Raw genomic sequence first — 46,468 nt, 5'->3', positions numbered from 1 at the left:
TCTAGTGCTGCGTCACGCAACCTTGGTCGGGTAATCGGTCCAGGTGCGGATGGGTGAGTCGGTGGCGAAGCCGGTCTTGGGGCGGGCTCGTGCGTTGCGCCAGCGGATGTAGGCGGCGATCGCGGCGTTCTGTTCGGCGTGGGTGAGGTGGTCGGTGCCGTTGAGGGCGAAGTAGCGCAGGGCGGTGAACTCGGCCTCGATCCAGTTCAACCAGCTGGAGTAGGTCGGCAGGAACACCAACTCGGCGTCGTTGTCGGCGGCCCAGGTCAGGACGTCGGGATGGCGGTGCGGCGAGAAGTTGTCGGCCACGATGTAGAGCTTCTGCCCCGGCCACCTGGCGCGCAGGGACTTGAGGAGGTCGAGGAACTCGCCGTGTCGTTTGCGGCGCCGGATGCGGTAGTGGATCTTCCCGGTGGTCAGGTCGAGTGCGGCGAGCATGTGCATCACGCCGTGGTGGCGGTTGTAGGTGGCGCGTAATCGCAGTGGTGCGCTGGTCGGCCGCCAGGTCTTGCCCTTGCGGGGCTGGAGGTTGAGTGGTCCGAACTCGTCGACGCAGATCACCCGGCCGTCGTCGGGCGGATGGTCGTAGAGGTCCAGGATCCGGTGCATCCTGGCCATGAAGTCCGGGTCCGTGGAGGCTTTCCAGGTGGAGGTGGTCTGCCAGGACACGCCGCCGGTGTGCAGGATGCGGCGCAGGGTCTCCCGGCTGATCGCGGCGACGGTGCCGCGGTCGAGCAGGTGGGCTCGGAGCTTGGACAGCGACCAGGTCGAGAACGCGGTGATGCCCTGGGAGGCGGGGGACGTCCTGGCGATCAGGCAGATCCGTCGCCGGACCGCCTCACCGATCACCCTCGGGCGTCCCCCGCTCCATTTTGGGTCCAGTGCCGCGAACCCCCGCTCGTTGAACGCGTGGATCACATCACGCACATAATCGGCGCTGAACTGCATCAACGACGTGATGTCAGGCACCGACTGCCCTTGAGCGGACATCAGGACCACGATCGCCCGACGCAACCGCACCGGGTCCTTCGCCGTCCTGCCGATCCGGGCCAGCTTCCGGCCCTCCTCCATCGACAACGACCGGACGAACACCTCCGGACGACGACCCACAACCACCTCCCGCTCGACATGGGAGGACCAGCCTGGACCGTCAGCCAACCGGGCCGATTAGCGGGTCAACGTTCCGAGATGCAGCACTAGCGACCATCCCGGCTGGTTCCAGCGGATTTACAAGATCCACGTCCTGACAGCGAGCGCAAGGGGCGCGAGGGAGCGGCGCATGAACTTTCGGCCGACGGCACGCGTGACCCAATTCAAGCGACAGGTTGATCGTCATAGACGACGACGCCCGACCCCGACAAGAGCGTCCGTGCGCGCCACGAAGGACTGGAAGGCGGCAGGGCGACATTGCCCCCAGGGCGACGTCCCGACAGTGACTCCGCCCCCAGGGCGACGTCCCGACAGTGACTCCACCTTCACCTTCGACAGGCGACCGTCAGGGCAGTTCGACCCCGGAGCCGGAGGCCGGTTCCACCGGACAATGGAACGATCATGAAGTTGGATAGCGCCCGAATTCCCGGGACGCCGAACCAGTTGCCGCGCCCGGCCTGCATCAGAATCCGGATCGCACCGACGACTCCAGCCCTGTAGGGTGAACACATGTGGAAGCCGACCCCGGAAGCCTTGAGTTACGCTGAAATGGTGAACAAACGGCGTGCTGAACTAGCGTTCGAGGTCGGTCGGCACGTCAGGAAACAACATCTGATCTCCCAGGTCCTGCTGCGACGCTTCACATGGGACAAGCCTCCTCAAGGCATCGCACTCGCGCGCGTGGACATCGTCCGACCCGACAGGCGATTGGACATCGTCGGCCCCCGGACGTGCGGCAAGGCGGACGACTTCATCAAATACGCCTCCGGGAGCGCCGAGGAGATGTGGAGTCGCATCGAGAACGCCTTCCCCGACGCGCTCGCCGCCGCCGACAGGGGAACGATCCTCGAATACCCCGAACTGATCGAGGTTATCAAGGACATGGTGGCACTGCATGTGGTGCGCAGCAACGACGCACCCGCCATCCACCGCGCGGCATGGGAGTCGAACCGAGAAGGGCTGCGCAGTCAAGTTCGACAGCATCCCGAACTTCTGCGCCATTACATGGACAAGGAAACCGGCTTCATCCTGTCCGGGACGGGCTGGATTGAGACGGCTTTGGATCGTCTCGAAGCGCCCATCAGGGCCAAATACGAAGAAGGCTTTCTCTTCAGGATACTGCAGGAGCGTGCCTACAAGAAGGTTCGAACCCTCCTGGGGCGGCGACACCTTCAATTCCTGAATACCGACCAGGATTTCCTTATTGGCGACACTCCCGCCGTGTCCGTCCTGCACGGGAAACCGGATAAAATCGGACTTTCGGACGGTGTCGGCATCGACGTCGCCGACAGTGTCGTGATGCCGTTGGGAAGGCGGCTTTACGTCGCGACCGATTCGAACAACCCTGCGGTCGGACGCGTTCCGAAAAGTACCGTCGACCGTCTGAACAGGCTGCAGATTTCCGCAGCGAAAAATGAGGTCTATTTCCATCCAGAAAGCGATCTCGAAGCGTTCGTCAGAGCGGAAACCAAACTTCAGGCGTCGAACTACGACACGGAGACGCGCTCCCCTTGATTTCCCCTTTTCGTCTGGCATCATCCCGGAAATACCAGCGCCCCCACGGGAACTCGTCCTGAAAAGTGGAGAGCGCTGTAAGCCGCGCCTGTCAGGCAGTGGTATCGACCAGCGCTGCGGCGTCACGACCGGAGCGGGAGGCGTCCGAAACCGGTCAGCCGCCACTGTCCGAGGAGTGCTCATGTCCACTGCCTCGCCACCTCCGTCGCCGCCCTGCTGGCAGGACACGATGTGCAGGTCGTGGTCGACCGCGCCCACGCCGAGGCCGCGACCGTCCAGCCCTGCGAGGGCCAGGACGCCGACGCGGCGGTTGGGCATGAGCAGCGCGTCCCGGCCCGGCGGGCGATGTGCCTGCGCGTGGGCGAGGTGCTCGTGCCGATCGTCCCCGGCTCCACCACGCTGCGCCTCTACCCCGCCATCGGCGATGAACTGCTCACCGACCCGCAGCGCGAGGTGCAGGTTCCGGTGGGGCATGGCGGTTGGGGCCCTGTCCCGGCCTTGGCCACCGCCCTCGAATTCGCGCACTGAACTCGAACGTTCCCGGTTCGGTGGTCACCGCCCGCCGGACCGGGAACGTGGGCGTCTTGGCTGCGACCGCTTCCCCGCCCACCAGCGCGCGGCCTGCACCGACCCGCCCACCACACCCCGCACCACGTTCCCCTGGTGGGCGTGGTGGGGGACGGGGCCCGCCTGCTGGGGCCTGTTCGACTGGGGCCCGATCGCGCGCATTGCCGTTTCTGCCCGCGCTGCACCACGGCCGCGCGATCATCTCCCCCTCCCGCCCGCTGGTGCCCGGCGCGGCTGAGCTGCCCGGCCCCTGCGCATCCACCTGGACCGGCGCGGCACCGCCACCCTGCACCCAGCCCTCACCCCGCTGACCTGAGGTGGATCGACGGGCACGCCCACGAGATCACCATCCACCTCACCCACACCCCCGTTCGCACCGGCGGGTGGTGGCGCGCGGGCGGGCGCCGATCGCGCACGACCTGAGGGCCGCGCACCTGCCCGGCGCCGGGCCCTGGGTCCACGCCCAACTGCACGCCCACCCCAATCTGCACACCACCCTGCTCACCGGGCATCTGCCCGCCCTGCTCGACCGGCTCGCCCACTCCGACCCGCACCACCGGCACGCGCCGACATGGTGGTTCCTGCCCTACCACGACCACGGCGGCCACCACCTACGGCTGCGCCTGGCCACCGCCGACGAGGACGGCGGGCGCGCCCGCGTGCTGGCCGCCCTGGGCACGTGGAGCCAGGGGCTGCGCGAGCGCGGCCTGCTCGCCACCATGAGGCTGGAGAACTACCGGCCGGAGCTCGGTCGATTCGGGCACGGCGCGACGGTGGCCGCAGCCAAGCACGCGTTCGCCGCCGACTCCGACGCCCCCCGACCCGGACACGGTGCTCGCGACGCTGCTGCACCTGCACTGCGTGCGCGTGCACGGCCTGGACCGCGCCGCCGAGCAGCAGTGCCTGCGCCTGGCCCGCGCCGCCGCCCGCAGCCACACCGCCCACAGGAACACCGCATCACCCCCCCGCCTCCCGCCATGCCTGGACGGGCGAGCTGTCAGCGGCGGTACGGGGCGATCGCGATGCCGCGCTGTCGTTGCTTGAGGTGGTGCGGCCTGTGGTGGTGCGTTACTGCTGCGCGAGGGTGGGCAGGCGGGACGGGACGTTCGCGGCGGCGGAACAGGTGTGCCTGGTGGTGCTGACCGCGCTGTCCGACTACCGGGACCAGGGCAGGCCGTTCCTGGCGTTCGTGTACGGGATCGCCGCGCACAAGGTCGCCGCCACGCACCGGGCCACCGCTCGGAACCGGTCGGAATCTTTCGAGACGGCCCCGCACACCGATCCGCCGGCCGCCCGCAGGGCAACGCCAACTCGATCGCCTCAGCCGGGGCCTTGGCACGCGCGGCAACCTGCGGGTGCCGACTGGCCTGAATGGTGTGGCAGTTGCGACGGCCCGGCGCCACACGAGCGCTACGTCGAGGACGACAGCGGAGCACTCGTGCCCTGCCCACGCTGCCGTCCCTAGTAGGACCTTGTTGGGTGCTGTTGAGCTGCGGTTTCTTGCGGGTGGTTGTGGTCTGGACGGGTTGGCGGCAGGGTGCAGATGGCCTGGGTGACCGAGGCCAGCGTGACGTGGCGGTGCCGGCCGGTCCAGGAGCGGCTCTCGAAGTGGTCCAGGCCGAGGCCGTCCTGGCGCACCCGCTCGTGCAGGGCTGTCTGGTCGTGGCCCTCGAACGGGGAACAGGTCGACCATGGTGCTGCGCTCGCACGCGGTCCGGGCAGGATGGGCCCGCACGCCGATTGCGCCATCCGCGCGGACGCAGGGCGAGCCGCCGACCGGCTCGTTGCACCTGCGCGGCCCTGCTCGCCTGGGCGGCGTCACCCGCCGCCGCCCCTGTCGTAGAACGAGGAGATGACCATGGATGAGGCGGTGGGCGGATTCGCGTTCGGTGATGCTGATCGGGAGCGGGTGTGGACCGCCATCTCGACGGTCCGGGACGCCCGCCCGCGGTTGGCCGACGACGCGGACACCGACGACATCGTCGACGCGCTGCTGCCCGTTCTGGGCGGCATCGTGGACCGGCGGATCGCGGCGCGCGGTGCCGGCGGGGATACGGCCTGGCATGACGCGGGCCTGGAGACGCGCCACGCGTGGGACCGGTTCGCGCAGGCCCGCACGCCGGTCGAGACGGCCGACGCGATCACGGCCCTGGGCGACGCCGTGGCGCAGCTGTCGATGTGGCTGCCGGGCTACGACCACGACACCGGCACGATCCTCGCCCCAGGCGAGGAGCCCGACGGGGAGCATCGGTGACCGCGCCGGAGTCGAACTCGCGGATGGGACTTCCTCCTCGCGCAGGAACGGTGGGCCGTGCCGTCGCGGACGCGGCCGGTGCGGTGGACACCGCTGTGGTGGACGCGGCGGCCGCGGTGGCGCCCGGCTGGCCGCGGCGTCGCTCGCGGTGCGCCTTCGACGTCGAGCCGGACGGCACGGTGAGCGCGGGCGCCCCCGGGGCCCGGCCGACGCCGTGGGCGGCCACGGTCATCGCCACCGCGTCCGGCGGGGTCTGGGACGCACTGGAGTTCGACGAGGGGCGCTGCGAGCGGATGCTCGCCCTGGACCTGTGCCAGGTGTGCGGGCGGCCCAGGGGAGAGCAGGTGTTCGTGCTGGCGGCGCAGAACCGATCGCGCACTGCGGTGCTGATGTACGGCGGGGCGCTGTGCTCGCTGGAGTGCGCCCGGCTCACCGCCGCGCAATGCCCGCACTACACCAGCAAGTCCCCGGTGGAGGTGTTCTCGATGCCCCGGCAGGAGCGGGTGGACCTGCTCGGTGGCGGCTACGCCAACGACGACGAGTACAGGATCGACGGGGTGGAGCCGATCGCACGGGTCCACCCCGTCGAGGCGGGCAGGGGCGGGCGACGATGACGACGGTGTGGCGGATGGGGCCGGTGCCGCTGCTGCGCAGGGCCGCGCTCGCGGTCCGTGAGCGGGGCCGGTTACGGCTGGTCGGCAGTGGAGTGAAGGTGCCGGTGCCGGTCGTCGCCGACTGGCTGGAGGAGTCCGCTGCCGCGCTGGAGCGGGGCTCCAGGCAGAGCGGCTGCCCGTCCTCGAAAAGTGAGGGCGGTTAGCACACCGCGTGGTCCTCCAGGGCCGAGGCCGGGACGGAGCCAACCCCGGCTACCACCCGATCCGGGAATCCGCGGCGGCCGGGCGCAGCAGGCGCCGGTCACCTTCCCGGATGATCCGTCCCGGAGGCCGCGATGGACCACTGCACCCTGCTGCCTCCCGGCCTCCCGGCCGCCTACGTCCCCGTCCGGCCCGGTCTGGACCGCGAGGAGGGCGGTGGTCGTAGTGCGCGGTGCGGGGCGGTCCCGGTGAGCGGTCCGGTGCAGGTCTGCGGGGCTCGGTGCGCTGCTCCGGTGCGGTGACGGGCCGTGATCCCGGCTGTGGTCGGCCGGTCGGGTGGCAGACTGTGGTGTGTGGAGCCTTCCTTACCCGAACTGCTGGTCCCCGCGGTGTGGGGGGCGGTCGGTGCCGTGGCGAACCTGGGCGTGGTGTTCCTGGAGGCGAGCCAACGGGTCAAGGGCAAGGGGTGGCCGTGGAGGCCGCCGTGGGGGCCGGGAGGCGGGCCGTACGCGGTGTCGTTGGTGGTGAACCTGGTGATCGCGGCGTTCGCCACGGCGGCGGTGTCCACCGCGATCCCCGGTAACGGGCTGGTGTTCTTCGGGTTGGGGGCCGCGGCGCCGGTGGTGGTGAAGAAGGTGGCCCGCTACGCGCAGTCGCTGCTGCCCGCGCAGGACCCGCAGCCCGACGACAGGACCGAGGAACCGGAAGGCGGAGGTGATCAGGCGTGAACGGCGAGTCCTTTTCCCGTCGGGTGTTGGCCGCGCTGGCCGGAAGCAGCCCGGCGTTCACCCGCCCGGTCCCGGCGGTCCCGTCCGGGCGTGGCCGCCGGGTGCTGGCCGCGCTGGCCGGGACCACTCCGGCGTTCACCCGCGGCGGGCTGGACGACCAGCACACCATCACCCCCTCCACGGGCTCCACCTGGGCCAAGCCCCCGAGTGGCGGAGGGGAGAACGTCCACGACTTCCCCATCCGCATGTGGCCGGAGGCGGCCTTCGCCACTCGCCCAGGCCTTGTGGAGGCTGCCCGCACTGCCCTGCGAGGCTTCGGAATGTCGAGGGAGCACCTGCGAGAGGAACCGGACGCGCGGGCGGTGCTGGCCGTTCTCGGCAGGATGGCACCGCTGGCGCGCCTGCACGCCCGCGCCCGGTTGCCGCTGGGGGAACTGGAGATCCTCGTGCGCCTGACCGGGATCACCAGGCACACCGACCGTGTCCGGATCGTGCTCGACGCTCGCAGCGCTGTCCGGCGGACCGCCCTGCCCTATGCGATCTTGAGCGTCAAGAAGGACCTGGACGAACTTCGTCGCCTCCCCCTCCTTGATGCCCAAGCGGACCTCGTCGACAAGCTGGTCGTGTTCGCTGACCGGGTTCAAGGGTTGTGGGATGGACAGGCGGGTGAGCGTCACGAGCTCCTGACCCTGTTCGGCGAGCTACACCACGCCCTGTTCCGGTTCCGCGTCGATGTGCGACGCCTCGTTGCCTCTCGCCTTTTCGACATCAGCGCCGGATCTCACCCGAGCACGAGCGTCGACGTCCTCAGCGTCGCTGCCGTCGCCGGTCGGATCCACCGCGCGCTCGTCTCCGGCTACAGCCCCGAGAGCCTGTGGGAGAGCATCGCGCCGCTGTTGACGGACATGACGGAGGCCGACCTGCGTGGGGCGCGGGTAGAGGTGGGAAGCCTGGATGGCGTGCGCTGGTCCTCCCGGACCCGCTGGCCCGAGGAGTTGCGGGAGTGGGTGCGGGAGCACTCGGAGCAGATCGGCGAGGACCTCTACGAGATCCACGACCGCCACGACAGCCGGGACCGCGAGTCCACCCCCGCACGCTGAGGAATACCCCACCCGTGTCGACCTGTCCCCTGGTTTTCCGCCGCCGCTCTGGAGGCCTTCTCCTCCTGCCTGGCCGGGCTGTGGACCACCTGGGCCCACGACGAGAACCCGCCCCCCAGGAGCGCTCCACCGTGCCCGCCTGGGCCACCCACCGCACGCACGCCACCACGCGCCGTCGACCCGGCGCCGCCGAGGGCGACGGCCTCCTCCCGCAGGGCTCTCCACGACCGGGGGACCCGGGGTAACGAGGCGCCGGGGCGGAGTCGACCACCGGGTATGGACAACGGTGTCGTGCGGCTGCTCGGCCGCGTGCTCGGGTGGCTGCGCGGCCTGGCCGTGCTCGCGGTGGTGATCGCGTTCGTCGGCGGCGCGCTGTGGCTGCTGGGCGGCCCGTCCGGCTCCGAACAGGACGGCGGGCCGCCACCGGACGGCGTCTCCGACTACCGGCAGGACGAGGACTACCAGCGGGACCAGGACGAGAGGCTGCGGTGGCAGCTGGAGGACCACCGGGGACGGCGGCAGGCCGAGCTCGAGGAGGCCTACGAGCAGGGCTACGACGACGGCCACGACGAGCAGTTCCCCGGCGAGGAGCCCGTCGACGAGCCCTGAACCCGGTGCGTCCCGCCGACGGGGGCTGTGCGACTCCTGTGCGGCTTCGCGGGGTGCGTCCGAGAATCAGGTCCGGCCCGTCGGTGCCCGGCCTCTAGTCCTGTTCGTCCCGTCGCGTGTCGGCCTCCGCCAGGGCGGCCTGGACCTTGGGCAGTTCCTCCTCCAGGTGCCGCACCACTGCCAGGTAGGCGGTCTCCAGATTTGCGGGGGACCTGCCGAGGTAGTGGTGGTAGCGGCGGCCCGCCTCGGTGAGCGCCGCGGCCATGTTGATCAACAGCGGGTAGTGCCGGTCCTCGTGGTTGCCGAAGACGTGGCGGACCGCGTGGTGCTGCCGGTCGATCCGGAACCGCCCCCACCCCTGATGGGCCCACGCCACCTGGTGGGCGAACCCGCTCCACCGGTGGTAGAGGTCGCGGCCGCCGTCGGGCATCAGGTCGGTGATGCCCACCAGGTGCGTGTACCCCGCCTGCCTGCCCTCGACCTCGATTCCCCAGCTTGTCTGTCCGGGCCGTCGCTTGTTCCCGCGCTGCCACACGGGAAGTCCCGTGGCCTGGATGTCCGCGCGGAGCGCGGCGGACAGTGCGGCGTCCGGCGGGGTGGGCCCGGCCTGCTCCTCGCTCAGCGACCACAGGATGATCCGGGCGCCTCGGCGCAGGCGTTCGTCGAAGTCGATCGTCGGGTTGAGGAACCAGCCGACCTGCCCGCAGCCCTCCAGGATGGCCCGGCACGTGGTGTAGCAGGCCACCCCGGGCCAGTCCTCGGCCTGCCAGGGGCCGACCGAACGGGCTGCTGCGGCGTACCCCAGGACGAGTTGGCGCAGATGGTCCTGGACGCCGTCGATCTTCATCATCATCTCCCGCTCGGCGGTGTCGAGCACCCGCTGTGCGGCCTCGCCCGCCGACAAGGCCTCGGCCCGGGGCGCGCAGGGAGCGGCCGGGCTTGTGTCCACCCGCAACGCCATCCAGGCCTTCCGCAGCGCGCGGGAGGCCAGGTACAGCGGGGCGGCGCTCGACCTCATGTCGACCTCGTGCCCGTCACCGGCCATCTGCTCTCCTGAGGTACCGCTCCGGGCGGTGTGTGGGTGTCAGGTCGCGAGTGGGCCTTCTGAGGCTGAGAAGGCGTTCCCGTGGACAGCGTGTCGACCTGACTCCGAGACCCACCGCCGTGGCCTTTCCCCCGCGCTCTTCAGGAGGGCGCGACCACCGCATGCTGGCCACCCGCGAGGCGATCTTTGCGTGGGGTGATTGTTCGCCATGCCAAGGGTTTCCGCGATTCCGCTGCTCCCCGACTCGGGGCGCAGCGCGCGCCACGCCTGTCACGACCTGCCGCGTCCCGATCCCCTTGTGTAACTCTGCCCGATAGGGGATCGTTACCTGCGTCGTTCTTCGTGGACGGCACTGGCGGTCTGTCCAAGATCGCTCCTCTGCTCGACCAGGCATTGACCCGCTGCGCGGATTCGGCAGCGTGCCGAGCCTGATCGAGATGGGAGGACACCTTGGACGACAACCAGGATGCACCGCACGAGAGGCCCCCGACCCGCTGGGCGGGGAAGTTGACCGAGTGGTGTGAAGGACGAGGGGTCGAGTGGTGGAAGTGGGGACGCCCGCTTCTGCTGGCCACCGAGGCGGTCTGCGTGCTCTCCAAGCACGAAGCCCCCGCCGGGGTGGCGAGGGCTTTCGTCGTGGTGGGTGACGTGATCTTCAAGCCTCGCGAGCGCTGATCACGAACACCCGTCGGCAGGCCCGCACCAGGCCAGGTGCGGGCTTGTCCCGTTTCCGCTTTGCCCTCCTCCGGACAGGGGTGGGACCGCCCTCATGGCATGGGGGCGAGCTTCCCTGTCGTATCTGGTTGAGGCCAGCGGAGCTTCCTGCAGCATGTAACAAGCTCCGTTGTCGCGTAAGACGTCAGTTTGTCCGACAACGGCACGAAACTGTGTTGCGCTTCTACTTTACCCCCTGTTCGGGGGTGTTTCCAGCGACTAACGTGCTGTCGGGGAGCCTGCGGGGCTTGACACTTTTGAGGTGGTGACGTGGAACACGTGCCGGGTCGCTGTCTGTCCTGTGATAAAGCGCTGCCCACCTCGACCTCCCGGATGGGCAGACCGCGCCTGTTCTGCTCGGCAACCTGTCGTTCCGCCGCCCGACGTCGACGCGCCGCTCAAGCCGTGACGTGCGAGATCGTCCTGTGCGACGTGCGATGCACCCGACCCGCCGACACGGTCAGGACCGTGGGTGAGCGTTCGCTACGGGTGTGCGCGTCGTGTGCCGACCTCGCGGTCGCCTGGCTACGCGCACTCACCCCGCACGTGGACAAGACGGAGTCGGCCACGCCGGCACAGCACCCCCCGCTCGGCCCCCTGAGGGGGGCGAAGCCGAAAAACCCCGAGCCCGGACCGGCCGCAGAGCCGAAACCGGCGCTCCCCGAGCACGCTGCGACGGACTCGATCGTTCAGGCCGGAGTGGTCAACGGAGGGGTATCCCTCCGTTCCGGCGGGCGGGACGACACTGATCCCGGCCTGAGCCCGCGTGAGCGTGACGTGGTGGCCCTATTGGCATCAGGGCTGCCCGCCACCAGCGTCGCCCAGCGCCTGAAACTCACCAACTCCACCGTCCAGCAGTACCTGACCCGTGCCCGTGCCAAGTACGAAGCGGTGAGCCGTGCCGCACCGACCAAGATCGACCTGTACCGCAGGGCCTTGGAAGACGGACTGATCCCTCCAGGAAGGCGCTCCTCCGCTGAGGTCGTGGAACGCGGCCTCACGGACAACAACCTGGCGCTGGCGGCGCTGGGCAACACCGCCGCCGTGCAGGAGATCATCCGCGGCATCGTCCCTCATATCACCATGTACTGCCGAAGACGGCTGAATACGAGCCACGGGATGATCACCTCGGCGGAGGATGTCACGCAGGAGGCGTGCTTGGTAGTGCTCAAAGCGCTGCCGGGGTACCAGGGCGACAAGATGCGCTTCCTGGCCCTCGTGCACGACATCACCGCCTGGGAGGTCATCGGCGCGAAACGGTCCGCCGCCGTCAGGAATCGCCGGACCGAGCTGGTGCCCCAGGTCCCCGACGTCGAGGAACCGGATGCGGGGCCGGAGCAGCGGGCCCTGCAGCAGGAGCTGTCGGGAAGAATGGCGGAACTGTTGCAGAGTCTGCCCGAACGGCAGAGGGAGATCCTGCTACTGCGGGTCGTTGTCGGCCTGTCAGCGGAGGAGACCGCCGCCGCGGTGGGTGCGTCACCGGGGCAGGTCAGGGTCATTCAGCACCGTGGCCTGGCCAAACTGCGCACCCTGGTCGAGGAAGATGACGAAGTCGGCTGAGCAGTGCCGAACGGCGCCCACATGCGGAAGTGTGCTGTTGTCCAGGCTCTGAAACCGCGGTGACGAACTTCGGGGTGGTCGTGGCCCTCTTGGCGGTGACTTGTGCCCTCACACGCTCCTCGCTGTTGCGCCGGCCGCCGGGAGGATGCGTGCTGCTCCCTGGTCCGGCGGTCAGGGGGTGAGCAGCATGTGCCCGCGCGGCGCCGGTGCCCATGCCCACGGTGCGGGCAGTCGCGGCCGTTCCCGGTCGGCGAGCAGGTCCTGCAGGGCGGTCCACACCACTGGCAGCGGCGCGGCGAGCAGGTCGCTGACCCCGCAGGGCTGTCCGGAGTGGTCGGAGGCGTAGCGCGTCACCGCGTCACCGCCTGTCTTGGTGGATGCGGTGGTGTCCACGGGCACGCGCACCCCCTCGGGCCCGGTCCAGCGCAGCGCGCCGCGCTGTCCGGCCAGGCCGACGTCCAACCAGCGGGTCGGGGCGGGCCGCCCCCAGGCGGTGCCGTCGTCCTGCTCGGCCACCACCCGCCACAGGCACGGCCTGGCAGCCCCGTGCGCGGTGTTCCACGCCGTCAGTTCGGCGACCAGGGCGGCGACCTCGCGGGGGGTGCGTCCGGGCAGGACGATGGTGCTGTGGTGCGGGCTGATCAGCGTGTTCACGGTGCCGCTCTCCCGTCGTAGTGGGCCAGGTGGGGGCGGGTGCCGTGGGTGCTCGCCACGGTCGGACGGTAGCCGCGCGGCAGCAGCAGCGGCAGCGCCTGGTGGCAGCCCAGCCCGTGCTCGGCCCCACAGGCCGGGCGGTTGAGCACGACCATCGCGTGGCGCACGCGCGCTTCGCGCATCCAGGAGGTGGCCTGGGGTTCGACGTGGTGGGCCACGTCGAGCATCCACCCCGGCAGCCCGGCAGCCTGGATCCGCTGCCACGCCTCCTGGGACCACCGGCCGGGGCCGGGGAGGAAGGTGTGGCTGACGTGCGACTCGGGGTCCAGCGCCCGCACGTGCCCTTCCAGCGGCACCCCGCTGCGCGCGGCCGAGTGGGGCTGGGTGATCAGCGGCATGGCCCACTCGCTGCCCACGGGGTAGAGGTCCCCGGTCGTGCCCGCCGTCACCGCGGCTACCCGCTCCCGTGTCGTCGGGGAGCCCGCCGGTGGTGCCGGAGGGGTCTCGGGGACGAGGTCTGCGAGCAGACGCGCCCGGTAGTCCCGCACCAGCTCGCGCCCGCGCTCCAGCGCGGCCCGCAGCCGTTCGAGTTCGGCCGTGAACGCGGTGTGCCCGTCGTGCAGCAGTGCGGCCTCGTCCCCGACGGTGCCCGCCGCGGCGTGCTCGACCAGCGCGCGCATCGCCTCGGCGCACTCGCCCGCCGCCGCCAGTTCGGCGTCGGCGCGCCCGGCCAGCTCCACCACCCGTTCCAGCGTGGCGGCCACCTCGACCAGAGACAATTCCGGCCCCACCTCCGGCCGGTCACCCTGGCAGTGGCCCGCACCCGGTCGGCGGCCATCGCGCCTGCTTCACCCGATCGTGTCGTGACGGCCGGTCGCCGCGCCCGTGCCGAGGTGTCCGTGTCCGGGAGGCGGGCGAGCACCGCGAGAGCGCGACGGGCGCGGGCGGTCGGGCTCTCGCGCAGCAACCGCCCGGCCAGCCGACGCCCTGGGCATCGGGGCCGTGGGGGCCGGAAACACCTGGCGTTCAGGGGATGAGGTCGACACAACGTGGCGATCTTGGTGTTTTTCGGCGGCATCCGTGGTTGCGCGTGCGGCACAAGGGTGACGAAAGGACTCCGGGGTCACCGAGCGCGGTAGAACCACTTCCAGTGCTGTTCCACCGCTTCCCAGCTGGGCGGTGGAACAGGGTCTCCCGCCGGGGGACCCCCGCTCACCAGGAGGTGTCAGTGAGCAGGCGCAGATGGAGGGTCCCCTCGTGGCGTCCACGTCCCGAGCGGGTGTCCCGCAACGACGAAAGCCTGATCCGCATGATCGGGATCAGGCTCGTCGCCGAGTGGCTCAAGGACCTGGTCGTCACGTGGTTGGGCAACCACGACTAGGCCTGCCGTCCGCTCAAGGTGTCGAGTCGGGCTTGCCCCCCGGCTCGACACCGGGCACCTGTCAGCGACAAAAGGGCATCTACCTGCGGTTTCGCCGCAGAACAGGTGCTGTCAGTGGCAGTTTGCCACAGTGCCGATAGCACCAATTCACCTCATTGAGTGAAGGCGGCGCGCCCGGTATCGGGCCGTGCGGTCGCCGAGTCCGACGACGCGGCGCTGCGACCTCGCCCACCACGGACACGTGCCAGCGGGCCGGGCGCGACCGGCCGGTCCGATGTGGGCCAAGCGGCACACCACGCAAGGCGACGGTGGAAGCGGCGGCCGTCTGGCGTGGCGCGCTCTCGTGCCGGCCGGTGCTGGTTAGCCTCGGCCGGTGCCGATCATGTGGTACCGCATCCACGCCGAACTGGGCCTGTCCCCGACCCCGCTGACCTACGACATGCTGGTGCGCGCCGTCGACGAGCGGATGGGCGAGGCCGAGGACCTGGACTGGAAGCGGGAGCTGCCGCCCGAGGTCGAGAAGAAGCAGTGGGAGTTCGCCAAGGACGTGGCGGCGATGGCCAACACCCGCGGCGGGTTGATCGTCTACGGCGTGCGCGAGCACGAGGGGGATGGCAACCACGCGGCCGGGTTGACCGACGTGCCCAACGGCGAGCGGGACCTTCAGGCCCTGCGTTCCCACGCCCACCGGTACATCCGGCCCCTGGTCGACGGCCTGGTGATCGAGGCGATCGACGACCCGGACGGCACCGGGCCCGGCCTGATCGCGGTGTCCGTCCCGTCCAGCCCGGACGCCCCGCACGTGATCGGCGAGAAGAACCGGATGGGAGTGCCCTACCGGTACGGCACGGACACCAACTGGATGTCCGAGAGCGAACTCGAACGCGCCTACCGTGACCGCTTCACCCGCCGCGCCGACGACCGCACCGCGCTGACCGCGCTGATCGACGGGCTGCGGCCCGAGATCGACCTGTCCAAGGGCGTCTGGGTGGCGGTGGCCACCAGGCCCGTCGCGCCACTGCCGTTGCTGGCCGCGCCCCCCTCGCGGGAGCAGGCCACCGAGACGATGCAGGCCGCGCTGACCGTGGCCGACGGGATCTTCTCCTGGGAGCAGCAGGGGCGGCCTGCGGTGCTGCAGCAGCTCGGCTTTCCCCCGGTGGAAAACCCCAGGAACGGTCTGCGCCGCTGGGTGATCCGCTCCGACCACTACGCCACGGACCCCGCGCAGTTGGTCGACTGGGCCCTGGTGGAGTTGCACCACGACGGCTCCATCGCCCTGGCGGTCGGCCTGGCGGGCTTCGTCTCCCCCAGCACGGAGCTCGGTGGAAGCCACAAGCCCTGGCCTGTGCCGTACCGGCTGGTCGACGCCGTCGTGGTCGAGGCGGTCGCCCTGGCCGCCGCGCACATCCGCGCCCTGGGCGGGGTCGGGACCGTCCTGACCCGCGCGGTGCTGCTCCGGGACGAGAGCACCGGCCGCGCGCCGCTGGTGGCCGTCAACAACCGCCTGGGCCACATGCTGGTCGAGGGCGAGTACCGCCTCGTCCTGGGAACGCGGGCGGTGCGCGAGCCGACGGCGGTGGAGACCTCGTTCACGGCCCAGGACGACGACGCCGCGTTGCGCCAGGCGGCCCGCCAACTGGCCGATGACCTGGACCAGCAGTTCGGCATCCGCAACTCCAGCATCCCCGGATAAGCCCCGCCGCACTCCGGCGATGCCGTGACCGTCCGTCCTTGCGCGTCCGACGACGCCCCGAACCAAGAAGGTTCCTGTCGTCCGGGTGCCCTTGACGAGGGCAGGTGTCGCGCCTGGGGTGTTGCGGTGGGTTAGTTCCTGGCGATGACCCAGTTGAAGAAGGCCGTGGCGGTGGCCGTGGCCGCGGTTCCCATCAGGACCGCGTCGGCCGGGTGCCGTCCGGCCAGCGCGGCCAGGAGTCCGGTGCCGATGCCGGTGAGCACGGCCAGCAGCAGGATCAGCGTGGCGCGCATCCCCAGCAGGGGAGCGTCCTGTGGGGTGGTTCGGCGAGGTGCGCGAGGGGCGGGCATCAGGGTCTCCCTGCTGGTGGTCGTGTCGGGCGTGCTCGCCCCGGTCATGCCGGGGCCTAGGTCGATCGGCGCAGGTCACCCCACGGAAACTCTTCCCCGGTGCCAGCGGGGAAAGATCACGGGAAAAGATCGTGGGGTTCCGGGTGGGACCCGACCTAGGACGAGGGCATCGCCCCTGCACGGCCAGGGGGCCGGAACCTGGAGGAGGCAGCGGTGGGTGGTGACGGGAGGTTCCGCGGTGCCGGTCCCCGCCACGCCGTTACAGACCTACAACCGGGCGAGAGCCTCGGCGACGACGGTTCGCGCGTCCCGCCCGACCCGGCTTCAGGGACGCGGGGCGAACAGGACGCCGAGGCCGCGGACAGCGTGGGCGGGCAGTGGTTAGACGACCGCGAGGACGCGCTGGCCGGAGAGTTGCTGGCGGAGCTGGGGCGGGACGAACGGGAGCCGGACTTCGACCTGCAGGAGGAGCAGGACGCCGACGACGCCCGCTCGCTGGCCCGCTACCTGCGGCTGGAGCAGGACCGGCTACTCTACCAGCGGATGGTCGACGCCGGGTTCCAGGGCGTTGAGTACGAGATCCTGCGCGGCGAGTTGGCCGCCTACGCGCTGCCGGTGATCCGCGCCTGGATCCGCCGGGGCGAGATCTTCACCCGAACCGGCGGGATCGGCAGGCCCCTGACCGTGACCGACCCCGACCGCCAGGCGCTGCTGGACGTCGACGAGCGCATCGGTCTGGCCTGCGAGACCGTCGCCAGGGCGTTGACGCTGTTCCACCGCCGGGCCCTGGCGGGAACCGGCTGGTCCGCCCAGGGCGGGGCCTCGCTGACCACCTACTTCGTGGGCGCCTGCGTGGCGGAGTTCCCCACCGTCTTCCGCGCCTGGCAACGTGAACGCGCCCGCTGGGCGCCTACGACAGCCTCCGCGCCCCCGGCCGCCGGGGACCACGGTCCCGTTGCGCAGGATCCTGCGGTGGAGGTCGTCACACGCGAGGAGGTCATGGGCATCCTCGCCAGGATGCCGGACAAGGTCAGGCAGATCCTCTCCCTCATGGCCCTGCGCGGGGACACCCAGGCCGAGGTCGCCCGCGAGTTGGGGCTGACCGAACGCGCCGTCGAGGGACGGCTCTACCGCCACCGGAGCGAGTTCCGGCGCCGTGAGAAGGGCAGGGACCGATGACCCGCGAGAGCACGGACACCCCCGAGACCCCCCGACACCGCGCCTCCGCGATGCTGCTGTTGCGCGTGTTCGCCGTCCTGGACCGGAGCACGGGCCAGGACCCGGATCGTGTGCTGGTCGAACGTCTGCGCCCGCTGCGCGACAAGCTCGTCCACAACCTCGACCTGGACGAGGGGGAGTGGGCCGCCGTCGATTCCGCGGCCGCCGAACTGGTTGGCTACCTGCACCTGCTGGAGTCCTCCTCGCTGGGCAGCCCGCAGGCGCAGGCCCACCGCCTGATCACGCCCGCGGACCAGATCGCCGAAGTCCTGCGACGCAGCCGACCGGTCACCGGGAAGCAGACCATCGCAGGAGACGGAGCCGACGCGGCTGCAGGACGGGGGCGGTTCGACTTCGGGCAGGTTCAGGCGGCGGCACGGGGGGATCGCGATGCCGCGCGGTCGCTGATGGCGGTGGTGAGGCCTGTGGTGGTGCGTTACTGCCGTGCGAGGGTGGGCAGGCGGGACGGGACGTTCGCGTCCGCCGATGACGTGGCGCAGGAGGTGTGCCTGGCGGTGCTGACCGCGCTGCCCGACTACCGGGACCAGGGCAGGCCGTTTTTGGCGTTCGTGTACGGCATCGCCGCGCACAAGGTCGCCGCCACGCACCGGGCCAGCGCTCGGAACCGGTCGGAGTCCTTCGAGACGGCCCCGCATACCGATCCACCTGACCGGGTGACGCGGCTGTTGCGGGTGCTGTCGGACAAGCAGCGGGAGATCCTGGTGCTGCGGATCGCGGTGGGCCTGTCGGCGGAGGAGACCGCGCAGGCGGTCGGCTCCACGCCCGGCGCGGTGCGCGTCGCGCAGCACCGCGCCCTCGCGAGGCTTCAGAAGGTGCAGGGCGCAGGGCAGATCGAGGTCGGAGCGGCGCTGGGGTCGACTGTGTGGGAGTGAACGGGGCACGCGCGCGTCCCATGCTGGTCGCCACGCACAAGTGAACTCGCTCGCCTCGCTCTGCCTCTCCGCGTGAGTGGAAGGAAATGCGCCTGTGTCGGGCCGATCGTCCCGACCGCGTCGTGGTCTATGCCTGAGGCCGCCACCAACCCGCTGTAGCAAAGACCCAGTTGCCGGCGACAGTTTTAGGACCACATCGACGAGGTGGTCCTAAAAGTGGGCGGAAGGAGTCCGGGGTGCGGCTGGGGCGTCGCTGGTTACGCGCTGCGCTGCTGACGTCGGTGGTACTGGCCTTGGCCACGGCCACCGTCCGGTGGGGCTTGTGGGGCTGGTTGCCCGCCGAGGAGGGCCCAGCGCGCAACGTCATGGAGGGCCTGTCTTGGCCCTCCACCATCCTGGCCACTGTGTTTCTGGTGGCCGACTTGGCGTGGCGGTGGATCGCACAAGAGCGGCCACCTCCCGGCCTGAGCGCGCCTGTGGCGGTGGACCCGCTGGCGGGCCGGGCACTGCACCTGGTCGACGGGCGACTTCCCACCGTGGCCGAAGTGGGTCTGTTGGCATTGCAGGTCAAACCGGCGATCGGCACCCACCGCGAGGACGGGAAGGACCTGCCTGCTTACGTTCCCCGGGACGTGGACGTGGACCTGGAGTGGGCGATCGCGCAGGGCGGCATGGTCCTGCTGCACGGCCCCGCCGCCGCCGGAAAGTCCAGGGCCGCCGCCGAAGCCCTGCGGCGCCTGCGCCCGAGCGCGCCGCTGGTGATGCCTGGGGGCGGGGCCGCGCTGCGTGCCCTGATCGAGGCCGGCGCTGTCCCGGCGGGGGCTGTGGTGTGGCTGGATGACCTGGAAAGATACCTCAGCGGCGAGGGCCTGGACATGGCGTTGTTGCAACGCCTGTGCCCCCAGGACCGCCAGCAGGACGTGCCCACCGTGGTGGTGGCCACCATGCGCAAGAATGAACTCGCCCGCTACACCCCCACGACCAAAACGGCGGAGGGGATCGAACGCACAGCCGTCGACCTGGTCGCCCACGTGCGTGGGCGCCGCAGGATCAAAGTAAACACCGGCCTGTCCGACGCCGAACGCGAGCGGGCGACAGAAGCCGCCGAGCACGACGAGCGGATGCGCGGTGCGGCGGTAGCCCCGGAGGGCTTCGCCGCGTACCTGGCCGCCGGAGTGCAAATGATGGATCGGTGGAACAACGGGGGCGATGCCCGCGCCCAGCTCGGTCAGGCGCTGGTTTCGGCGGCGGTGGACTGCCGCCGCGCTGGCTACCACCAGCCGGTGCCCACCGCCTTGCTCGAACGGTTGGCACCGCACTACCTGCCCCAGCTGTGGCGGCATCGCACCGACCTGCCCTCCATCCAGGAAGCCCTGGACTGGGCACACGAACGCGTTCTGGACGCCGACTCCTGCCTGCGCCCCCACCCCGACGGCACACATCTTGCCACCGATTACCTGGTCGACCACGCTCAGGGCGAAGAAACCCCGTTACCCGCACAGGTCGCCCCCGAGACGTGGACGGCATTGCTGGACACCGTTCCCGCCGAGAACATGAACCCGATCGGCTGCGCCGCCTACTACGTGGGCAGGCATGACGACGCTTTCCGGGCATGGCGCTTGGCCGCGACCACGGAAGACCCCAAAGCGCTGTCCAACCTGGGCCTTCTACTGCGCAAGCGGGGGGAAGCTGAGGAGGCGGAGAAATGTTATCGGCGGGCTACCGCCACAGGCTTCACCGAATGTTTAGTCGATCTTGGCCTTCTGCTGTTCGAGCAGGGAGAGGTCGAGGAGGCGGAGGAGTGTTGCCGGCGGGCCGTCGCGGCAGGCCAGACCGAGGCGCTGAACACCCTCGGGAACTTGCTGTTCGAGGTGGGGCGGGTTGAGGAGGCTGAGGGGTTCTACCGGCGGGCCATCGACGCAGGCCACACTACGGCGCTGGTCAACCTTGGCCTTCTGCTCTTGCGCGGAGTGGGGCGAGCTAAGGAGGCAGAGGAGGTCTATCGGCGGGCCGTCGCCGCAGGCTCCGTCGATGCGCTGATCGCCCTCGGGACCCTGCTGTTCGAGCGGGGAGAGTTCGAGGGGGCGGAAAGGGCCTATCGGCGGGCCGTCGCCGCAGGCCACACCAAGGCACTGTTCACCCTCGGGTACCTGCTGCACAGACTAGGGCGGGTTGAGGAGGCTGAGGGGTTCTATCGGCGGGCCGTCGCCGCAGGCCACAGCGATGCGCTGGTTACTCTCGGGGAGCTGCTGAAAGAGTCGAAACGGCTGGATGAGTCGATAGAGGTTTACCAGCGGGCCCTCGCTATAGGCAGGGGCCAGCTGCGTGACCGCAGCATCCTGTTGCGCAAGGCCGGACGGTTCGAGGAGGCAAAGAAGGTGGAGGACTACCTCGAGCAGTGGCAGCCTGTCCATCCCAACCAAGTGACCGCCCAGCCGTCCGTCTCCGTTGGTACGCATCTTGGCAGCGAGGTTGTCGCTTCTGCGGCAGCGGGGGCCGTGTTACTTCCCGTCGATCGGGAGGGTGGTGGCGGTGGCGACGAGGTGGGCGGGGTCGGCCGCGAGTAGGTCGTCGGTGTGGTCGTAGAGCGCGGTGGTGTCCGGGCTGGCGTGCGCGAGGGTGTGCTGGCGTTGTTCGAGGGTGGTGCCGCGGGCTTTGGCGATGGTGTTGAAGGCGTGGCGGGTGCTGTGCGGGGTGACCCGGTGCGGTTCGGGGATGCCCGCGGCGGTGGCGAGGGTGGTGATCAGGTGGGCGACCTGGTGGCGGGTGATCCGGGCCCCGTCCCGGTCCACCAGCAGCGCGGGCTCGCCAGGGTCGGCGATGCGGTGGGCGAGCCAGCGCTCCAGCAGCGGCACCAACTGCACCGGCAGCGGCCGCACCCGCACCTTCTCCCCCTTCATCCGCAGCGTGATCGTGCGGAACAGCGCGCCGCCGGGGTCGGCGCGGTGGCCCAGGTCGGTCAGGTTGGCCCCGCACACCTCGCTCACCCGCGCCCCCAAATCGATCATCAGGTGCACGGCCAGCGGCGCGCTGCCGCTCGGCCAGGTGCAGGGCGCGGCGGTGGTGGTGGCGGCGCACACCGCCCGCGCCTGCGCCTCGCTCAGTGACCGGGTGGTGGAGTGGCGGCGGTCGTACTTGGGTCGGGCGGCCTGGGCTGCGGGGTGGTGGGTGGTGGGTGGCCCGGCCCGCACCAGGTACGTGTAGAAGCTGGAGACGGCGTTGAGCGCGCGGGCCACGCTGCGCCCGCTCCGTAGCTGACCGATACGCGCGCTGGGGGTGGTGCGCAGGTGGTGTCCGAACACCTGGCTCTCCGGCAGGCCGAGGGCGAACGGGTCCAGGGCGTGCTCGCGGCACCACCCGAGGAATAGGCGTAGGTCGGTGCGGTAGGCGGCGGCGGTGTTGGCCGACAGGTCCGGGCGCGCCAGGAACGCCACGACGAGCTTCGCCAGGCTGTGCCCGCCGGGCGGCAGGTACACCCCGGTCGGCTGTGGCGGCGCCCCCACCGCCCACGGCGCCCCCGCCCCCACTGCGGCCGGGACGTCCTCTCCCACACCCGCCCCAACCGGGCCGGACACCCCGGTCTCCCCGGATACCGGGGTGTCCGGGGAGACCGCGCCGGGCGTCGCCACGTCCGTGCCGTACGCGCACCAGCGTGTGAAGGCCGCCCCGGTCGAGATGACCTCCACCCAGCTCAAGTCGACCATGATGGACGCCCTCGACGACGCCCGCGCCGGGTTCGTCACCTACATCGTGCGCAACGGCCGCCGCGTCGCCGCCCTCGTCCCCGTCGGCGTCGGCCAGGCCTTCGAAGAGCAGGCCCCGCTGCCCGACCACGCCCGCGCCCGCGCCGAGATCGCCCCCCTGGCACGCGCCCAGACCGAGATCACAGCCACCCTCGACCGCCTCGCCGGAACCGTCCACGGCCACCCGACCGGCACGGCCGGCGCCGAGCCGGTCCCCGCGCCCGTCCCCGATGCCCGGCCGGTGTCCCCCGAGTCCTCGCTCGCCGACGGGCTACGGGAGTCGGACGAGAGCACGTTCGGCGGCGGGTGGTGACCCCACCGTCCTGTCCCTGAGACCTGGCGAGGGGCAGGACGGCCGCACGGTCGCGGCCACCACCCCGAACGGGTGAGCGCCGGGTGTTCCGCCACGGGCGGTGCCGGGGCGTGGGCAGGCTCTGGCCATGCCACACCTCCGTCACGTCCATAGCCTGCCCGGCCTCGCCGCGCCCCGCCCACGACGGGGAACCGGCGCGGCAAAGCCCGCCCACGCACCCCGGAAACCCAGTGGCGGTGTGCCCACCGCCACCGTTCCCGCCCAGAGGGGACGGGGTGGGGTCTGGACCACCGTGACCAGCATCGTCACCGCGCTCACCGCCGTTGCCGCACTGGTCTACACCAACCAGACGCTCCGGTTGACCGAGCAGGGGCAGTACACCGACCGCTCGGTCAAGGCCGTCGAGCAACTGGGCAAACAGGGCCCTGACCAGCTCTATGCCCGCCTGGGTGGGGTGAACTCCCTGCGCCTGCTGATGCGTGACTCCCCGGAGGAGCAACTCGGCGTCGTCAAGGTCCTGACCGCGTTCATCCGCAGTGCGGCCCCACGACCACCCGGCGGCACCTGCCCCGGCACCGAGCCCGCCGCAGATGTCCAAGGTGCGTTGGACGTACTGAACAGCCGTGATCGCGACCTGATCGAACCGCACGGGCGACCCGTGATCGACCTGTCAGGAACCTGTCTGCGTCGTGCCGACCTAAGTAACGCCGACCTGCGATCGGCAGCCTTGACCGGAGCGGACCTGTCCCAAGCGACTATGCGTGATGCGGACTTGTCCGGCGCGAACCTGCGTGCCGCCTTATTGCGCACAACCGACCTGGTCAGAGCCAATCTGACCGAGGTTTATCTGCGTGATGCGGATCTGACCGGTGTGAACCTGAGTGATGCGGCCCTGTTCAAGGCGACCTTGAGCGATGCGAAACTGGACGATGCTTACCTGACTGGTGCTGACCTGGCCGACGTGAGCCTGACCAGGGCGTACCTGGCTGGTGCCAACCTGCTCGGGGCGGACCTACGCAGGTCGTACCTGGATGAGGCAGACCTGACCGGGGTGGATCTACGCGGGGCTGACCTAACCGGGGCAGCCCACAACTCAGGCACTCGCGTCGACGGGGTGATCACCGACGAGAACACCTTCGGCACCTGGTGGTGACCGTCGTAGACGCGATCGTCCCGCCGCGCCGAAACCGAACGCTGCACCTGCTTTGGCTCGAGCGTGGGCACGAGTTGCTCGCCGAGCTGCGTGAGGGAGCCAGGGCACAGGAACTCCACATCGCCCGCGTCGCCGAGGAGAACCTGGCGATGGGCCTTCCCGTGCCCCCGCGCGGCCTGGAGATCCTGCGCAAGGTCCGCGCCGGCGGCCGCCGTGTCCCCGGACGCCGACGCCGTGTGGTCCGCCGCCGCCACCGCCACCACTGCGGCGGTGGCGGCGCACGGCGAGCAGGCCCCGGAACCGGTCGTCGCCGAGCGCGGCGACCTCGGGGACCTGGGTGAGGGCGTGGTCGGGAACGCGGGCGCGCGGTGAGCGGCGCCGGGCTGCAACCCGCCCAGACGGGGCGGGACGGGGAGGGGGAGCCGTCGTTGGAGCGGCGGCTGAACCTGTGGCTGGGCAAGTTCGCCAGCGCGCACTCGCGCCGCGCCTACGCCGACGCCCTGGGCATCCCCCACCACGCCCGCCACTGGCACCCCACCGACGAACGCGACCCCGCCGCGCGACCGCGCAGGCCGCTGCGGCGCGGCACCGCGTTCCTGCCCTGGTGCCACGCCCACGGCCTGGACCCGCTGCACCAGGTCGGCCTGGAGCAGATCCAGCGGTGGCTGGCCGACGTCGCCGCCTCGGGCCTGGCCAAACGCACCCGCGCCCAGATGCTCACCGTCGTCGCCGAGTTCTACACCGCCCTGCAACGCCAGGGCCTGCCCGTGGGCAACCCCGCCGCCCTGGTCGACACCCGCACCACCGGCCTGCGCGGCACCGCCGCCGACGACGACCAGGTCGACCTCGACGCCGACCAGGTCCGCCAACTCCTGCTCGCCGCCCGCCGCGGCACCGGACGCGGCCACGACCTCAACCGCGAACGCGACCTGGCCGCCCTGACCCTGCTCGCGGTCACCGGCGCCCGCGCCGCCGAGATCGTCGGACTGGACCTGGCCGACTACCGCCGCCCCGACCCCGCCGGGCCCGCGACCCTGGTGCTGCACGGCAAGGGCGCCAAGGCCCGCACCGCCACCCTCGAGCCCGCCGTCGCCGACGAGATCGACGCCTGGCTGCGCGTGCGCGCCCGCACCACCGGCGGGACCCTGCCCGCCCTGCCCGGCGCCGCCAGGGCGGGCGGCAACCGCTGCTGACCACCCGTACCGGAACCCGCCTGCACGTCAACCACCTGCAGGCCATCCTGCGCGCCGTCGCCGCCCGACCCGGCTGCCCGCTGCGCGGCATCGCTCACCGCCTGCACCCCCACGCCCTGCGTGGGGCGTTCATCACCATCGCCCTGGACGCGGGCGTGCCCATCGACCAGGTCCAGGCCGCCGCGGGCCACGCCCACATCTCCACCACCCAGGGCTACGACCACCGCCGCGGCCGACGCCGCACCAAGGCCTTCACTGTCGTCTCCGGCCTGGTCACCGACCACGTGGACGACGGCGGGGGACGGTAGACGACGACCCGACGCCGCAGGTCGACGTCCGACGAACTCGGGGCCGGGTCCGGAGTGCTGCGCGGACCCGGTGGGCGGGGCGGCCCCGATGCAGGTGATGTCGGCGACCGGCGTGCCCGCTGCTTCGTCCGCAAGGCCGCGTTCGGCGATCCGTGGGGTAGGTGCCTCGCGCGGCCGATCGACACCCCGGACCGCGTGGCTGGCCCCGACCGGTGTCACCGCGATCCCCGAGGAGAGCTGAGCGTCGTGGCCCGTCTTGCCGACGCGTCGACCGGCGAACACGAACACGGTTACGAACGGTGAGATCCATCTACACGCGCATGGTTATTCCCGAGTATTCGCGCTAGCGACTCGCGTGTGGTTAACTTGTTGGAGAGTTGTTGAGTCTGCGCAACGGCAAGACGTGAGGGCCGCACCGGAGTTAGCGCTCCACTGCGGCCCCCACGAGACGTCAGCTGTGGTCACTCCCAATCAAAGAACAGCCACAACCTGACGATTAACCCGATGACGCTGAAGACCGTCCGGGCCCGCCTTCGGCGGCCTGGGCGGTCCACGCGAACCGGCCTCTCCGCAGCCCTGTCAGCTGCGTCGCCCCGCCTACAGGCCGGCTGTGCCGTGCTCTCCTCGGGGTCCTGTGGTCCTCCGGGCATTCTTCTCACCATCCTCAATCGGCAGCCCAAGCGCCGGCGGCGCGAACAGTCGGCTGTCATCCAGGTGTGTGGTGGAGAATCCCCATCGGGTGTGCTCATCATCCACCTGATCCACCAATGCGCGCAATCCGGGGGTGTGCTGGGCGTGTCGATTAGACGGGAACCCCACGTATTCCAAACCGATGCGAAAGAAATCCCGCAGCCGTCGACTCCCTGAAGGAAGCCATGCAAGCCGTGCGAACCGGCGGCAGAGCAAGGGGAGCGCGAGGGGGCGATCAGGCCACCGACCACATCGGCACGCCGACCGCCGGCCCGTCGTCGGGCTCTCCCAAGTCCCGGCGGGGGCAGGATGGGCGGATGGACTTCGCGGAGTTGAGCACCGAGCGCCTGCACGAGGTCGCCGTCCACCTGGCCGCAGCCGAGGCCCTGCGCCGCACCCGGTATCGGGTCGAGGTGTTGACCGAGCCTCGCAGCAGGCTGCTGCTGGTGGGCGGGCGCCGGGTGCGGGTGTTCGCCCGCCGCACCGCCGAGCAGCGCCCGATGCGCCGTGGCACCGGCCAGGACACCTCCGACGCCCACGCCCTGGTGTTCGTCGACCTGTCCGGGGCGGTGCCGCGCTTCCATCTCACCGCCCCCGACGTCGCGGTCGGCCGGGTCGAGGAAGGGCTGGACGACTGGCCGCTGCTGGAGCGGCTCGATGCACGAGGCTGACCTCGACGCGCTCACCGGGCCCGCGCGCAGCCTGCAGGTGGTCGCGCGTGAGCGGCGGTGGACGCACCTGTCGCTGTGCGTGCTGGACGCGGTGTTCTCCATCGGCGCCCACTACAGCGGCGTCACGCGCGCCTGCCACGCCTACGCCGACCACACCGCCCTGCCCGACCGGCTGCTTCCCGTCGGCCGGGCCCGCGAGGTCGTGGGCACCGGGCTGGAGCAGCCCCTGGACGTCCTGCTCGACCTCGGCGAGCGGATCGGCCCCGACCGCCTGGCAGCCGAGGTCCTGGCCCACCGGGGCCGCACCAGCCCCCGCGGCGGGGTCCTCAAAGCCAAGGCCGCGCTCGGGTACGCCCGCGTCCTGACCGGCCACGGGGTGCTGCGCCTGGACGACGCCACCGCCCTGCTCACCGACGACAAGCAGTTCGAACTGGTGCGGGACGGGTTGGCGCGCGTCCCCGGTCACGGCGGCGGCGCGCGCCTGTCCTACCTGTGGATGCTCATCGGCGACGACCGGCGGGTCAAACCCGACCGGATGGTGCTCGGCTGGCTGACACACCACCTGAGCCGACCGGTGGACGCCGAGCAGGCCTACCGGCTGCTGGTCGCACTGGCCGACCGCGTGGGCTGCACCCCGTGGGAGTTGGACCACGCGATCTGGCGGCACCGCCCCACCGCTGCCCGATCCCGCCGGAAAGCGGCCTGCCGAGACGACGCCGGATCGCCGCCCACGCCACCGGGAACTGCCGGGTGAACCGCGGTGTCGGCCCTGGTCAGGGTGCCGGAGGAGTGTGACCGCGCGGCGCGGGTCCAGGCGTGGATGCGGGCGGTGCCGTCGGTGACGATCGGGAAACCGGTGTCGGCGGACACCGACACCAGGTGCGCCACCGCCATCGCCTGCGCGTCGCTCGCGAGTTCGGCGGGCTGGTCGGCGGCGGCCAGGGTGTCGGCGACGCCGTAGGCGCGCGCGGCGTCGACCGGGTCGAGCTCGGCCAGCGCCGGCAGCACCGCCACCGCCTCCTGCCCGCGTGGCCTGCGCACCCGCGCGTCGGTCAGGGTCTGCGCCAGCACCAGCGCGGGCACGATCAGCGCCTGGCCCTCGTGCACGGCCAGCCACACCGCCGCCTCGGCGCGCTCGTCACCACGGGCGAACCCGATCACGGCCGGGGTGACGAGCACCCAACCGTCGATGCCACCGCCCACCCGGTCTCAGCCGACCGCGCGCGAGGCGGGCGGCCCGTGCAGCACCGCGCGGCCCTGCTCGAGCACCTCCGGGGCGGGCGGGCCGCCCAGGTGCTCCTCCAGCAACGTCAACCGGGCCGCCCGCTGGGTGCGGTCGCGCCACAGGCGCAACCGCACCCGCCCGCGCATCCTGTCCGGCGCACGGCGCGGCGAACCCACCGGACTGCAGCGGCACCTGGGACGGCTCGGGCGCGGTCATGGCCTCCACAGCAGCCCCGACGAGCACCACCTGCCAGTACCCGGACACCCACCGTGTCCTCGGGATGCGAGTCTGCTCTGGGAGACCCGCACGGAGGCGCTAAGGGCGGGGCGAGGTGCCCTGCCGGCAGTGCGGCCTGAACGGGCGGGGCCGGTCAGGCCGCGTCGCCGACGTCCAATCGGTCACCGCGTGCACGCTCACCCCGACCTGGCAGTTTCACGGTCTTGCCCAACGCGCCGCAGTACATCCGGGCCGCGCCCGGCGAGGCGTCGCCGTCCTTGGGGAACGCGGTGTCGTCGACCACCCACGCGTCCGGGGCCACGAACCAGCCTGCCCACACCGCCAACCAACGCCGCACCTCCCGTGATACCAGGCCGAGGTGGTGACGAACTGCTGGAGCTGCTGATGGTCCACGCCGAGGCGCTCGGCCATGGGCTGCATCGACTTGCGCTTGCTGTCCATCAACAGCCTACGCAGATACAGCTCGCCCTTCGCCCTCTGGTCACGATGAGCGAACCCGCCGAACATCTCCGTGGCGAACCCCTCGATCACCGGGCGAACCCGATCAATCTCCTCCGGCCTCACCCGACAAGAAGATCACACCCCCAACATACCCCCACTCAACCTAACAAAGTCCTACTAGCGAGATGTGGTCTGCGCGGGTACGGCGTGGACGGACTGCTGGTGAGTAACGGTCGCGCCAACGCAGCGAACGCTGTGGACTCCGAGCGTCGTAGTCCTTTCACCAGGCCAGCCACCAGCCAAGGCGTCCCAGGCTCCGGCAGGGGCACCACACCGGCCTTCCGACGCCGAGGAGCTGCTCTGCCGGATCGTCGGCCAGGAGCGCGGCGACGGCGCGGCCGAACTGGTGGCACTGGGCGGCCACCTGCCTACGTCGCCGCCGCGATCGCCATGGCGCTGAATGTGCTGGGCGCGGTTCACCGCGACCGCGACCTTGACGTGGGCGCGCGGAAGTCGTTCGAGCAGGCGGGTGCGTTGGCGCGGCGCGTCGGGCTCCGGCTGGAACTCGCCACCGCGTTGGCTGGCCTGAGCTCTCCGGAAGCCGCTGACCACTTCCGCGAGATGGATGTGCGGCCGGTGGCCTGAGGTCGGTGCGGCACCTGCACGAAAACGGATTTCTTACCGCTGTGCGACGTGGGCCCCACCTGTGAACACTCTTCCCGGTGGTGGCGATGTCGTTTCTGGGAAGCGGGCCAAAGGGGGGCGCGATACCGGAGGTCGACCGGCGTAACGCACCACCGTCGGAGGCCGATGTCCCCATATAGCGAACAAGGATCTTATTCCCGCCCCGTCAGCCCAGTGGAGTTCGGTAGTGTCAGCACGGAAATCGAAGAAACGGACTGCCCCTCGGGTGGGCAGCGGCGCCAACGAGAAGAAGCCCGTCGCGGGACGACCGGAGCGGAAGTCCTTCTTACGACGGTACGGTGTCGCGATCACTACCATGGCCGGCTTGGTTCTGGCCGGCATCCCCATCTGGCCGACCTTCTACTCCGCCTACCTCGCCGAGGACGCGAACCGGGCCGCCCAGAGCGCGGACCTGTCGATCGTGCGCGTCGACCTGACGTCCACGGTCGAACTGACCGAGGAGACCCACTCGCCGATCAACACCGATGAGGTCACCGCAACGGGCAAGTTCAATGCGGCCGCCGCCAAGATCATCCTGCACAACGGGGGCGAGCAGGCGGAACTCGTCAAGGAGGTTCGCGTAACGGTAACGAAGGCGCGTCGCCCGGAGGGGTGCCACGGTGCCGGAGGGGCGATCACGTCCGTTCTGTACGACTTCATCCTGCCCGGTGACATCGACACGAGGACCTTCCCGCTGCGGTTGCCGTCGAAGAAGGTCGACTTCGAGGTCGAAGGTCAGGCGAACGACCGGCTCGCCGTCACCATCGGCGAGGAGTACATGGGGGAAGCCGGGTGGCCGTGGCTCATCTCGGCGTCGGTGGAGTTGGTCACGACGGCCGACCGAACGCTCAAGACCGACGAGTTCACCCTGATGGATTTCGACGCGGTGGACCGGGTCGTCGGTGTGGTGGACACAGGCCTGCGGCAGGGGCGGGACGCGACGGCGTGCATCCAGAGGAACATCAGGATGCTCGAAGAAGCGGTCGCGGCTCCTGGTGACTACTCGAAGTCCGTCGACACCCTGATCGGCAAGCTCGGGGAAATCGGTTATACGAAGGACTCCGCGCCGGTCACGTCGTCTCCGGCCTCTTCCGGCAGCGTCCTGGTGCCCCCAGGTTCGGGAAGGTGGGTGGCGCAACTCGGTTCCTACCCCGAATCCGCCGTGACCGACGAGCAGATGAACGATGTGACGGCAAATCTCGAACGGAAATTCGGGGCGGACATCAGCAGGGTGCGGAGTTCCGATTACGGCTCGCTCAACCCAGGCTACTGGTTTCTTTTTTACGGTGGCACGGAATTCAAGGACGGACATGAGGCGCTCGTCTTCTGCTCAGAGCGGGGGATCGCCGACGAGAACCTCTGCGTCGGGAGGTATCTCAGCAGGAGTCAGGGTGACGGCAAGCTGATCTGCAGACCTTCCAGCCCGCAAGGTTCGCCCGACTGCACCCGACCGTAGCGTCTGATGGCCGCACCGGGCCGGTCGATGCCAACCCGACCGTGAAGCGGTTGAGGGTGTGCCGCTTGCCGAGCGTGCAGCGTCTCCGACCAGGCCGGGTCGACCAGACTAGTGAAGAATAACCTCAAGTGGTGCGGATTCGACGCCGCCTCCTGTAGGACTGTCCGATCACGTCATCCATATGCTGCGGTACGTGGGTAACGAGAAGACTGTGGAACTACTGAGCCGTTTCCAACTTCATCCGGTGTTGAGGTGAAGGGCGAGGACCGTTCGGGTCAGGTTGGTAATGCGGGTGGTGGGGCAGCGGAGTCGGCTCAGTGACCGCCAGGCTTTGAGGATCGATACGGCTCGTTCGCCCAAGGCGCGGATGCGGGCGTGCGGGCGGTTGACCGCTTGTTGGCCGGGTGAGAGGTTGTGCCGTTTGCTGCGGTAGGGCACCCGGACCGGTCTACCCGCTCCTCGATGTGCCTTGCCCGCCCGGCACGGGATGTCCGCTGCGGCCAAGGCGTGGACGATGCCGTGGCTGCGGGCCGCAGTCAGGGGCGATGCGGTCGGTCCAGAGCAGGGTGCCGTCGAGGATCACGTGGGCCTTGCGCGCGGGCGACCCGCGTCGCCTCGGCGAGGTCGGGTGCCGGTGCGGCCGGGAGTCGGACGGCTTCGTGGATGTGGCGACGGACGGTGGCCGGGCCGGTGTCGAATCCGGCGGCCGGGCGGGTGTGGGTGTCGCCGCGACGCAGACGGGCCAGGACCGGCAGTGCTTGGCGTCCGGGGGCGAGTGTGCGTCACCTGCTGCCGATCCGTCGTCGGTGTGCGGTCAGCTCCCAGGCAAGGAAGCGCAGGTGTGAACTGGACAGGTCAATCGCTGATGGGCGGACAAGCACACGACGCTCCTGGCGATGGCCTTGCTCTTGGTCGAGAAGTCATCTACCGGGAGCTTCGCCACGTCTCCAGCCCACCCCCACGTGGTCTGGGGTGGCGGTGAACACCGTCGCCCCAGACCACACCTCACCCGTTGCCGCTGTCGAACAGCCCGGTCGGCGTGCCGAGAGCCAGCGGGTGCGGCTCGCCGGTCAGCACGGACAGCGCGGTGGCGACCTCCTCCAGGTCGGCTTTCGTGTAGACCGCGATCGCGCCGGGCTTGGCGTCGCCGCTGGAGCGGTGACCGGCGTAGGCGCGGGCCACCGCCTCGCCGAAGTTGCGCTCCACCCATTTCAGGGTGGTGTGCCGCAACCAGTGCGTGGAGATGTTCTGCGTGCGCACCGGCTCGACGTGCTCGCGCAGCCGGTCCCACAGCCCGTCGTAGCGCCGGTAGGTCAACGGCTTGCCGTTGTGGTAGCGCAGCACCTTGCTGGTCGGCTCACGCGCCCCGCGATGGTAGGCATGATCCACCAGATGCGTCATCAGCGTCGGCGACACCGGCTGCCACCGGCTCTGCTCCCCCTTCTCGTGCAACAGCACCAGGCACTGCTCCTGGTCCAGGCCGTCGAGCTCCAATGCCAACGCCCCGCCGCGGCGGGCGGCGGTCTCGACGTGGAACCGGATCAACAGCGCGTCCAGCGCCGGATCGTCCCCCGTGGCGGAGGCCGCCTCGGTGACCGCCTCCAGCACCGTGTTGTTCAACCCCCGCCGCGTGGGGATCGCCCGCTTGGGCTTGTTCACCTTCCGCGTCGGATCCTGACCGACCGCGATCAGCCCGTCGTCGACGGCGAACCTGTACAGGCACCGGGTGGCGCTGAACATGTGCTCGGCCGCGCTGTGCCCACCGCGCCAGTTGCGCCGCCGCACCGCCGTCTGCCGGATGTGCCCGAACAACCACGTCAGATCCGAGGCGGGCAACTCGTCCAACCGGCGCTCGGGCCACAGCGCCACCAACCTGTTCCAGTACGTGCTGTACAGCTTGCGCGTGCCCTCGCCCACCAACCCCGACACCACCGGCACCCACTCGGCGAACGTGGGCGCCTCCCGCGGCGGCGCGGCCGGCTGCGAGGCCACCAACGCCTCCGGCGACACCCCCAACAGCGCCAGCACCTGACGCGCCTTCTCCAACTCCTCCGCACTCGGCCCGGCCCGGTCCGTCACGACGCACCACCCACCGCACCGTCACCGGACCCGTCGACCTGTATCCGTGCCGGACCTGGACCGGTTGCGGCGTCCTCGGCGTCGAACGGCCGCGACGCCGTCACCACCTGACGTGGATCGGGGAGGGCCTTGTCCAGCACCGCCAGGCTGTGGATCACCATCGCCGCGCGCTCGGGCACCGCGACCAGCAGCACCGGATCACCGGTCCCGAACGACCACCAGCGCCGCACCGTCAGCGGAATCTGGATCAACCCGCGCCTGCTCAGCGCGAACACACCCTCGGGGTTGCGCTGGAGCACCAGCGAGGACCCGTGCAACCGGATGTCCAGCCGCTCCCGCGGAACCCACCGCAACAGCGCCAACAACGGCCGGTTGGCCAACCGGCCGCGGTCGTCGAAGCGCGCCAGGGCGTAACGCGGCCGGTCCCGCACACTCAACGGCCCCAGCTCCCGAACCGAAGGCGCGGGCGTGCGCCGCTTGTCCAGAATCCGACGCTGCGGAGAAGGTGGTGATGATTTCCCGGCCTCGGCCGACGCGGCCTTGTCGGTCGGTACGCCGGAAACACCGCCTGGATTTCCAGAACGATTCCGACGGGAATTAGTGCCCGGTAGAAGACCGGCGATGACCTTGTCAGTCACGACCACCACCGCCTGGGGCGGTAGAGGCCGTGCCGACCACTTGAACACCCGACCGGCAATAGCGATCGGATACCTGAACTGGCGTTATTTGGACGGGGATGCAACACACGATCTTGTGTCCGAGGGGGGACTTGAACCCCCACCCCCTTTCGGGGACTAGCACCTCAAGCTAGCGCGTCTGCCATTCCGCCACCCGGACTCGGCTCTCGCCGTGGTGTGTGCATAGATTACATGACCACCTCTCCCGGACAAAATCAGGGGGCTGGCGGGCGGGTTTGCCCAGTTCACGGCCTTGTTGTTCCGGGTGGGCGGGGTGGTGCAGGAATGGGCGGGTGAGGGAGCGGGGGCGGGGGCTTTCACCCGGATGGGTGGGGTTGGGGGTGGTGGTGGGAACCGGGGGTGGGGTGGGTGCGTCAGGGAGGTGACCGTGACCACAACCTGGGGGATTAGTCGTGCCGGATGACCTGGTGGCTGCACCGCAGGACGACACGTCGGCGGTGACCGGGATCGGGATCGCCGAGTCTTCGGTGGACCTGGCGAACGGGATCGCGGACGGGAACTGGGTCGAGGCCGGGCTCGGGGGTGTCGGGGTCGGGTTGGAAGTGCTGTCGGTGGTGATCGATCCCGTCGGCACGGTGGCCTCGTACGGGGTGGGGTGGCTGATGGAGCACGTGCAGCCGCTCAAGGAGGCCTTGGACTGGTTGGCGGGGGATCCGCCGGTTATTCGGTCGTTCAGCGAGACGTGGGGCAACGTCGCTGCCGAGGTCAGGGCGGTGGCGGAGGAGTTGGGGCGGCAGGACGCTGCTGGGTGGCGGGGGGGAGGCCGCTCAGGCGTTTCGGAGGGTGAACGGTGAGACCGCTGATGCGATTGCCGGGGCGGGGGTGCTTGCCGAGGGCATTGGCATTGGTGTGATGGTCATGGGGGAGGTCGTGGCCGCTGTTCGTGAGTTGGTGCGGGATCTGGTCGCTGAGTTGGTCGGGCGGCTGATTTCCTGGGCGCTTGAGGCTGTGGCCACGTTGGGGTTGGCCACGCCGGTGATCGTCGCGCAGGCGACCACGGCGATTTCGCGGATGTGCTCGCGGATCGCGGATCTGGTGCGCAAGCTGGTGAAGACGATCTCGAACGTGGCGCCGCGCATTCGGGCTGTGGTGGACAAGCTCGGTGAGATCATGCGGAAGTTGGGGCGGCTCGGGCGTCGAGGGGACGTGCCTGGTGGGCCGGACGCGCCCAGCGTCCCTGTCGCCCACGGGGGTGATGGGGTTACCTCGCCGTCCGGCAGTACCTCGCCCTCGGGCACTACCGCGCCGTCGGGCACCACCTCGCCCTCCGGCACGACAACGCCCTCCGGCGCCACCTCGCCGTCCGACACGCCCGACGCGACGCCGGACACCTCGGCGGGTAATCCGAGCAGCAGCCCGGCGAACTCCGGCACCAAGCCCTCGGACAGCTCACCGCCCCCGAACGACCCCGAGGCCGCCTCCTGCTCCGCCGACCGGCCGTTCTGCGCCGACGACCCCATCGACGTCGCCACCGGGGACGTCGTCCTCTCGCAGACCGACGTCGTCCTCCCCGGCCTCCTCCCGCTCCTGATCACCCGCCACCACCAGTCCCGCTACCGCTCCGGCGCCCTCTTCGGCCCCTCCTGGTCCTCCACCCTCGACCAGCACGTCTCCGTCGGCCCCACCCACGTCTGGCTGGCCACCGAGGACGGCAGGCTGCTGCGGTACGCCAAGCCGGCGAGCGCCGAGCCCGTCCTGCCCGACTTCGGGCCCCGGCTCGCCCTGCGCCGCGACGGCGACTCCTACCTCGTCGACGACCCCCGGCGCGGCACCACCGCCGAGTTCCGGGCGGTCGGGGGCGCGGCCCGGTTGCCGCTGGTCGCGGTGCGGCGGCACGCGGGGGGTGAGCTGGCCGTCGAGCACGACGCCCGAGGGCTGCCCACGCGCGTGCGCCACTCGGGCGGGTACGAGGTCGCCGTCGACACGGACAACGGGCGGATCACCGGGCTGCACCTGGTCTCTGCGGCCCAACCGGTCACCCTCACGCGCTACGCCTACGACGAGACCGACCAGCTCGCCGAGGTCGTCAACTCCTCCGGCCTGCCCCTGCGCCTCACCCACGACGCCGACGGCCGCCTCACCTCGTGGACCGACCGCAACGGCGTCTGGTACCGCTACGTCTACGACGACCGTGGCCGCGCCGTCACCACCATCGGGTCCTCCGGCGCCCTCAACGGCACGTTCCGCTACCAGGACCGCCGCACCACCCACACCGACACCCTCGGCCACACCACCACCTACGACCTGGACGAGCGCGGTCGCGTGGTCCGGGTGACCAACCCGCTCGGCGCGGTCACCACCCGCGAGTGGGGAGAGCGGGAGCAGCTGCTCGCCGTCACCGACCCGCTCGGGCGCACCACCCGCTACGCGCACGACGACGACGGCAACGTCACCACCGTCACCCGCCCCGACGGCAGCACCCTCACCGCCGCCTACACCACCGGCGGACGCGACACCCGCGTCACCGACCCGGCGGGCGGGACCTGGCTGCGCGACCACGACGCGCTCGGCAACCTGATCGCCGAGACCGACCCCACCGGCGCGACCACCCGCTTCGCCTACGACGAGCGCGGCCACCTCGCCGCCACCACCAACCCGCTGGGCGCGGTCACCCGCTACCGCACCGACGCCGCCGGGCTGATCACCGAGCTGACCGACCCGCTCGGCGCCACCACCCGCTTCGAGCGCGACGCCTTCGGCCGCGTCACCGCCGAGACCGACCCGCTCGGCGGCGTCACCCGCACCACCTGGACCGTCGAGGGCCGGATCACCTCGCGGACCCGGCCCGCAGGCGGCGTGGAGCGGTGGGTTCACGACGGCGAGGGCAACGTCGTCGAGCACGTCGACGAGCTCGGCCAGGTCACCCGGACCCGCTACACCCACTTCGACCTGCCCTCCGCCCGCACCGCCCCCGACGGGACCACCACCACCTACGCCTACGACACCGAGCTGCGCCTGACCGAGGTCGTCGGACCGCACGGGCTGTCCTGGCGGTTCGAGCGCGACGCGGCGGGCGAGGTGGTGCGCGAGACCGACTTCGACGGCCGCGTCACCCGCTACGCCCACGACGCCGCCGGAAGGCTCGCCGCCCGCGTCAACGGCCTCGGCGAGACGATCACCTACGACCGCGACGTGCACGGCGGCATCGTCGCCAAGCACACCCCGAGCGGCACCTCCGAGTTCGACCGCGACCCGTGCGGGCGCGTCGTGCGCGCGGCCGGGCCCGACGCCGAGGTGCTGCTGGAGCGCGACGCCAGGGGACGGGTCGTCGCGGAGACCTGCGCGGGGCGCACCACCCGCTCCGAGTACGACGCGGCGGGCAGGCGGGTGCGCCGGACCACGGCGGGCGGCGTCGCCACCGGCTGGGACTACGACGCGGCGGGCAACCCGGTGGCGCTGCGCGCGGACGGCGCCGCCCTCACCTTCCGCCACGACGCGCTCGGCAGGCAGGTGCGCCGCGAGCTGGGCCGCCTGAGCGTCCTGCGGTCCTACTCGCCCGACAGCAGGCTCACCGACCAGCTCGTCACCGCGGGCGCCCCGCTGTCCCGGCGCGGCTGGCGGCACCGGGCGGACGGCAACGTCGACGGCGTGCTCGACCCCTCGGGCGGTCGGGCGCTGACCCTGGACCGGCGCGGTCGGGTGCTGGCCGTGCGCGGGCCCGGCTGGGACGAGCGCTACGAGTACGACGCGGTCGGCAACATCACCGACGCCTCGCCGTCGGGGCCCGACGACCCGACCGCCGGGCCGCGCGCGCACGAGGCCAACCGGCTGCGCGCCGCAGGACGCACCACCTACGACCACGACGCGCAGGGCCGCGTCGTGCGCCGCCGGACCCGCACCCTGTCCGGCGCGGTGCTGGTGTGGACGTTCGGCTGGGACGCGGAGGACCGGCTCACCACGGCGTCCACCCCGGACGGCGGCAGGTGGCGGTACCACTACGACCCGATGGGCAGGCGCGTGGCCAAGGAGCGCCTCGACCCGCGGGGGCGCCCGGTCGAGCGGGTCGACTTCAGCTGGGACGGCACGCTCCTGGCCGAGCACACCGGCAGCGACGGGACCAGCAGCGCCTGGGAGTACGAGCCGGGCACCACCACCCCGGTCGCCCAGCTCGACCGGGCCGGGCTCGACCGGCGCTTCTACGCCGTCGTCGCCGACCTCGTCGGCACCCCGACCGAGCTGGTCGACGCGGACGGCGCGGTCGTCTGGCGGCGCACCGCCACCCTGTGGGGCCGCACGCTCGCCCAGTCCGGCCCGGCGTCGTGCCCGCTCCGGTTCCCCGGCCAGTACCACGACGCGGAGACCGGCTGGCACTACAACCACCTGCGCCACTACGACCCGGACACCGGCCGCTACGCCTCGCAGGACCCGCTGGGCCTGATCCCGTCGATCAACCCCGGCGCGTACGTGCCGAACCCGATCCGGTTCATCGACCCGCTGGGCCTGCAGGGCTGCGGCGTCAGCGGGGACGAGGCCAAGCAGCAGGCGCTGGCGGACGCCGGGGTGCCGCCGGGGTCCGAGCCGCTGGAGAGCAGGGTGACGCCGTCCACCACGCCCGGCGGCAGGCAGGTCATGCAGGACCACCAGCCGGTGTTCTTCCCGGAGGAGGTGTACCTCAACAACCGGGACGAGCTGATCGTCTTCCAGGACCACCACACCGGTCACCAGTTCGGCGAGGGCGGGGTCGGGGACCAGCCGCCGCACGTGCACGTCCGCCCCTACGACAACCCCCGCAACGGGCAGGTCCCCGGAGCCGAGGAGCATTACTACTATGACCCCAGCCTGGGCCGACCGACTCCTGCCGGCTGACGCCGCGCTCCTGGCCCGCTGCTTCCCCGACGGGCGCGCGGACCTCGGCGGTTCGCTGCTGCGCGCGCTGCGGCTGGACCGGGTCGGGCCCGCGTGCTCGCTGCGGCTGGACCTGCCGGGGGACGGGCCGGAGTCCACGCAGGCGCACCTGGGGATGCTCGCGGTCGCGGACGTGGAGCTGGCGGGGGGCGCGCTGCCGCAGCGGGTCGACGTGGAGATCACCGACCGGCCGGGCCACCGGGTCGCGGTCGTGGTCACCGGGGCGTCGCTGCGGCTGACCCTGACCTGCGCCGAGGTGCTGCGCTTCGGCCGGGTCAGCGCGCACGACACCCCGCCCGGCGCGGTCGACGACGGGCCGCACCGGTTCGTCGGCAAGCTGGACCAGCGGCTGCACCGGGTGGTGCCGGGACCGGAGGACGAGAACTACCATGCCCGCTTCTGACGCCTTCCCCGGCGACCTCGACGCGCTGCACTGGGACGAGCGCGGCGATGCCGTCACCGCGACCTTCGAGGCCGAGCTGGACGACGCGGGGCGCGCGGACTGGGGCGCGGAGGCCGCGCACACCAGGGTCCGCTACCACGTGCGCTTCGCCGGGGTGGCCGACCTGCGCGCGGCGGGCTGGGACCACCGGCTCCCGCTGCGGCTCGCGGTGGTCGCGGACGGCGAGCGGGGCGCGGACGGCGAGCAGGTCCCGGACGGCGGGCGGGTCGTGGTCGAGGTGAGCGGCGAGGGCACGGACGTGCGCTTCACCTCGGCCCCGCCCGAGCACGTCGCCTACCGGACGTTCACCGCCGCGGCGCCCTGACCTGCCGCGCGCTGCCGGGGGTGCCGCACGTCGCGGTGTTCCGGGGGCGGACGCCGCTCGATCGGCCAGCCACGACCGGCCGGAAGCTGTTCACCCTGATCCACCCGGCGGACTCCCCCTCCCCGGTCGCCGCCACCTCCGCCAACGAGTTCCGCGAGCACCTGGGCGCTCCGGCGCCCGGCGCCGGGGGGCCGAGCAGCGGGTATCGAGAACCGCGACCTCCTCCCCACCGCGTGGACCTGGGCCGGTGACGCCGCGCCCGCCGTCGGCGACGAGAGCAGCCCGGTCGACGTCCGCACCCGCCTGGTCGCCGTGCGGGACGCGGGCTGGAAGGGCGCTGGTGGGCCGACGGGGAACTGCGCCGGGGACCGGTTCGCGGAGTCCCTGGACGCGCAGGCGGACGACGCCGCCGCCCACGGCGTGCGGGGTCGCGCTGGAACCGACGCCGATGTCGAACGCGCGCACCGTCGAGGAGGCGTTCCGGCTGATCAGGGAGATCGGCACCCCCGTCGCCGGTCTCGTCGTCGGCACCCTGTGGGACGGCGCCGTCGGCCGCCGCCGCATGCCCGGCGACGGGGCGCTGGGCACCGCCGCGTTCATCGCCGCCCTGCACGACGCCGGGTGGCGCGGGCACTGGGGAGTGGGGATCATCTCCGCCGAACTGCGCGGCAAGCCCGTCGAGGAGGGCGTGCGGGAGGTGTTCGGCAACCCCGCCGCCGCCATCGACGTGGCCGGGCACGTCCCCCGTTCACCCTCCCCGCTCGCCGCTGACCGGGTTCCGCGCGAGGCCCGTCGCGCACCGCCGTCGGATCAGCGCCCGGCGCGCACCGCCCGCACCGGGTCGGTCGCCGCGTCCTCCCAGCGCGGGAAGTCGAAGGCGAACCCCGCCTCCAGCGGGCGGGGCGGGGGAGGCCACGTTGACCGGGCCGTCCAGGTCGTCCCCGGACAGACCGCAGGTGGGCGGTGGGGTGGCGCTCAGCCAACGCGGGGGAGCCCGGAGCCGGAGTCCGGGCTGGTCCCCTCGGGCACGCGGGCCTGGGGGAGCGCGCCACCTCGTCCTCGGTCGCCCATCGGAACCGCACCGCGCAGTTCGTCGCGACCCCGTCCGGGTTCTGGAGGATGGCGGACCGCGCAACCCCCCTGGCTGTCAGAGGGCCGCTTCTCCGCGATCGGCCCCTGGCTTCGGGCTGGTCAGGAACGACCCCAGCACGACCACCACCGAGAGCGCCGCGGCGACCTTGAACGCCGTCTGCACCCCTGGAACGTCCGGTGTCCCGCCGGTGGTGGCCGACGACAGGGTCACCACGGTCACGAACAGCGCCGTGCCCGCCGCGCCTGCGACCTGCTGGATCGTTGTCAGGATCGCGCTGCCGTGGGAGTACAGGTCCGCGGGCAGGTTGGCCAGCGAGTCGGTCATCAGCGACGTGAACATCGCGGACAGGGCGGCCATGAGCGCGGTGTAGAGGAGCACCACCTCCCAGATCGGGGTTCCGGCGTCCAGGGTCGACATCGTCCACAGCACCGCGCTCAGCAAGACCGCGCCGGACACGACCAGGTGCGGGGCGCCGTAGCGGTCGTACGCGCGCCCGATGACCGGGCCCAGGACGCCCATCAACAGGCCTCCCGGCAGGAGGATCAGCCCGGCTGCGAACGCGCTGCGCTCCAGCACGTTCTGGATGTACAGCGGCAGCAGGATGATCACGCCGAACAGCGACATGAAACCGATCATGATCAGCGTCACCGCCACCGTGAAGCGCCGATCCGCGAACGGGCGCAGGTCCAGCAGCGCTCGGCCCTCGCGTCGCAGGTGCAGCTGGCGGGCGACGAACGCGGCCATCGACGCCGCTCCGACGCCCAGCGGCACCCACGGCGACACCCCGCCGCCCGCGCCGTGCGCCCTCTCCCCGATCAGCGACAGCCCGAACACCAGTCCGGCGAACGCCACCGCGGACAGCGGCACGGACAGCACGTCAAGGCGCACCGGGCCGCCGCGCTCGTCGCGCAGCCGCAGCCGGGCGGCGCCCACCGCGAGCGCGCCCAGCGCGATCGGCAGCACGAGCCAGAACAGCCAGCGCCAGCCCAGGGTCGAGAGGACCACGCCCGCCAGCGTCGGGCCGACGGCGGGCGCCACCGCGATCACGATCGTGAGCGTGCCCATGGTCCGACCTCGGCGCTCGACCGGGACCAGGGACAGGATCGTGGTCATCAGCAGCGGTGTCATCACCGCCGTCCCGCTCGCCTGCACCACACGCGCTGCCAGCAGCACGCCGAAGTCCGGCGCGAGCGCCGCCAGCAGCGTCCCGACTGAGAACAGGCCCATCGCCGTCAGGTAGACCGCCCGCGCAAGGAAGCGGCGCAGCAGGAAGCCGGTGGTCGGAATGATCACCGCCATGGTCAGCAGGAAACCGCTGGTCAGCCATTGAGCGGTACTCGTGGACACCTGCAGTTGGACGATCAGCGCCGGTAACGCGACGCTCATGATCGTCTCGTTCAGGGTCATCACGAACACCGAGCTGGCCAGCAGCCAGATCACCAGCCCGGCATCGGCCACCGGCCGGGGCGGCGCACCCGTTCCCGCCCCCGAGGACCCACCGCCCTGGCTCGACGTGTCGGACGTGTCGCTCTTCGACCCCATGGTCATCCCATCTCTTGTCCACCCCGCACGGCCGCTCCTCAGGCCGCTGCTCACCCGGCGAGCGAGGTGCGCGTGGTCCACCGGACGTCCGAGGACTCGTCCTCGGACGTCCGCTTGTAGTGCTCGTGCCGCCGCGACGGGGCGCCACGTGGACGCGGTCACCCCGGTCGAGCGCCCCCGTGCCGCGCGGATCGGGACTTCAGGCGCTCGTGGCGCCCAGGACGATCGTGCGCGCCGGGCACAGGTCCGCCGCCTGGCGGACCGAGTCGTGCAGGTTCTCGGCGGGACGGTCCTGGAGCACCACGACCAGGCCGTCGTCGTCCTGGTCGAACACCTCGGGGCTGATCATGGCGCACTGACCCGCGCCCACGCAGCGGACGCTGTCGGTGGTGACGTGCACCAGGGTGCTCCCCTCGTCGCCCATCACCAGGTGACGGGAAGTTCGTGGACCCCGTAGACCATCGTGTCGTCCTTGTAGCGCAGCTGGTCGGCGGGCACGGCCAGCTTCAGCCCCTGGATCCGCTGGAGCAGCGTCCCGTAGACGACTTCCAGCTCCACGCGGGCGAGGTTGGCGCCGATACACTGGTGGATGCCGAAACCGAAGGCCAGGTGACTGCGCGCCTCCTTGCGGCGGAGGTCGATCGTGCCGGGATCGGGGAACACCGACGCGTCGTGGTTCGCGGCGCCGTTCAGCGCCAGGACGCCGTCGCCCGCCGGGATGCTCACGCCGCCGATCTCGATGTCCTCCAGCGCGACCCTGGCGGTGCCGGAGTCGGAGATCGAGAACGTGCGCAGCAGCTCCTCGATCGCGCCGGGCAGCAGCGCCGGGTCGGCGCGCAGCTCCTCGGACAACCCCGGTTGGTCCAGCAGCGCCAGCACGCCCAGGGAGATCATGTTCGCCGTCGTCTCATGCCCGCCCACGAGCATCAGCCGGGCCATCGTGACCACGTCGAGGTGGTCGGCGACCTGCTCCACCCGGTTCTTCTCCAGGAACCGGCTGATCAGGTCGTCGCCCGGCTCCTTCCCCTTGGCGGTGACCAACCCGTCGAGGTAGGCGTCCAACGCCTGCACGGCCGCGCCGTACTCGGCCGGGCTCAGCTCGTGGTTCATCATGGCCGCCGACCACTCCTCGAACTGCGCGTGATCGGCGTAGGGCACGCCGAGCAGCTCGCAGATCACCAGTGACGGCACCGGCAGCGCGAGCGCCGTGACCAGGTCCGAGGGGCCGCCTGCCGCGAGCATCGCGTCGATCCGCTCGTCCACGATCTGCTGGATGCGCGGGCGCATCTCGCGGACCCGCCGGGCGGTGAACTCGGGGATCAGCATCCGGCGCTGCGCGGTGTGGTCCGGCGGGTCCATCGACAGCATCATCGGCCGCGCCTGCGCCAGCAGCTCCGGCGGGATGTGGAACTGGTGCGGGTAACCGGGCAGCTTGAGGTTCGAGCTGACGCGAGGGTCGCCGAGGATCTGCTTGACGTCGGCGTGCCGGGTGATCAACCACGCGGGTCGTCCGGTGACCTTCACCGTCGCCTGCGAGACGGGTTGGCGCTCCCGCAGGTCCGAGTAGGCGGACGGCTCCTTGAACGGGCACTCGCGACGCATCGGGAACTGCGGCAGGCCCGGATCGGCGTCGACCGCGCCGGGAGACTGGAGCGATTCGGTCATCATTGCCTCTCGGAAGGCGTGGGCGATCTCAGCAGTGGACGGGCAGCTCGTAGACGCCGTAGACGATGGCGTCGTCCTTGAAGCGCAGTTCTTCCACCGGCACGGCGAGGCGCAGTTCCGGCACGCGGCGCAGCAGCGTCGAGTACACGATCTCCAGCTCCATGCGGGCGAGGTTCTGCCCGACGCACTGGTGCACCCCGTAGCCGAAGGCGACGTGGCTGCGCGCTTCGCGCCGCACGTCCAGCCGGTCGGGGTCCTCGAAGACGTTCGCGTCGCGGTTCGCGGCGTGGTTGAGCGGCAGGATGCCCTCACCCGCGCGGATGGTGACCCCGCCCAGCTCGATGTCCTCCATCGCCACGCGCGCGGTGCCCGCGTCGGAGATGGAGAAGTACCGCAGCAGCTCCTCCACCGCGCCCGTCATCAGCTCCGGCTCCGCGCGCAGCGCGGCGAGCTGGTCGGGGTGCCGCTGCAGGGCGATGACGCCGAGGGCGATCATGTTGGCCGTCGTCTCGTGCCCGGTGATCAGCATGACCTTGGCCATGCTGGACAGCTCGGAGTGCGTGACCGACGGGGTCTCCCGGTTGAACGCGATCAGCCTGCTGATCATGTCGTCGCCCGGCTCCGACTCCTTCATCGTGACCAGCTCGTCGACGTAGCGGTCCAGCTCGTAGTGCGCGCGGCCCCGCTCCTCCTCGCTCAGCTCGTGACTCATGATCGCCCACGCCCAGGCCTCGAAGCGGCCGTGGTCGGCGTAGGGCACCCCGAGCAGTTCGCAGATCACCAGCGAGGGCACCGGCAGCGCGAGCACGGACACCAGGTCCACCGGGCCGTCGCCCGCCTTGGCCAGCAGCTCGCTCACCCGTTCGTCGACGATCTCCTGCACGCGGTTGCGCAGCTGGCGCATCCTGCGCACGCTGAACTCCGGCGTGAGCATCCGCCGCTGCACGGAGTGCTCCGGCGGGTCCAGCGACAGGAAGGTGTGCGGGACCTGCTGGAGGATCTCGTCGGGCACCGGGACCTGGAGCGGATAGCCGGGCAGCTTGAGGTTCGAGCTGACCCTGGAGTCCGACAGCAGCTTCTTGTACAGGTCGTGCCGAGTCACCAGCCAGGTGTGCTTGCCGTTGACCTTCAGCTTCGCCTTGGAGACGGGTTCGTTCTCGCGCAGCCGCGCGTACTCGGGGGATGGGCTGAACGGACAGGCCCTGGGCAGCGGGAAGTCCGGTGGATCGGTGTCGCCGACCGGTGCTGAGGGGGACTCTGGGGTAGCCATGGGATGTCCTCGTCACTAGTGGAGACGGGCGGGATGGCAGCGGTGCACGCCGTTGTTCGCAACGTAGGGAGCGCAGGAGAGCGCTCCCACCCCTAACCGCCCCTAGGGCGTGTCCTCAAAGCTGGTGGTGGTGATCTGCTTTGATCTCAAGTCGTGGCACGTAGGCACGAGTTGACCGACGATCAGTGGCATGTGATCGAGCCGTTGCTGCCCGTTCCGGGTAGCAGGGGGCGGCCTCGGGTGGACGACCGCAGGGTGATCAACGGGATGCTGTTCAAGGCCAGGACCGGTATCGCCTGGCGTGACCTGCCCGAACGCCACGGACCGTGGAAGACCGTCCACAACCGGTTCTGGCGCTGGTCGCACAACGGCACCCTGACCACGTTGGCGGCGGGGGTGCGGGTGATCGCCGAGGCGATCGACGAGCTGGACCGGGAGGTCTCGGTCGACTCCAGCATCGTGCGCGCCCACCAGCACGCCGCAGGAGCCCGCCACACGAGCGCGTCCCACACGGGGGGCGGTCGGGACGCACGTCGGGCACATCGAGCCAGCTGATCATGCCATCGGCCACTCCCGCGGTGGGCCCACCACCAAGATCCACCTCGCCTGCGACGGCCATGGCCGACCACTCTCGATCGTCCTGACCGGTGGCAACGTCAACGACTGCACCATGTTCGAGCAGGTCATGGCCGGCATCCGTTTCGGCCGCCCCGGACCGGGACGACCCGGTACGCGGCCGAGTCGGGTGATCGCGGACAAGGGTTACTCCACCCGCACGATCCGCGCCCACCTCCGCCGACGCCGCATCCCGACCACGATCCCCGAACGCCGTGATCAGCAGGCCAACCGACGGCGGCGCGGCCATGCCGGCGGACGCCCACCGGTCTTCGAGCACACCGCCTACCGGCGGCGCAACGTCGTGGAGCGCTGCTTCAACCGACTCAAGCAGTTCCGCGCCATCGCCACCCGCTACGACAAGACCGCCCTGTCCTACCGGGGTATGCTCGGCCTGGCCACCCTTACGCTCTGGCTTTGAGGACACGCCCTAGTAGGGCTTTGTTAGGTGCTGTTGACCTGCGGTTTCTGTGCTGTGGATGTGGCCCGGACGGGTTGTCCGCAGGTGTGGCAGACACCGGTCCAGGCCGCGAGTAATGCCTGAAGTTCGCGCAGGACGGCGTAGAGGGTCAGACCTGCGCAGGGACTTTTGGGGTGCGGCGCAGCTTCGTGCAGATCGCCTGGGCGACGGAGGCGAGGGTGACGTGGCGGTGCCAGCCCAGCCAGGAGCGGCCCTCGAAATGGTCCAGGCCGAGGCCGTCTTTGAGTTCGCGGTAGTCGTGTTCGATGCGCCAGCGGATCTTGGCGATCCTGACCATGTCGCGCAGCCGGATGTCGGTGGGCAGGGTCGAGAGCCAGTAGTCGGTGGGTTCGGGTTCGCCGGTGGGCCATTCGGCCAGCAGCCAGCACTCGGGCAGGCTGCCGTCGGGATGGCGCGGGATGTTGCGGTTGGCCGGGCGCACCCGCAACGCCAGGAAGCGCGAGCGCATGGTCGCGGTCGGATTGCCGGCGCTCCTGCGGGAGCCGTGGCGCCAGAGGACGAACCGCCCCGCCGAACGCCCGGCCGCCGTCACGAGGGTCTTGGCGGTAACGGGCTTGTCCGGGTAGGTCGTCTTCGTCGGTGGACGGCCGGTGCCCGACCAGGTCGGCGGGACCGGGACCGAGGAGGCCGGGTGCAGGCTGGTGGAGGCCGAGACCGCCAGCGCGTAGGTCAGGCCGCGGTCGGTCAACCCCTGACGGAAGGCGGTGTTGTCGCCGTAGGCGGCGTCGGCCACCACCGGCCGCCGGGGCATGCCCCAGCCCAGCAGTTCGTCGATCATGTCCAGGGCCAGGCGCCACTTCTCCCGGTGCCGCCGGTCGTCCGGGATCGCGCAACGGGCCCGCTTCCGGACGATCTGCGCGGCTGTCGACTCGTCGTCGGTTTTGCGGTCGTCCCAGGACTCGGGCAGGAACAGCCGCCAGTCCACCGCCGCGGAGGTCCAGTCGGTGACCGCGTGCACGCTGACTCCGACCTGGCAGTTGCCCCGCTTGCCCAACGCTCCGCAGTACATCCGCGCCACTCCGGGCGAGGAGGTGCCGTCCTTGGGGAAGCCGGT

Annotated in this window: 44 protein-coding genes, 1 tRNA gene and 4 pseudogenes; 31 read left to right on the top strand and 18 right to left on the bottom strand. The window is 71.1% G+C overall.

Annotated features, from left to right (window positions below):
* Positions 1–12: 12 nt before the first annotated feature.
* The gene (locus LV78_RS40075) at positions 13–1,110 is read right to left on the bottom strand and encodes an IS630 family transposase (protein WP_253851441.1); all 1,098 of its coding nucleotides are present in this window, start codon (positions 1,108–1,110) and stop codon (positions 13–15) included.
* Positions 1,111–1,659: 549 nt separating this feature from the next.
* Here LV78_RS40075 and LV78_RS40070 point away from each other — a divergent pair.
* The 4 genes and pseudogenes from LV78_RS40070 to LV78_RS40055 all read left to right on the top strand — a co-directional run.
* Entirely contained in the window at positions 1,660–2,664 is a 1,005-nt protein-coding gene (locus tag LV78_RS40070) for a DUF4238 domain-containing protein (RefSeq protein ID WP_253851440.1), read from the top strand.
* 231 nt (positions 2,665–2,895) lie between these two features.
* Positions 2,896–3,192, top strand: coding sequence for a hypothetical protein (locus LV78_RS40065; RefSeq protein WP_253851439.1), 297 nt, complete (start codon positions 2,896–2,898; stop codon positions 3,190–3,192).
* A 356-nt stretch (positions 3,193–3,548) separates the two neighbouring features.
* Positions 3,549–4,373 carry a thiopeptide-type bacteriocin biosynthesis protein gene (locus tag LV78_RS42155; protein WP_372495064.1) on the top strand — a complete coding sequence of 275 codons (825 nt, stop codon included), beginning with the start codon at positions 3,549–3,551 and terminating at the stop codon, positions 4,371–4,373.
* A pseudogene (locus LV78_RS40055) lies at positions 4,262–4,504 on the top strand (RNA polymerase subunit sigma); the annotation flags it as partial. The gene LV78_RS42155 and the pseudogene LV78_RS40055, both read left to right, overlap by 112 nt.
* A 188-nt stretch (positions 4,505–4,692) precedes the next feature.
* Here LV78_RS40055 and LV78_RS42195 read toward each other — a convergent pair.
* Positions 4,693–4,872, bottom strand: a pseudogene (locus tag LV78_RS42195) (hypothetical protein); the annotation flags it as partial.
* Between the two features lie 217 nt (positions 4,873–5,089).
* Between LV78_RS42195 and LV78_RS40050 the strand changes: the two are divergent.
* The 6 genes from LV78_RS40050 (at position 5,090) to LV78_RS40025 (ending at position 8,737) form a co-directional block, all read left to right on the top strand.
* Entirely contained in the window at positions 5,090–5,485 is a 396-nt protein-coding gene (locus tag LV78_RS40050; RefSeq protein WP_253851438.1) for a hypothetical protein, read from the top strand.
* Positions 5,486–5,535: 50 nt separating this feature from the next.
* Positions 5,536–6,099, top strand: coding sequence for a hypothetical protein (locus LV78_RS40045; RefSeq protein WP_253851437.1), 564 nt, complete (start codon positions 5,536–5,538; stop codon positions 6,097–6,099).
* Positions 6,096–6,302, top strand: coding sequence for a hypothetical protein (locus LV78_RS40040; RefSeq protein WP_253851436.1), 207 nt, complete (start codon positions 6,096–6,098; stop codon positions 6,300–6,302). Before LV78_RS40045 ends, LV78_RS40040 begins: the two co-directional genes overlap by 4 nt.
* Before the next feature lie 351 nt (positions 6,303–6,653).
* The gene (locus tag LV78_RS40035) at positions 6,654–7,028 is read left to right on the top strand and encodes a hypothetical protein (RefSeq protein WP_253851435.1); all 375 of its coding nucleotides are present in this window, start codon (positions 6,654–6,656) and stop codon (positions 7,026–7,028) included.
* Positions 7,025–8,128: a hypothetical protein gene (locus LV78_RS40030; protein ID WP_253851434.1), complete on the top strand. Its 1,104-nt coding sequence runs from the start codon at positions 7,025–7,027 to the stop codon at positions 8,126–8,128. Before LV78_RS40035 ends, LV78_RS40030 begins: the two co-directional genes overlap by 4 nt.
* Positions 8,129–8,404: 276 nt before the next feature.
* On the top strand, positions 8,405–8,737 hold the full coding sequence (locus LV78_RS40025) for a hypothetical protein (protein WP_253851433.1): 333 nt from the start codon (positions 8,405–8,407) through the stop codon (positions 8,735–8,737).
* A gap of 94 nt (positions 8,738–8,831) precedes the next feature.
* On the opposite strand, the gene LV78_RS40020 is transcribed toward LV78_RS40025, so the two are convergent.
* Positions 8,832–9,782 (bottom strand): hypothetical protein, encoded by a 951-nt coding sequence (locus tag LV78_RS40020; RefSeq protein ID WP_253851432.1) that lies wholly within the window; start codon positions 9,780–9,782, stop codon positions 8,832–8,834.
* Between the two features lie 450 nt (positions 9,783–10,232).
* On the opposite strand from LV78_RS40020, the gene LV78_RS40015 reads away from it, so the two are divergent.
* The gene (locus LV78_RS40015; protein ID WP_253851431.1) at positions 10,233–10,457 is read left to right on the top strand and encodes a hypothetical protein; all 225 of its coding nucleotides are present in this window, start codon (positions 10,233–10,235) and stop codon (positions 10,455–10,457) included.
* 507 nt (positions 10,458–10,964) lie between these two features.
* Positions 10,965–12,056 carry a sigma-70 family RNA polymerase sigma factor gene (locus LV78_RS42150; RefSeq protein WP_372495061.1) on the top strand — a complete coding sequence of 364 codons (1,092 nt, stop codon included), beginning with the start codon at positions 10,965–10,967 and terminating at the stop codon, positions 12,054–12,056.
* Between the two features lie 171 nt (positions 12,057–12,227).
* Here LV78_RS42150 and LV78_RS40000 read toward each other — a convergent pair whose 3' ends face one another.
* Together LV78_RS40000 and LV78_RS39995 are read right to left on the bottom strand one after the other, a co-directional pair.
* The gene (locus LV78_RS40000) at positions 12,228–12,710 is read right to left on the bottom strand and encodes an Imm1 family immunity protein (protein ID WP_253851430.1); all 483 of its coding nucleotides are present in this window, start codon (positions 12,708–12,710) and stop codon (positions 12,228–12,230) included.
* Positions 12,707–13,489 (bottom strand): DddA-like double-stranded DNA deaminase toxin, encoded by a 783-nt coding sequence (locus tag LV78_RS39995; protein ID WP_253851429.1) that lies wholly within the window; start codon positions 13,487–13,489, stop codon positions 12,707–12,709. Before LV78_RS39995 ends, LV78_RS40000 begins: the two co-directional genes overlap by 4 nt.
* A gap of 449 nt (positions 13,490–13,938) precedes the next feature.
* On the opposite strand from LV78_RS39995, the gene LV78_RS39990 reads away from it, so the two are divergent.
* Both LV78_RS39990 and LV78_RS39985 read left to right on the top strand, forming a co-directional pair.
* Entirely contained in the window at positions 13,939–14,091 is a 153-nt protein-coding gene (locus tag LV78_RS39990) for a hypothetical protein (RefSeq protein ID WP_253851428.1), read from the top strand.
* Between the two features lie 382 nt (positions 14,092–14,473).
* Positions 14,474–15,784, top strand: coding sequence for an AlbA family DNA-binding domain-containing protein (locus LV78_RS39985; RefSeq protein ID WP_253851446.1), 1,311 nt, complete (start codon positions 14,474–14,476; stop codon positions 15,782–15,784).
* Between the two features lie 131 nt (positions 15,785–15,915).
* On the opposite strand, the gene LV78_RS39980 is transcribed toward LV78_RS39985, so the two are convergent.
* The gene (locus tag LV78_RS39980; RefSeq protein ID WP_253851427.1) at positions 15,916–16,077 is read right to left on the bottom strand and encodes a hypothetical protein; all 162 of its coding nucleotides are present in this window, start codon (positions 16,075–16,077) and stop codon (positions 15,916–15,918) included.
* 270 nt (positions 16,078–16,347) lie between these two features.
* On the opposite strand from LV78_RS39980, the gene LV78_RS41940 reads away from it, so the two are divergent.
* The 3 genes from LV78_RS41940 (at position 16,348) to LV78_RS39965 (ending at position 20,812) form a co-directional block, all read left to right on the top strand.
* Entirely contained in the window at positions 16,348–17,313 is a 966-nt protein-coding gene (locus LV78_RS41940) for an RNA polymerase sigma factor (RefSeq protein WP_253851426.1), read from the top strand.
* Between the two features lie 308 nt (positions 17,314–17,621).
* A complete protein-coding gene (gene shbA, locus LV78_RS39970) occupies positions 17,622–18,245 on the top strand; it encodes an RNA polymerase sigma factor ShbA (protein WP_372495066.1) in 624 nt (207 codons plus the stop codon).
* Between the two features lie 236 nt (positions 18,246–18,481).
* Positions 18,482–20,812, top strand: a complete 2,331-nt coding sequence (locus LV78_RS39965) for a tetratricopeptide repeat protein (RefSeq protein ID WP_253851425.1) — start codon at positions 18,482–18,484, stop codon at positions 20,810–20,812.
* Here LV78_RS39965 and LV78_RS39960 read toward each other — a convergent pair.
* On the bottom strand, positions 20,747–21,931 hold the full coding sequence (locus LV78_RS39960; protein ID WP_253851444.1) for a tyrosine-type recombinase/integrase: 1,185 nt from the start codon (positions 21,929–21,931) through the stop codon (positions 20,747–20,749). The two genes, LV78_RS39965 and LV78_RS39960, sit on opposite strands and share 66 nt — an antisense overlap.
* Here LV78_RS39960 and LV78_RS39955 point away from each other — a divergent pair.
* The 7 genes from LV78_RS39955 to LV78_RS39925 all read left to right on the top strand — a co-directional run bounded on the left by LV78_RS39955 (position 21,921) and on the right by LV78_RS39925 (position 27,070).
* Entirely contained in the window at positions 21,921–22,301 is a 381-nt protein-coding gene (locus LV78_RS39955; protein WP_253851424.1) for a hypothetical protein, read from the top strand. The two genes, LV78_RS39960 and LV78_RS39955, sit on opposite strands and share 11 nt — an antisense overlap.
* A 292-nt stretch (positions 22,302–22,593) precedes the next feature.
* Positions 22,594–23,454, top strand: a complete 861-nt coding sequence (locus LV78_RS39950; protein ID WP_253851423.1) for a pentapeptide repeat-containing protein — start codon at positions 22,594–22,596, stop codon at positions 23,452–23,454.
* Between the two features lie 213 nt (positions 23,455–23,667).
* The gene (locus tag LV78_RS39945; RefSeq protein ID WP_253851422.1) at positions 23,668–23,826 is read left to right on the top strand and encodes a hypothetical protein; all 159 of its coding nucleotides are present in this window, start codon (positions 23,668–23,670) and stop codon (positions 23,824–23,826) included.
* Positions 23,823–24,647 (top strand): tyrosine-type recombinase/integrase, encoded by an 825-nt coding sequence (locus LV78_RS39940; RefSeq protein ID WP_253851421.1) that lies wholly within the window; start codon positions 23,823–23,825, stop codon positions 24,645–24,647. The genes LV78_RS39945 and LV78_RS39940 overlap by 4 nt, the downstream gene beginning before the upstream one ends.
* Positions 24,563–24,955 carry a tyrosine-type recombinase/integrase gene (locus LV78_RS39935; protein ID WP_253851443.1) on the top strand — a complete coding sequence of 131 codons (393 nt, stop codon included), beginning with the start codon at positions 24,563–24,565 and terminating at the stop codon, positions 24,953–24,955. The genes LV78_RS39940 and LV78_RS39935 overlap by 85 nt, the downstream gene beginning before the upstream one ends.
* Before the next feature lie 1,007 nt (positions 24,956–25,962).
* Positions 25,963–26,316 carry a hypothetical protein gene (locus LV78_RS39930; protein WP_253851420.1) on the top strand — a complete coding sequence of 118 codons (354 nt, stop codon included), beginning with the start codon at positions 25,963–25,965 and terminating at the stop codon, positions 26,314–26,316.
* Positions 26,303–27,070: a DUF8548 family protein gene (locus LV78_RS39925; RefSeq protein WP_253851419.1), complete on the top strand. Its 768-nt coding sequence runs from the start codon at positions 26,303–26,305 to the stop codon at positions 27,068–27,070. Before LV78_RS39930 ends, LV78_RS39925 begins: the two co-directional genes overlap by 14 nt.
* Positions 27,071–27,525: 455 nt before the next feature.
* On the opposite strand, the gene LV78_RS39920 is transcribed toward LV78_RS39925, so the two are convergent.
* Positions 27,526–27,675 carry a hypothetical protein gene (locus tag LV78_RS39920; RefSeq protein ID WP_253851418.1) on the bottom strand — a complete coding sequence of 50 codons (150 nt, stop codon included), beginning with the start codon at positions 27,673–27,675 and terminating at the stop codon, positions 27,526–27,528.
* Positions 27,676–27,922: 247 nt separating this feature from the next.
* Positions 27,923–28,327, bottom strand: a pseudogene (locus tag LV78_RS42190) (transposase); the annotation flags it as partial.
* Between the two features lie 342 nt (positions 28,328–28,669).
* On the opposite strand from LV78_RS42190, the gene LV78_RS39910 reads away from it, so the two are divergent.
* Both LV78_RS39910 and LV78_RS39905 read left to right on the top strand, forming a co-directional pair.
* Complete coding sequence (locus LV78_RS39910) at positions 28,670–28,864, top strand: hypothetical protein (RefSeq protein WP_253851417.1); 195 nt, start codon at positions 28,670–28,672, stop codon at positions 28,862–28,864.
* A gap of 364 nt (positions 28,865–29,228) precedes the next feature.
* Positions 29,229–30,359, top strand: a complete 1,131-nt coding sequence (locus LV78_RS39905) for a hypothetical protein (RefSeq protein WP_253851416.1) — start codon at positions 29,229–29,231, stop codon at positions 30,357–30,359.
* Positions 30,360–30,596: 237 nt separating this feature from the next.
* Here LV78_RS39905 and LV78_RS39900 read toward each other — a convergent pair.
* The 4 genes and pseudogenes from LV78_RS39900 to LV78_RS39885 form a co-directional block, all read right to left on the bottom strand.
* Positions 30,597–31,240: pseudogene (locus LV78_RS39900) on the bottom strand (transposase family protein).
* Between the two features lie 124 nt (positions 31,241–31,364).
* Positions 31,365–32,438: a tyrosine-type recombinase/integrase gene (locus LV78_RS39895; protein WP_253851415.1), complete on the bottom strand. Its 1,074-nt coding sequence runs from the start codon at positions 32,436–32,438 to the stop codon at positions 31,365–31,367.
* A complete protein-coding gene (locus LV78_RS39890) occupies positions 32,435–33,076 on the bottom strand; it encodes a hypothetical protein (RefSeq protein WP_253851414.1) in 642 nt (213 codons plus the stop codon). The genes LV78_RS39895 and LV78_RS39890 overlap by 4 nt, the downstream gene beginning before the upstream one ends.
* Positions 33,077–33,192: 116 nt before the next feature.
* Positions 33,193–33,275 (bottom strand) — tRNA-Leu (locus LV78_RS39885).
* 268 nt (positions 33,276–33,543) lie between these two features.
* Between LV78_RS39885 and LV78_RS39880 the strand changes: the two genes are divergently transcribed.
* From LV78_RS39880 to LV78_RS39865, 4 genes are all read left to right on the top strand, one after another.
* Positions 33,544–33,930 (top strand): hypothetical protein, encoded by a 387-nt coding sequence (locus LV78_RS39880; RefSeq protein WP_253851413.1) that lies wholly within the window; start codon positions 33,544–33,546, stop codon positions 33,928–33,930.
* 154 nt (positions 33,931–34,084) lie between these two features.
* Positions 34,085–37,942 (top strand): RHS repeat-associated core domain-containing protein, encoded by a 3,858-nt coding sequence (locus LV78_RS39875; protein WP_253851412.1) that lies wholly within the window; start codon positions 34,085–34,087, stop codon positions 37,940–37,942.
* Positions 37,905–38,384: a hypothetical protein gene (locus LV78_RS39870; protein ID WP_253851411.1), complete on the top strand. Its 480-nt coding sequence runs from the start codon at positions 37,905–37,907 to the stop codon at positions 38,382–38,384. The genes LV78_RS39875 and LV78_RS39870 overlap by 38 nt, the downstream gene beginning before the upstream one ends.
* Positions 38,371–38,748: a hypothetical protein gene (locus LV78_RS39865; protein WP_253851410.1), complete on the top strand. Its 378-nt coding sequence runs from the start codon at positions 38,371–38,373 to the stop codon at positions 38,746–38,748. The genes LV78_RS39870 and LV78_RS39865 overlap by 14 nt, the downstream gene beginning before the upstream one ends.
* Before the next feature lie 1,147 nt (positions 38,749–39,895).
* On the opposite strand, the gene LV78_RS39860 is transcribed toward LV78_RS39865, so the two are convergent.
* The 4 genes from LV78_RS39860 to LV78_RS39845 all read right to left on the bottom strand — a co-directional run bounded on the left by LV78_RS39860 (position 39,896) and on the right by LV78_RS39845 (position 44,318).
* Positions 39,896–41,389 carry a DHA2 family efflux MFS transporter permease subunit gene (locus LV78_RS39860; RefSeq protein ID WP_253851409.1) on the bottom strand — a complete coding sequence of 498 codons (1,494 nt, stop codon included), beginning with the start codon at positions 41,387–41,389 and terminating at the stop codon, positions 39,896–39,898.
* Between the two features lie 193 nt (positions 41,390–41,582).
* A complete protein-coding gene (locus LV78_RS39855; RefSeq protein ID WP_253851442.1) occupies positions 41,583–41,807 on the bottom strand; it encodes a ferredoxin in 225 nt (74 codons plus the stop codon).
* Positions 41,807–43,048 carry a cytochrome P450 gene (locus LV78_RS39850; RefSeq protein ID WP_253851408.1) on the bottom strand — a complete coding sequence of 414 codons (1,242 nt, stop codon included), beginning with the start codon at positions 43,046–43,048 and terminating at the stop codon, positions 41,807–41,809. Before LV78_RS39850 ends, LV78_RS39855 begins: the two co-directional genes overlap by 1 nt.
* Before the next feature lie 28 nt (positions 43,049–43,076).
* Positions 43,077–44,318: a cytochrome P450 gene (locus LV78_RS39845; protein ID WP_253851407.1), complete on the bottom strand. Its 1,242-nt coding sequence runs from the start codon at positions 44,316–44,318 to the stop codon at positions 43,077–43,079.
* 153 nt (positions 44,319–44,471) lie between these two features.
* Between LV78_RS39845 and LV78_RS39840 the strand changes: the two genes are divergently transcribed.
* Positions 44,472–45,354, top strand: a protein-coding gene (locus LV78_RS39840; RefSeq protein WP_372495060.1) for an IS5 family transposase whose coding sequence is annotated in 2 segments (ribosomal slippage) — positions 44,472–44,810 and positions 44,812–45,354 — 882 coding nt in all. Because the reading frame shifts where the segments join, the coding sequence is not laid out codon by codon here.
* Between the two features lie 148 nt (positions 45,355–45,502).
* Here the strand turns inward: LV78_RS39840 and LV78_RS39835 are convergent.
* Positions 45,503–46,468 (bottom strand): IS701 family transposase (locus LV78_RS39835; RefSeq protein WP_253848621.1); only part of this gene is annotated, 966 nt, incomplete at its 5' end.

Origin of the sequence: Actinosynnema pretiosum, assembly GCF_024171695.1 — a bacterium.
Taxonomy (GTDB): Bacteria; Actinomycetota; Actinomycetes; order Mycobacteriales; family Pseudonocardiaceae; genus Actinosynnema; species Actinosynnema pretiosum.
This window is presented reverse-complemented; position numbering and strand designations above follow the sequence as displayed.

Excerpts from the sequence above, each read along its gene's own strand:
- LV78_RS40070 (WP_253851440.1), top strand. The coding sequence starts at position 1,660 with ATGTGGAAGCCGACCCCGGAAGCCTTGAGTTACGCTGAAATGGTGAAC.
- LV78_RS40040 (WP_253851436.1), top strand. The coding sequence starts at position 6,096 with ATGACGACGGTGTGGCGGATGGGGCCGGTGCCGCTGCTGCGCAGGGCC.
- LV78_RS39930 (WP_253851420.1), top strand. The coding sequence starts at position 25,963 with ATGGACTTCGCGGAGTTGAGCACCGAGCGCCTGCACGAGGTCGCCGTC.
- LV78_RS40050 (WP_253851438.1), top strand. The coding sequence starts at position 5,090 with ATGGATGAGGCGGTGGGCGGATTCGCGTTCGGTGATGCTGATCGGGAG.
- LV78_RS39980 (WP_253851427.1), bottom strand. The coding sequence starts at position 16,077 with ATGCGCGCCACGCTGATCCTGCTGCTGGCCGTGCTCACCGGCATCGGC.
- LV78_RS39955 (WP_253851424.1), top strand. The coding sequence starts at position 21,921 with ATGACCTCCACCCAGCTCAAGTCGACCATGATGGACGCCCTCGACGAC.
- LV78_RS39870 (WP_253851411.1), top strand. The coding sequence starts at position 37,905 with ATGACCCCAGCCTGGGCCGACCGACTCCTGCCGGCTGACGCCGCGCTC.
- LV78_RS40025 (WP_253851433.1), top strand. The coding sequence starts at position 8,405 with ATGGACAACGGTGTCGTGCGGCTGCTCGGCCGCGTGCTCGGGTGGCTG.
- LV78_RS39860 (WP_253851409.1), bottom strand. The coding sequence starts at position 41,389 with ATGACCATGGGGTCGAAGAGCGACACGTCCGACACGTCGAGCCAGGGC.
- LV78_RS39850 (WP_253851408.1), bottom strand. The coding sequence starts at position 43,048 with ATGACCGAATCGCTCCAGTCTCCCGGCGCGGTCGACGCCGATCCGGGC.
- LV78_RS39845 (WP_253851407.1), bottom strand. The coding sequence starts at position 44,318 with ATGGCTACCCCAGAGTCCCCCTCAGCACCGGTCGGCGACACCGATCCA.
- LV78_RS39910 (WP_253851417.1), top strand. The coding sequence starts at position 28,670 with ATGGCGCTGAATGTGCTGGGCGCGGTTCACCGCGACCGCGACCTTGAC.
- LV78_RS39865 (WP_253851410.1), top strand. The coding sequence starts at position 38,371 with ATGCCCGCTTCTGACGCCTTCCCCGGCGACCTCGACGCGCTGCACTGG.
- LV78_RS40020 (WP_253851432.1), bottom strand. The coding sequence starts at position 9,782 with ATGGCCGGTGACGGGCACGAGGTCGACATGAGGTCGAGCGCCGCCCCG.
- LV78_RS39855 (WP_253851442.1), bottom strand. The coding sequence starts at position 41,807 with ATGGGCGACGAGGGGAGCACCCTGGTGCACGTCACCACCGACAGCGTC.
- LV78_RS39985 (WP_253851446.1), top strand. The coding sequence starts at position 14,474 with ATGTGGTACCGCATCCACGCCGAACTGGGCCTGTCCCCGACCCCGCTG.
- LV78_RS39925 (WP_253851419.1), top strand. The coding sequence starts at position 26,303 with ATGCACGAGGCTGACCTCGACGCGCTCACCGGGCCCGCGCGCAGCCTG.